We start from the raw sequence: 57,671 nt of genomic DNA, 5'->3' as shown, positions 1-57,671 counted from the left end.
GGCGGTCGACCGCCTCGCCGATCTTGCGGTAGCGCTTGCGGGTGGCCTCGTCGTGGTGGCTGCCGGTCATCTCCAGACGCTGGATGGCGCCGTCGATGGTGGCCAGCGGCGTGCGGAACTCGTGCGACAGCATCGAGGCGAATTTCTTTTGCTGGACGAGCTGCTCGCGGCGCGGGCCGATGTCGCGCAGCACGCCGAGCAGGGTGGAGGGGCGGCCTGCGGCACCGTCGAGCACGGTGGACTCGATCTCCACCGCCAGCACCACGCCGTCGGCGCGCGCCAGCTCGGCCTCGCGCAGCAGGCGGCGCCGGCTCTGGTCGCCGGCGGCCAGGCGCACCAGGCGGGCCGGCAGTCCGGCCAGCAGCGTGGCGGCCAGTTGTTGCATGTGGGGGTTGTCATGTTCGTGGCCCGCCTCGGCGGCGAAGCCGAACAGGCGGCAGGCGGCGGGACTGAGGTAGCTCAGGCGCGGGCCGACCGGCCCGGCCAGGTCGACCATCCAGCTGATCTCGCTGGTGTGCGCCAACAGCAGGCGCAGCCGCTCCACCTCCTGGCGGGCGCTGCTCAGCTCGGCGGCGAGCTGGGGATCGGTGGGCGTTGTCGATTCGAACATTTTGAGTATCGGAAACTATCCGGTCCCCAGTATAGACGGGCTATTCGGCCAGTGGGGCAAAGATCTGCTGCAGGTCCTCTTGCGTCAAGGCCATCTTGTGCGATTCGCCCTCGGCCAGGATGGATTGCGCCAGGTCGGCCTTCTTCTGTTGCAGGATCTGGATTTTTTCCTCCAGCGTGCCCTTGGCGATCAGCTTGTAGACGAACACCGGCTTGTCCTGGCCGATGCGCCAGGCGCGGTCGGTGGCCTGGTTCTCCGCCGCCGGGTTCCACCACGGGTCGTAGTGGATCACCGTGTCGGCCGCCGTCAGGTTCAGGCCGACGCCGCCGGCCTTCAGGCTGATCAGGAAGATCGGCACGGCGCCCTGCTGGAAGGCGGCCACTTGGGCGCTGCGGTCCTTGGTGTCGCCGGTCAACAGGGCGTAGGGGATGTCGCGCTCCTCGAGCTCCTGCTCGATCAGCTCGAGCATGCTGGTGAACTGCGAGAACACCAGGATCTTGCGGTTCTCGTCGAGCAGGTCCTCGACCATCTGCATCAGGTCGATCAGCTTGGCCGAGCCGGCCGTCTGCTTCTTGGCCGGCAGCGACTTGACCAGGCGCGGGTCGCAGCATACTTGGCGCAGCTTGAGCAGCGCCTCGAGGATGACGATCTGGCTGCGCGCCACGCCCTTGCGGTCGATCTCCTCGCGCACCTTCTGGTCCATCGCCAGGCGCACCGTCTCGTACAGGTCGCGCTGGGCGCCGGTCAGCTCGACCTTGCGCACCATCTCGGTCTTGGGCGGCAGCTCCTTGGCGACGCTGTCCTTGGTGCGGCGCAGCAGGAAGGGCTTGATGCGGCGGTTCAACAGGGCGCGCCGCAGCGGGTCGTCCTGCCGCTCGATCGGGTGGCGGAACTGGCTGTTGAAGCCCTTCTCGTCGCCCAGCAGGCCGGGCAGCAGGAAGTGGAACTGCGACCACAGCTCGCCCAGGTGGTTCTCCAGCGGCGTGCCGGACAGGCACAGGCGGTGCCGCGCGCGCAGCAGGCCGGCGCTCTGCGCCGCCTTCGAGCGGGTGTTCTTGATGTAGTGCGACTCGTCGAGGATGACCAGGTGGAAGTCGTGCTCGCGCAGCTTCTCCTCGTCGCGCGGCAGCAGCGCGTAGGTGGTCAGCACCAGGTCGGCCTCGGCGATCTGGTCGAACTGGGCCAGCCGGTCCTTGCCTTGCAGCAGCAGCACGCGCAGGCCGGGGGCGAAGCGGGCCGCCTCGTCCTGCCAGTTGCCCATCAGGCTGGTCGGCGCGATGACCAGCGCCGGTGCCGTCAGCCGGCCCGCCTCTTTTTCCACCAGGATGTGGGCCAGGGTTTGCACCGTCTTGCCCAGGCCCATGTCGTCGGCCAGGATGCCGGCCAGGTTGTACTCGCGCAGGAACTGCATCCAGGCCAGGCCGTCGGACTGGTAGTCGCGCAGCGTGGCGCGCAGGCTGGCCGGCGTGGCCACCTTCTTCACCGCGCCGAACTGGTTGAGGCGGCGGCCCATCGCCAGCAGCTCGTCGGCGCCGCTCCAGCGCAGCTCGAGCTGGCGCGCCAGCTCGTCGAGGCGGGCGGCGTCCAGCGTGGCCATGCGCAGGGTGGTTTTGATCTTGTCGCTGAAATACAACTCGCCCAGCGTCGCCAGGATCGGCCGCACGCGCGCCCACGGCAGGGCGACGCGGCTGCCGTCGGCCAAGGTGGCCAGCATCTGGTCCTCGTCGCCGTGCGCCGCCAGCACCTTGGGGTTGAAGTCGTTGGGCGCGTTGCGGATCATTTGCACCAACACCGGCAGCAGCGCCACACGCTCCTGGTTGACCACGATGCCCAGCTCCAGCTCGAACCAGGCGTTGCCGCCGTCGGCCTCGTCGGCCTCGACGTCGGCGTACCAGTCGTCGACCTGGCTGAGGTCGTAGCGGTATTTGGCCGCCTTCTCGACGCGCCAGCCCTGCGCCGCCAAGGTGGCGATGGCGTCGGCGGCGAAGCGTATCCACTCGGCCTGGCTGGGCAGCAACTGGGCGCCCTTGACGCTGCTCAGCGGCAACTGGGCGGGCTTCTTGAAGCCCAGCGCCTGCAAGGTCTGCAGCGCCACCGCCTCGGCGGCGGCGTCGCGTTCGATGATCTCGGTCACCTCGCCGCGCTGGCGCACCACGCGCTGCGCCGGGTCGAAGGAGACGCGCTCGCCGTCGTAGTCGTAGGACAGCACGGCGTAGTCGTGCCAGCGCTGCACGCTGCCGTCGGCCAGCATGGCGGCGTCGAGCACCAGCACCGGGCGCGGCGCGACGTCCTGGCGCACCCGCTGCGGCAGCGGCTGCGGCAGCGGCATCAGTTGTTGCAGGCCGTGCGCCAGCAGCAGTTGCGACACGCGCACCTTGTCGTTGGCGGTCAGCAGCGGCGCCTGCGCCACCAGCGCCTGCAGCTCGGCCAGCGGGATGGCGGCGCCGCCTTGGTTCAGGTTGAGCACGCCGCAGGACAGGTTGTCGATGTACCACGGCGGGTCGGTCGGCAGCATGTAGTCGATCTGGTCGGCGCCGTGGTGGCGCGCGCCCTCGGCGGCGGCGACCTGCCAGCCCAGGCGCAGGCCCTTGCCCTCCTCGCGCCACACCAGGTTGGCCTGGCGCAACACGCCGCCCTTGAGCGGATACACCAGGCCGTTGCCGACGTCGGCCCACGAATTCGCCCACAGCAACTTGTCCTGCTCGGCCAGCATCTGCAGCAGGGCCGCGCCGATCTTGCCGCGCGGCTCGGTGGCGCTGCCGGTCTGCGAGGCGGCGCCGCTGCGCATGGCGACGAAGAAGCGCACCAGGTCCTCGTCGCCGGGCAGCAGGAAGCTGGGCGGCGCCGACAGCAGCGAGAACACCTCGCTGACCGGGCTGGCGGCGGCGACGTCGCCGTTGGCGCGCAGGCGCGCCTTGTACAGGCACAGGGCGACGTGGCGGCCGCCGCTGGTGGGCGCCATCACGTAGATCAGGCGGTACTGGGTCTGGGCCTGCCCCTGGCCTTGGCCGGCGGCCGGCTTGGCGTCGGGCTCGACGGCGGCGGGCAGCTTGGGTTTCGGATGGGCGGCCGCGTCCACCCGCTGCAGCCAGGTGGCGACCGCATAGGACAACTGGGTCGCCGGCACGCTGGCCGGGGCGGAAACGGCGGGAGCTTCAGGGGCGTCGTCGCGGGTAAAATCCATAGGGCGCATTGTTGTTCAAATCTGCTTCAAAAACGGCAACAGGCAATATTATCCGCCATAGACGGCTCCGTGTTTGCGTAATATTCAATGTCGGTGCTGCGCACAGTCCTTTTGGACTGTCAAGACTGGCACATTCGCGGCGATTGCGTATGATTCCGAGCTTGACCGCTTAGGATAGCCACCCATGTTGCCTTCAATCGAACAACGTCTTGCCCTCGAACTCGCCGCCAAACCGGTGCAGGTCGCCGCCGCCATCGCCCTGCTCGACGAGGGCGCCACCGTGCCCTTCATCGCGCGCTACCGCAAGGAGGCCACCGGCGGCCTGGACGACATCCAGCTGCGCCTGCTCGAGGAGCGCCTGCGCTACCTGCGCGAGCTGGAGGAGCGGCGCGCCAGCATCGTCGCCTCGATCACCGAGCAGAACAAGATGACGCCGGAGTTGTTAGATGCCGTCATGCACGCCGAAGACAAGACCCGGCTGGAGGATTTGTACCTTCCATACAAACAAAAACGCCGCACCAAGGCGCAGATCGCCATCGAGGCGGGCCTGGCGCCGCTGGCCGACGCCCTGCTGGCCAACCCGGAACTGACTCCTGATATGGAAGCCAACAAGTTCCTGCGCGAGGCCTTCACCACCGCCGAGGGCAACAATGCCGGCGTCGCCGACACCAAGGCGGCGCTCGACGGCGCCCGCCAGATCCTGATGGAGCGCTTCGCCGAGGACGCCACCCTGCTGCAGGCGCTGCGCGAATACGTGCTCGACCACGGCGTGGTCGAATCGAAGGTGGTCGAGGGCAAGCAGGACGAGGGCGAGAAGTTCGCCGACTACTTCGACTACTCCGAAACCATAGCCACGGTGCCCTCGCACCGCGCGCTGGCCCTGCTGCGCGGCCGCCGCGAGGGCATCCTCGACGTCGTGCTGCGGCTCGACACCGAGGCCGAGAAGCCGAAGTGGGACGCGCCGCACAACCCCTGCGAGGGCCGCATCGCCGCCCGCTTCGGCATCAAGAACCAGGGCCGCGCCGCCGACAAGTGGCTGGCCGACACGGCGCGCTGGACCTGGCGCGTGAAGAGCTTCATGCACCTGGAGACGGAACTGATGGGCGCGCTGCGCGAGCGCTCCGAGCTCGACGCCATCAACGTCTTCGCCACCAACCTGAAGGCGCTGCTGCTGGCCGCGCCGGCCGGCCAGCGCGCCACCATGGGCCTGGACCCGGGCCTGCGCACCGGCGTCAAGGTGGCCGTGGTCGACGCCACCGGCAAGGTGGTCGACACCGCCGTCATCTACCCGCACCAGCCGAAGAACGACTGGGACGGCTCGCTGCACACCCTGGGCAGGCTTGCCGCCAAGCACAACGTGTCGCTGATTTCGATCGGCAACGGCACCGCCTCGCGCGAGACCGACAAGCTGGCGCAGGACCTGATCAAGCAGCACCCCGAGCAGAAGATGACCAAGATCGTCGTCTCCGAGGCCGGCGCCTCGGTCTACTCGGCCTCCGAGTTCGCCTCGCGCGAGCTGCCCGACATGGACGTGTCGCTGCGCGGCGCCGTCTCGATCGCGCGCCGCCTGCAGGACCCGCTGGCCGAACTGGTCAAGATCGACCCGAAATCGATCGGCGTCGGCCAGTACCAGCATGATGTGTCGCAAAGCCAGTTGGCGCGCTCGCTCGACGCCGTCGTCGAGGACTGCGTCAACGCCGTCGGCGTGGACGTCAACACCGCCTCGGCGCCGCTGCTGGCGCGGGTGTCCGGCCTGTCGGCCACGGTGGCGCAGTCGATTGTCACCTTCCGCGACCTGAAGGGCGCCTTCACCTCGCGCGCCGGCCTGAAGGCCGTGCCGCGCCTGGGCGACAAGACCTTCGAGCAGGCCGCCGGCTTCCTGCGCGTGATCGGCGGCGACAACCCGCTGGACGCCTCGGCGGTGCACCCGGAATCGTATCCGCTGGTCGAGAAGATACTCGGCGACATCAAGAAGGACATCAAGGCGGTGATCGGTGAGACGGCCCTGATCAAGAGCCTGAACCCGGCCAAGTACGCCGACGAGAAATTCGGCGTGCCGACCATCAGCGACATTTTGAAGGAGCTGGAGAAGCCGGGCCGCGATCCGCGTCCCGAGTTCACCACCGCCACCTTCAAGGAGGGGGTCGAGGAGATCCGCGACCTGCGTCCGGACATGATCCTCGAGGGCGTGGTGACCAACGTGGCCGCCTTCGGCGCCTTCGTCGACATCGGCGTGCACCAGGACGGTTTGGTGCACATCTCGGCGCTGTCGAACACCTTCGTCAAGGACCCGCACAGCGTGGTCAAGGCCGGCCAGGTGGTGCGCGTCAAGGTGCTGGAGGTGGACGAGAAGCGCAAGCGCATCGCCCTGACCATGCGTTTGACCGACAGCGCGCCGCAGGCCGGCGCCAAGCCGGAGCAGCGCGGCGACCGCAACGACCGCAAGAGCATGGGCGTGCAGCAGAAGCAGCAGGCGCGCCAGGAGCCGGCCGGCGGCAGCATGGCGGCCGCCTTCGCCAAGCTGCGCGGCTAGCCTTTATGGGCCGTGGCGCCAGCGCCAGGGTCAGACCCTGAGGGTCTGACCCTCGGTTTGCCGTCGGGCTCCGCCGGCCCAGCCAACGGCCCGCCAAGGAAACCCGCAATTAGTCAGCAAGCGCCCCGCCGCGCCATCCGCCAAGCTGATTAGCCCCCTCGCCGGCGTTTTTGTATAAAATGTCGGCATCTATCATTTTTTACCCTGAGGCAGCCATGAGCGACGTACAAACCTGGATCAAAGAAACCGTGACGAGCACGCCTGTCGTGTTGTTCATGAAGGGCACCGCCCAGTTCCCGCAGTGCGGCTTTTCCGGCCGTGCCATCCAGATCCTGAAATCCTGCGGCGTCGAGAACATCGCCACCGTCAACGTGCTGGACGACGCCGAAGTGCGCCAGGGCATCAAGGAATACTCGAACTGGCCAACCATTCCCCAGCTCTACATCAAGGGCGAGTTCATCGGCGGTTCGGACATCATGAACGAAATGTTCGAGTCCGGCGAGCTGAAGGCCCTGCTGGATGCCTGATCGACCGCGGCGGATTGTTCTCGCCATCACCGGCGCCACCGGCGCGGTGTATGGCGTGCGTCTGCTGCAACATCTGCAACACCATGCCGGCGTCGAGACGCATTTGATCGTCTCCGACGCCGCGCTCCTCACCCTGCACCAGGAAACCGGGCTACAGCGGCGCGATGTCGAAGCCCTGGCCCACGTGGTGCACAAACAGCGCGACGTCGGCGCGGCCATCGCCAGCGGCTCCTTCCAGTCGGCCGGCATGATCGTCGCCCCCTGCTCGATGAAAACCCTGGCCTCGGTGGCGCACGGCCTGTCCGACAACCTGATCGCCCGCGCCGCCGACGTGGTGCTCAAGGAACGCCGCCGGCTGGTGCTGATGGTGCGCGAAACGCCGTTCAACCTGGCGCACCTGCGCAACATGACGGCCGTCACCGAGATGGGCGGCATCATCTTCCCGCCCTTGCCGAGCTTCTACCACAATCCCAAGAGTATCGAAGAGATGGTCGACCACACCGTTGCGCGGGTGCTGGACCTGTTTGACATACAACATGCGTTGGCGCCGCGCTGGGGCGGCATGAAGGAAGGCAGCATCGCGCCGGCGACGGACGACGACACCGGCGACGCCTGACAACTAGGCGGCGTGGCGGCTACTCGCGCATGGTGTGTGGGGGGGAACTGCGCGGCGCGCTGGCGCCAAAGTGGATAGGGTAAAGCAGGCGGCGCCGTGCGCCGCAAAGGCGCGGCGGACGGTAATTCAGCCCGGCGGTGCTAGCCCGCCGGCTGATGCAGCAATCCAGGGCCGTTTCCGCGGCTTGGAACTAGCGTTTCTCGAACTGGATTCCACTCGCCAACTTCAAATCCCTGGCTTCCTCGACCATGCGGCGGTGCGCGATGCGCTTGCGCATCACTTCCGCGTGCTGGGCGGCGGTCATCGGTGGAACGGTCATCAAATCTTTTAGCTGCGCTACATTGCTGTAATTACTTTTCATAAGACGGCTCAAATGTTGGCTCCGTAGTGAATGCTGCACTGTCGCAAAAACTCATGTGATTATGAGCCACTATTCGAATGCACGCTGCTTCCGCGATCATTCTTGCCCAAAAGAATTACCATCCAGACTAAGCTTCTCTATTGTGCACTAGTTTCGTGTCGAAATCGTGACAATTCGCAAACGTGGCGGCCTGCACAAGGCGCCCGCGGCGGCCGGCGGGGCAAAGTGGTATGGTCGTTCACCCACAGGAAAAACAGACAGTTTCCAGGCGGAAAGCCAGCAAACATCAGGGCTGGCGCGGGCATGACCGGTCCGGCGCAACCGAACAAAAACCGGTAGCGGTCTTATCCGGAAGGCAGTTCTGCGGCGGCGCGGCGGATTGCCAAAAAGACAAACAAGATGCCGTATGGCGACACTAAAAAGCTACTTTTGGTAGTTTACGCGCACCAGCATGCGGATAAATTCACGGGCGATTTGCCGGTGGTGCTCGTCGAGGCGCTGCAAATCGGCGATCAGCTTGACGTCGGCCGACTCAAAGCGGGCCAGCGCGGCGGAATTATCGCCGGTCGGCGCGACCGCGTCCGGGCCGCCGAAGCGCAGCCACTCGGCCGGCACGCCCAGCCATTGCGCGATCATGCGCAGCTTCTCTTGGGTCGGAATAGCCTCGCCCACCAGCCATTTGCGGGCGGCGTGGACGGTGATCGGGCGGCCGTCGAAGCGAATATTGAATTCGCGCGCCAGGCGGGTCGGGCTGTCGGGGGAGTAGTGGGCGTTCTTGAGCGCCTGCTGCAGGCGCTGGCTGAAGCTTTCGCGTTCATTAGAAGAATTCATAGTTGCACTATTTCATGTTGCGACATGAAAGTCAGTCTCTTGGCTGGCTGCTGGGAATGCAACAAAACCGGCTGTTAAATTGAACAAGTATCGCTCCCTGCCGGCACGGGAGGCCGTGGCGGCGACCGAATAATATTTTGTGCATTGCGTCAAAACAGGGCAAACACCATGTTCGGCCGTGCCCGGGAGGCTTGTCGATACAATAACACCTTGCACGCCTCAGCGGGCCGGAATTTCAGCGGAATCCGGCCCTTTGACCACACTTACTTGCAATTTGCTATGCTGGCTCGCTCAGGCGGAAGCGTATGATGCCGTCCGGCCCTATTTCGCGTCGCACGATACCGTCGTGCCACAGCTTGTGCAGGTGGGCCAGGGCCTCGCCGAGGGCGAAACTGAGCTGGTGGGCGTCCAGCGCGCGCTTGAACATCAGCGGCACGATGTCGGCCGCCGACTGCCATTGCCGGCAGGCTTGCACCACCTCGGCCAGGCGCTCGACGTGGTGCGCGCGCAACTGGGCGATGCGGATGTGCAGGCCACGGAAGGGCCGGCCGTGCGAGGGCAGCACCAGCACGTCGTCCGGCAGTCCGGCGAACTTGCCCAGCGAGTCAAGGTACAGGGTCAGCGGGTTGGCCTCCGGCTCGATGGCGAACACCGAGACGTTGGTGGAGATGCGCGGCAGCACCATGTCGCCGGAGATCAACACGTTCAGCGCGGCGCAGTACAGCGCGGCGTGCTCGGGGGCGTGGCCGAAGCCGGTGACGACCCGCCATTCATGGTCACCAATGACAACCGACTCTCCGTCCTGGATGCGGGTGTAGGCGGCCGGCACGGCCGGCACCAGCGAGGGGTAGTAGTTTTTGCGGCTTTGCATCTTTTCCAGCATGTCCGGGTCGCTCAGGCCGTGGCGGCGGAAATGCGGCAGCGCCGCCGCGTTGTCGACCCCGGGCAGGGCCGCCGCCATCATGCGGGCGAAGGCGTATTCGCCGGTGGTGGCCCACAGCGGCGCCTGCCAGCGGCGGCACAACCAGTCGGCCAGGCCGATGTGGTCCGGATGGCAATGGGTGGCCAGCACGCGGCGCAGCGGCAGGCCGTCCATGCCGCCGGCGAACACCGCCTCCCAGGCGGCGCGCGTGGCGTCGCTGGCCACGCCGCAGTCGACCGCGCACCAGCCGGCGCCGGCGCCGACCTCCGCTTCCGCGCCGGGGCCGGCCGCGCCGAGGCCGGCGAACTCGTCGCGCAATAGCCACAGATTGATGTGGTCCAGCGCGAACGGCAGCGGCATGCGCAGCCAGCGCAGCCCGGGCACGATCTCCAGCACCGCGCCGGTGGCCGGCAACTGGTCGCCGAGAGGGTAGGAGAGCTGGGCTTCGAGTGGATTCATTTTTTATCTTTCACGCGCTACAATGCGATTGACGTTGACGTAAACGGAAGTTCCCGCCCATTGTAGGCCGCTTCGCGCCGCCGCGTCCCTTCCTCACTTTATACCGCCAGCCCACACAATGCCGACCTATACCATTACCGAACTGTCCCGCGAATTCGACATCACGGCGCGCGCGATCCGCTTCTACGAGGACCAGGGTCTGCTCAGCCCCTCGCGTGAGGGCGCGGGCGGGCGCAACCGCGTCTACACGCCGCGCGACCGCACCCGCCTCAAGCTGACCCTGCGCGGCAAGCGCCTCGGCCTGTCGCTGTCGGAGATCAAGAGCCTGGTCGACATGTACGAGTCGCCCAAGGACACCAGCGCGCAGATGAACCGCTTCCTCGGCGTGCTGGCACAGCACCGCGAAACGCTGGAACAGCAGCGCGAGGACATCGAAATGTCGCTCAGCGAGATCACCGCCCACGAGGACGAGTGCCGCCGCCTGCTGGCCGCCATCGCCAACGGCAAGGGCGAACCGGCCGCCGCCGACTGAGCCGCCCCGCCGTCATCAAATCTTCACTTTACCGCGCGCCGCTTTACGTTTACGTTAACGTCACTCCGGCGTATCATTGACGCTTCAACTAAAACCACAACACGAGGATGACATGCTCCATCTCCCAGGCCTGACCTTTGACCACGGCGAAGACATCGCCGCCCTGCGTGAAGCGGTGCAACAGTTCGCCGCCGCCGAGATCGCCCCGCGCGCCGCCGAGATCGACCGCAGCGACCAGTTCCCGATGGACCTGTGGCGCAAGATGGGCGAGCTGGGTGTGCTCGGCGTCACCGTCGGCGAGGAGTACGGCGGCGCCAACATGGGCTACCTGGCCCACATCGTGGCGATGGAGGAGATCTCGCGCGCCTCGGCCTCGGTCGGCCTGTCCTACGGCGCCCACTCGAACCTGTGCGTCAACCAGATCAAGCGCAACGGCAGCGAAGAGCAAAAACGCAAATACCTGCCGAAACTGATTTCCGGCGAACACATCGGCGCGCTCGCCATGTCCGAGCCGAACGCCGGCTCCGACGTGGTCAGCATGAAGCTGCGCGCCGACCTGAAGGGCGACCGCTGGGTGCTCAACGGCACCAAGATGTGGATCACCAACGGCCCCGACGCCGACGTGCTGGTGGTCTACGCCAAGAGCGACCTGGCGGCCGGCGCCAAGGGCATGACCGCCTTCCTCATCGAGAAGAGCTTCGCCGGCTTCTCGGTGGCGCAAAAGCTCGACAAGCTGGGCATGCGCGGCTCGCACACCGGCGAGCTGGTGTTCGAGAACTGCGAGGTGCCGCTGGAAAACGTGCTGGGCGGCGAGGGCAAGGGCGTCAACGTGCTGATGTCCGGCCTCGACTTCGAGCGCACCGTGCTGTCCGGCGGCCCGCTGGGCATCATGCAGGCCTGCATGGACGCGGTGGTGCCGTATATCCACGATCGGCAGCAATTCGGCCAGCCCATCGGTGAATTCCAGCTGATGCAGGGTAAGATTGCGGATATGTACTCGACCATGATGGCGTGCAAGGCATATGTGTACGCCGTCGGTCAGGCTTGCGACCGGGCCAAAACCCCGGAAGCGGTCCGCCAGCTGCGCAAGGACGCGGCGGGAGCCATTTTGTATAGCGCGGAAAAAGCGACCTGGATGGCCGGCGAGGCGATCCAGACGCTGGGCGGCAACGGCTACATCAACGAGTATCCGGTCGGCCGCCTGTGGCGCGACGCCAAGTTGTACGAAATCGGCGCCGGCACCAGCGAAATCCGCCGCATGCTGATCGGTCGCGAACTGTTCGCGGAAACCAAGTAGGCAGGGCGCGCGCATTAGCTGGACTGATATCGCCGGCGATTTTATTAGACCAGCTAATGCACCCCTAGCGCCCCCTAGCGAGACGGACCCATGACCCAAGCCGCTTTTCCCAAACTGCTGAGCTCGCAGATCGCCTTCGACATCGCCCGCACCATCCGCGACGGCTTCGACAAGCACTACCGCCTGTTCCGCGACACCAGCCGCCAGGCCAAGATCCACTTCGAGCAGGGCGACTGGGCCACCGCCCAGCAGGCCGCGCGCGAGCGCATCGGCTTCTACGACCAGCGCGTGCAGGAATGCGTGCATTTGCTGGAGGACGAGTACGACCACTCCGAGCTGACCGACGAGGTGTGGCGCGAGCTCAAGCTGCACTTCATCGGCATGCTGTCCGACCACAAGCAGCCCGAGCTGGCCGAGACCTTCTTCAACTCGGTCTGCTGCAACATCCTGCACCGCACCTATTTCCACAACGACTTCATCTTCGTGCGCCCGGTGGTCTCCACCGAGTACATCGAGACCGAGGAGCTGGCGCCGACCTACCGCGTCTACTACCCCGGCACCGACGGCCTGCGCTTCACGCTCAAGCGCATCATCACCAACTTCCAGCTCGACGCCGCCTTCGCCAACCTGGACCGCGACGTCGAGCAGGTCGAGACGCGGCTGCGGCAGATCTTCGGCAGCAACAAGATCGAGCCGAACCACCAGATCCAGGTGCTGTCGAGCCTGTTCTACCGCAACAAGGGCGCCTACATCGTCGGCAAGGGCATCAACGGCAACAAGGAATACCCCTTCGTCGTGCCGATCCTGCACAACCGCAACGCCGAGCTGATCCTCGACACCGTGCTGTTCGACCAGGAGCAGATCACCGTGCTGTTCTCCTTCACCCGCGCCTACTTCCTGGTCGACATGGAGGTGCCCTCGGCCTATGTGCAGTTCCTGCGCAGCCTGCTGCCGCGCAAGCCGCGCAGCGAGATCTACACCATCCTCGGCCTGCAGAAGCAGGGCAAGACGCTGTTCTACCGCGACTACCTGCAACACCTGAAGCACTCGTCCGACCAGTTCGAGATCGCCCCCGGCATCCGCGGCCTGGTGATGCTGGTGTTCGCCCTGCCGTCCTTCCCCTACGTGTTCAAGGTGATCAAGGACTTCTTCCCGGCGCCCAAGGAGACCACGCGCGCGCTGATCAAGGAAAAATACCTGCTGGTGAAGAACCACGACCGCGTCGGCCGCATGGCCGACACGCTCGAGTACTCCAACGTGGCCTTCCCGCAGCACCGCTTCACCGAGGCCCTGATCGCCGAACTGAAGCACTTCGCCCCCTCCCTGGTGGAGGAGGACGGCGAGCAGCTGATCATCAAGCACCTGTACATCGAACGGCGCATGGTGCCGCTCAACATCTGGCTGTCGAACGCCGAGAAGGAGGGCGACGACCTGCAGATCGAGCACGGCGTGCTGGAGTACGGCAACGCCATCAAGGAGCTGGTGGCGGCCAACATCTTCCCCGGCGACATGCTGTACAAAAACTTCGGCGTGACCCGCCACCAGCGCGTGGTGTTCTACGACTACGACGAGATCGAGTACATCACCGACTGCGTCTTCCGCGACATCCCCGAGGCGCGCACCGACGAGGAGGAGATGTCGGCCGAGCCCTGGTATCCGATCGGCAAGCACGACGTCTTCCCCGAGCAGTTCGGCCGCTTCCTGCTGGGCAACGCCAAGATCCGCCGCTACTTCATGAAGTACCACGCCGACCTGCTGACCCGGGCGTGGTGGCAGGCGCGCAAGCAGCGCATCGCCGACGGCTATGTCGAGGACGTCTTCCCGTATCCGCAGAACATCCGTTTCAGCAACCAGCACCAACCCACACCCACGGCGACGGTGACGCCGCCACCCTTCATGGAGACTCTTGAAAATGAATGATCCTATCGTAATCGTCGGTGCCGCGCGCACCCCCATGGGCGCCTTCCAGGGCGACTTTTCCAACGTCAACGCCAGCGACCTGGGCGCGGTGGCCATCAAGGCCGCCGTCGAGCGCGCCGGCGTCAAGCCCGAGGCGGTCGAGCACGTCTACTTCGGCAACTGCCTGATGGCCGGCCAGGGCCAGGCCCCGGCGCGCCAGGCCGCGCTGAAGGCCGGCCTGCCGACCTCGGCCGCCGCCGTCACCCTGTCCAAGATGTGCGGCTCGGCCATGCAGGCCACCATCTTCGCCCACGACGCCCTGAAGGCCGGCAGCGCCGACCTGATCGTCGCCGGCGGCATGGAGTCGATGACCAACGCGCCCTACCTGGTGCCGAAGGCGCGCGGCGGCTACCGCATCGGCCACGGCATGATCTACGACCACATGATGCTCGACGGCCTGGAGGACGCCTACAGCAAGGACGAGAAGGGCAACGGCCGCTCGATGGGCACCTTCGCCGAGGAATGCGTCAGCACCTACAAGTTCACGCGCGAAGCGCAGGACGCCTTCGCCATCGCCTCGGTGCAGCGCGCCCAGGCGGCGGCGGCCGACGGCAGCTTCGCCTGGGAGATCGCGCCGGTGACCGTCTCCGGCCGTGGCGGCGACACCGTCATCGACAAGGACGAGGGCCCGCTGAAGGCCAAGATCGAAAAGATCCCCTCGCTGCGCGCCGCCTTCAAGAAGGACGGCACCATCACCGCCGCCTCCTCGTCGTCGATCAACGACGGCGCCGCCGCCCTGGTGCTGATGCGCGCCTCCAGCGCCAAGGAGCAGGGCCTGACCGTGCTGGCCACCATCGTCGGCCACGCCACCCACGCCCAGGCGCCCAACCTGTTCACCACCGCCCCGGTCGGCGCCATGCAAAAGCTGTTCGCCAAGACCGGCTGGAGCAGCGCCAGCGTCGACCTGTTCGAGGTCAACGAAGCCTTCGCCGCCGTGCCGATGGCCGCCATGCACGACCTCGACATCCCGCACAGCAAGATCAACATCCACGGCGGCGCCTGCGCCCTGGGCCACCCGATCGGCGCCTCCGGCGCGCGCATCATCGTCACCCTGATCGGCGCGCTGCGCAAGACCGGCGGCAAGCGCGGCGTGGCCGCGCTGTGCATCGGCGGCGGCGAAGCGACGGCCGTGGCGATCGAACTGGCCTGAGCGCCCAATCCAGGGTCAGACCCTAGGGTCTGACCCTATGGCCCGCCCCGTCAAAACCCCGGGGTCAGTGCCGACATTCGGACACGGGCTCAGGCAGAAGACCAGTCCGGCAAGCGGTATTTGTCCGATTGTCGGCACTGACCCCGACTGCTGAGCGTGCTTGCTGGAACACTGAATCGGGCGGCATTTTGGGGACAGGGGCTTGCCCGATCCCGCCCGACTTTTCACTTGGAGCTGACAACATGCCCACCGCACTGATCATCGGCGCCTCGCGCGGCATCGGCCGCGAGCTGGCGCGGCAATACCTGGCCGACGGCTGGCGCGTCATCGCCACCGCGCGCACCACCCCGGATTGCGACGCGCTCGCCGCGCTGGGCGCGGAAAGCCACCTGCTCGACGTCACCAACCTGGAGTCCTGCGCCGGCCTCGGCTGGAAGCTCGAGGGCGAGCAGCTGCAGGTGGTGTTCCTCAACGCCGGCGTCTACGGCCCGCGCGACGACGGCTTCCCACTGCAGTCCGACTTCGACAACGTGATGCACACCAACGTGCTGGCGGCGATGCGCCTGCTGCCCATCATCGCGACTATGGTCTGCGCGGCGCGCGGCAAGCTGGCCGTGCTGTCCTCGCACATGGGCTCGCTCAGCGAGCGCGGCAACGCCAGCGGCTCGCTGTACCGCGCCAGCAAGGCGGCGCTGAACTCGGTGCTGATCGACACCGCCCTGACCTTCGGCAACAAGGGCGCCACCTGCGTCGCCTTCCACCCCGGCTGGGTGCGCACCGACATGGGCGGCGCCGAGGCCGACATCTCGGTCGAGGAGAGCGCCAGCGGCATGCGCGCCACCCTGGCCAAGCTGCCGCACAACGACCACGCGGTGTACCGCAACTACGACGGCCGGGTGATCGGCTGGTAAGGCCGGCCACGCGCCGGCCCACGCAACACCCCAGAACAACGACAACACACTGAGACCCCATGATACTGAGCGACGAACACAATATGATCCGCGACGCCCTGCGCACCTTTGCCCAGGAGCGCCTGGCGCCCAACGCGGCGCGCTGGGACAAGGAGCACTACTTCCCCAAACAGGAGTTGAAGGAGCTGGCGGCGCTGGGCGCCTTCGGCGTGGCGGTGCCCGAGGCGCTGGGCGGCGCCGGCCTCGACTACGTCTCGCTGGCCCTGGTGCTCGAGGAGATCGCCGCCGGCGACGGCGGCACCTCGACCATCATCTCGGTCAACAACTGCCCGGTGTGCAGCATCGCCATGATGTACGCCAACGACGCGCAGAAGGAGCAATGGCTGCGTCCGCTGGCCCAGGGCGACATGCTGGGCGCCTTCTGCCTGACCGAGCCGCACACCGGCAGCGACGCCTCGGCGCTGCGCACCACCGCCGTGCGCGAGGGCGACGAGTACGTGCTCAACGGCGTCAAGCAGTTCATCACCAGCGGCAAGTACGCCGACGTCGCCATCGTCATGGCGGTGACCGACAAGGCGGCCGGCAAGAAGGGCATCAGCGCCTTCTGGGTGCCGACCTCGGCGCCCGGCTACATCGTCGCCGGTCTGGAGCAGAAGATGGGCCAGCACTCCTCGGACACGGCGCAGATCCTGTTCGAGAACTGCCGCATCCCGGCCGGGAACCTGATCGGCGAGGAGGGCCAGGGCTACAAGATCGCCCTGTCCGGCCTGGAGGGCGGCCGCATCGGCATCGCCTCGCAGGCGGTCGGCATGGCGCGCGCCGCCTACGAGGCCGCGCTGCACTACGCGCGCGAACGCGAGAGCTTCGGCAAGGCCATCTTCGAGCACCAGGCGGTGCAGTTCCGCCTGGCCGACATGGCCACCCAGATCGAGGCGGCGCGCCAGTTGATCCGCCACGCCGCCTCGATGAAGGACGCCGGCCTGCCCTGCCTGAAGGAGGCGGCGATGGCCAAGCTGTTCGCCTCGGAGATGGCCGAGCGGGTCTGCTCGGACGCGATCCAGGTGCACGGCGGCTACGGCTACGTGTCCGACTTCCCGGTCGAGCGCATCTACCGCGACGTGCGCGTCTGCCAGATCTACGAGGGCACCAGCGACATCCAAAAAATCCTCATCGCCCGCGCCTTGTAACGCACGACACCAGCGACATACGGACGAAAAAAAAGACAGGAAACCCTGTCTTTTTCTGGCTAGAGACTAGCTTATTTTGCTGCTGCGGCTGGCGCGCCTGCTGGTGCCGCTGGTGCTGCCGGCGTTGCCGCTGGCGTTGCTGCGGTGGTCACCTTGGCAGCTTCCTTCGGTTCGGTTTTGGCCTTGGCCGCCTTGTGATGCGACTTCTTGACCTTGGCTACTTTCGCCTCTGGCTTGGCCGCTTCGCCGCCGGCTTTCACTTCGCCGGTGCTGGCCGCTTGCTTGGTCTCGGCCTTGACGAGCGCCTTGGTTTCGCCCTTCACTGCGGCCTTACTTTCCTTGGTCGCCGACTGGGCGGCGACCGGCGCGCTGCTGGCGGCGGTGGCGCTGGCGACTGGCGCCGGTGCTTGGGCGAAAGCGGCGGTGGCGAACAGGGTGGCGATCAGGCTGGCGATGATTTTGCTCATGATATAAATCCTTTACATTGTTTTCGGTGTGGTGGGAACAAGTCCCGTTTTAGTTTTTGTTACTGCGTCTTGCGTGTTGGTGCTGCTCAATCCGGTCCGGCTTATTTGCTGACAGGCGCGGCTTTCGCTGGTTCCGTCGTCGCTACCTTGGCGGCTTCGGTGTGCGGCTTGGTTTTGCCGTCGTCCTTGTGGTGTTCTTTGCTTTTCTCTGCTTTGGCTTCGGCCTTGGTTTCGGCTTTCACCTCGGTCTTGGCGGCGGTCTTGGCCTCGCCTTTGACTTCGGTTTTTGCCGCAGGCTTCGCTTCGGTTTTGACGACGGCCTTGCCGTCTTTCACGTCGGCTTTGACCTCGCCTTTGCTGTCCTTGGTGTCGGCTTTGACCGCGACGGGTGCGCTCTTGGCGGCGACGGTGGCGGTGCTGGCGGCAGGCGCTTGAGCGAATGCGGCGGTAGCGAACAGGGCGGCGATCAGGGAAGCGATGATTTTGTGCATGATGTAATCCTTATCTGGTTTTTCGGCGCCGGGACAATTCCCGTATCACTGAGCAGAAAACGGCGGCCGCCACGGTTGAGTTGACGGCTATTACATACGCTTACCGAGTCTTACATCCGCTTACAACTGGGCGGAAAGTGGAAAATGCGAAAAAAAGGGTGAACTCAACTGAGCTCACCCATATTCGAATCAACGTACCTGAATTGGAATCTGAATCACCGGTTGCAGCATTTCCAACTGCGTCCGATATCGCCGAACAATCCTATCGTACAGGTCAGGAATGTCAGGGGCATGAACTGTTACCACCAATGCATAAGGCATTCGACCTGGCGTCGCCGCAATCCCCCCCGCCTCGCGCGCGTTATAGTGAATGTCGAACACTGGATTTTTTAACTTAGCGCCGTCAATTTCGATTGACCGATGAATCGTGGTCTCCCACTTAGCAAGGTCATCTCGCAATTCAATTTCATCCACGTACCTATAAATATCACTCTTAAAGAAGGGGGCAGAGTCCGCATACTTTTGCTTGGCATCCTTCTTCGCCGAATCGTTAGGCCGGAATGTAACCTCAAGCCCACTGCGCGTGTAATTCACAGGATCTTGGGCATCTGTCTCGGATGCAAAGCAGAAAGTAGCCTTAAGAGTCAACTTTCCAGCCAAAGCCCCAGCCGGCACAGGGATAGATGCTCGCAAATACTTAGACGGCTCGAGCTCACCTTGATAGATGATGTGAGCTGTGTTGTCATCACACGTAATCAAGTCTTCAACACTCTCACGAATACGCCCCCAACCAACCTCTCCATGATCATGCTTAGCACGCTCACAGTGATGAATGAGAAGCGCTTTAGCCGCGAGCGGAGAGATTGGCGTCCCTAGTATTGCACGCATACTTATCCCCAGCCGAAGTGCCGCAGGCGATGAAAAACTCGTGCCCGTGGTGCCCTCCAACATCCCCGACTCACCAAGAACGACGAATGGCTTACTACTCACTCCGCCAAAGAAAACTGCATCTGGTTTAATCACACCCGGATTCCTACCTGGACCAATCGCACTATACGGCGCACGCTGCCACTTTCCTGAAATAGCGTCACATGCGCCAATTGACATCGCATTGACACAATCAGATGGGGGCTGCACTCGCGCCAGACCTGCTGCAGCATCAGCTTCACCATTGTTTCCAACAGCGATAGTTGCCAATGTATTACCATCAGCTAAGTAGCTATCAAGGACCGCTGTCCAAACATGAATCTCATCATCCTCAATCGGCATATCTGGGCCAAGACTAAGATTAATGAAATCATACTTATTCGTGGCAAGAACACCATGAATCCGTTGAATAACATCGAACAATTGCATTTGTACGTCATTTATTCCAGACGCTTCATCAAGTACACGCCAATGATCTACACGACAAGGGGGTTTAGTGATTGCCCCCCCATCACCTAAGTGGCCAAACAACAGTGCAGAAGTAACATGTTGACCATGCGACAGATACGCAGGTACTGTTTTACCAATTCCTTTTGGTTCCTTCGCAGTAGCCCATGGTGTCAGCACGGAATTTGCCGGTAGACCACCATCGAAAATTGCCACTCGCACGTTCGCGTCTAAAACGGAACTATCCGATAACCCAAGTAATGGCGTCCTGTGGCTATCGGATTCAATCCCCATGGTGTTCTCAACAACGCGCAGTTTCGGCATTTCACGAGCGACACGCAAGAAGGAAAATTGAGCAACTTGACTAACTTTTTCTTCGGTAGTTCTAATTGGAAGAAAGCACAACCCGCCTACATGAATGCGCCTGTCCAGATCTGCCTTAATTCCCAATTTAGCAAGGTACTGTGCAAAGCCGGAAATTATGAACTGAGACTCAGGCAAGGCACTCGCGTGCAGAACAACCTCAAATAGTGGTTGATCTTGATCACCGAGCAAAGGTCTAACGCGGTCTTCTGCAGCCATATAGTAAATATCTTCAAGTTCTATAAGCTCGCTTGCACCGCGTGTCTGCTCCGTCCAATTCGAGAGGTAATTCGCCCAATCGGCGAAATAACGCCTTGGACCAGAAACGAACAATTCTGTAGTGACTGCAACATCCTTATGCCGCTTCTTTCCCCACTTTTCAGGACGAACAGAGCGCCTACGGCTGCCTACATGCCGTAGTCCAACTGCTCCCAACAGATCTGCGGGGAAGTATGATTTTGCAATGTATGACGGATGGAGTGTAAGAACAGCAACGACTTGTTCATTGGGACAAGCCAAGTCTGGCAATTGCTCAATTTCTCTTACAAGATGATCGAGCTTTGGCTTTAACCGTGCTTGCGCTTCCTGAAACGTATAGGGGTGCGACTTTGGTCCACCTCCCCCAGGTGGAAGTATCTTTGCCGTCAACCGTTCACCGTACCCAAGAAGGAAATTCTTCCGCTCTGCCATACTTAGCTCCTCAGTTTAGTTTACTGTTTCACAATGCTTACGAATGGTATCCCTACTTAACCCAGTCAGTGAATTCACGGAGCGTTGGCTTAAACCCGCATCTGTCAAATTTTGTGCGACCTCAATTTTCTCGGCCTTTGACAATGAATTAATGCGTTGCTCAATTAAGAGAGTTAGGCTATCAGTAAGCGCAACTCCTGAAACGACCTGATTCCTTCTCAACTGCGATATGATTCGTTTTAGATCGCTAAATGACATTCCGGAAAGCACAATTGGAAGCGCATCGAGAAGTCCCTTTGGAACTTCGTGCTCTTCACCTATCCAGCTGCTCAATGCGGCTCGAATACTTACCTCGTTTGGTAGTGGGAACTCAACAATCATGTCGAATCGGCGCCAAATAGCTGGATCTAGTAGATCAGGATGGTTGGTCGCAGCAAGCATTAATCCGTGCGCTGGCCAGGAGTCAATTTCCTGCAGAAGCACGGTAACAAGCCTCTTCAGCTCACCTACCTCAGTAACATCGTCTCGTCGTTTTGCGAGTGCATCCAGTTCATCTAAAAACAGCACACAGTCGACTGATTTCGCATAGTCCAAAATATTTCTAATATTGTTCCCGGTACGCCCAAGGAAACTGCTCATGACAGCTGCCAGATCGACCGTTAGCAATGGTAAACCCAATGATTTCGCCAGCCACTTTGCAGCCAACGACTTACCGACACCTGGAGCTCCAGTGAAAAGCAAGCTCCTAGTCGGCGCAAGATTCGCAAAAGCGAGTTCTTTGAACTTTGCACGCTCAATCAATACCTGTTCTAGTTTTGCCTTTACTGGCTCTTGCCAAATTGGCAGTACATCTAAAGAAATCTCGTCATCGAGGCGAGCCAGCTGAAGACGCGAATCTAAGTCAACAGGCAAACGGTCAAGCTGCTCTCCTCTCAACATTGCATTTCGCGATGGATTTGAATCTTGGGCAAGAGTTACCAACTGTTCACCGACAACGGGGTCAAATCTTGCAACTTTTCTCGCAATTTTTCTCACATAGGCGACGATGTCCGCACGATTTCCTGCTAACGCCAATCTAGCAAGATGGACCAAACCATCAGAATCCAAATAAATGTTGTCCATGAAAATCCCCTTTAATTCTATAGCACTACAAAGCATAGTGGAACAATTGTAAAACAATACTTCAATTTTAGTCCAAATTGTACGGCAAAATAGCTGTGTAAACAATCAGTATTTGCCTATTCCGCACGGAAATTCTTAGATTCGCGGCTGGCGGCACACTGCCTCAAGTCGCGCCAGCCAAAGCGACCTCTGCAAAAGCAGCCACTGCAGCGTCAGTTGTGCTACGCGATGGCCCTACAAGCGCGGCAGCGAAAAGTGCAACCGGATCAACTTTGGCTCAACGAGCAAAGAAATGAGGGCAAACCTCCTCCATGGCTGCGCTTACCATGCCAGCGTTGACTGGGGCAATCTAACCCGACACTCTCGCTTGATAACTTACGCCCGCTACGTCACGTCGCACACCTGCGTACATGCTCCGTTGCCGCCCGAACACATCACGGGTAACCGGGGGAGGGGTTGAAACCGAACAGCTGGACATCGCTAGTGCGGAAACCTTCCCAGAACAGGGAAGGAGGATATATAGACGAAAAAAAAGCCCACTTTCGCGGGCTTTGTTCCAATGTATTACCAATAGTTTAATCGTGTGCCGGATGCCAGTGCTATCTGCAAAGTGCCTCCAGAGTCTCGGGCGCCCATGCTATCTGCGTGGTGCCCCCAACGTGTAAATCGACCATCGTATTCGGAATTACAAATCCAAGCTTTTGTCGCCATGCACAAACCAAACTTACACAACCCGGTTTGTGGCGCATGCCTTGGATAGTGGGACTGTCTGCATGCAAACCTCACCACTGAACGTAGTGTATCACAGATATTTGTGCAGCGCACAAATTATTTACATCCACTTTTGCCGGCGCTACAGCACCGCCGGCTCCAGCAGGGTCAAGCTCTGCTGCTCGGTGTCGAAGCGGGCCTGCAGGCCGAGCGGCAAGGTGAACTGGTCGCGGATGTGGCCGAAGGAGTAGCCGGTGGCCGACGGCAGCTTGAGCGGCAGCAGGTGCTGGTCCAACGTCTGCTCCAGGCTCAGCGACACCTCGTCGGCGGGCGGCGCGCATTTTTCGAACACGCCCAACATCATCGCCGCCGCGTGCTCGAAACCCTCGCTCAATTGCAGCTGGGTCATCATGCGGTCGATGCGGTAGGGCTCCTCGCTCACGTCCTCCAAGAACACGATGGCCTGGCGGAAATCGGCGGCGTAGGGCGTGCCGGCCAGCGCGGCGACCATGCTCAGGTTGCCGCCCATCAGGCGGCCGCTGGCCTGGCCGGCGTGCACGGTGCGCAGAGCGTACTGCGGCGCCGCCACGGCGCGGGCGCGGTTCTCCTGCGCCATGGGGATGGTGTAGTGGGCCTGCGGCGCCATCAGCAGGTTCTGCAGATGGTTGCGGGTGTAGTCGGAGAACGGCGTCGACAGCACCGGGCCGTGGAAGCTGACCAGCCCGGCGCGCCGCTGCAGCGCCAGGTGCAGCGCGGTGACGTCGGAAAAGCCCAGCAGGATCTTGGGATTGCTGCGGATCAGCTTGTAGTTCAGATGGGACAGCAGCGCGATGCAGCCGGAGCCGCCGCGTATCGCCCACACGGCCTTGACCTCGGGATCGAGGAACATGGCGTGCAGGTCGGCGACGCGGTGTTCGACGCTGCCGCCGTAGTTGCCGTAGACCTCGCCCAGGTGGGCGCCCAGCTTGGCGCGCAGGCCCAGCGCCTGCAAATTCTGCACAGCCTGTTCGAGGGCCGCCGGATTCGACGGCCCGGCCGGCGCGACGATGCCGACTAGGTCGCCGCTGTGCAGCCTGGTCGGCTTGAGCAGGTGTTGTTTCATGGCCTTGCCTCCCCGGGTGGTGCGCGCGCCGGCCAGCGCCGTGGCCGGCTGGGCCGCCGCCACGGCGGCGCCGGCCAGCAGGGCGCCGAAGCGGCGCCGGCTCAGTGGTGCTGGATCGGACATCGCTACCTTTCTGTTGGTTCAACACGCCGTCAAAGGCCCCCCCAAAAGACCAGGGGTCTGACTCCCCGCCTTGGCGCCGTACGGGGTCAGACCCCGACCGTCGCGCATTTTCGGGGTCGGGTTGAAACAGCGCCGTCCGGTTCCCGCTTAGAGGAACTTGTACTTGAACAGCAGCGTCAGCTGGCGGCCGCGCGCGTCGGCCACGCGCGGGTCCCAACCGGCGCCAACCACCTCGTCGACGTTGTGCGCGGTGAACGGCGGGTCGGTGTTGAGCAGGTTCTTGATGCCGACGGTGAAGGTGGCGTTCTTGATGCCGCCGTAGGTGGCCGACACGTCGTACGTGGTGTAGCTGCTGACGTCGGCCTTGAAGCCGGCCGGCGGCGCGCCCTTGCCGCCGTTGGGCAGCTGGTCCTTGTAGCCGGCGCTGTAGTTCTGCGTCAACAGGCCGCTCCAGTCGCCGCGCGCCACGCCCAGGCTGGCGTTGTGCTTCCAGCGCAGGTAGATGTCGCGGGTGTAGAAGTTGCCCACCAGTTCCTTGTACTGCTGGCCCTGGATCTCGGCGAACTTGAAGCTCTTGGTCCAGGTGCCGTCCAGCGCGGCGTTCCATTTGTAGCCGGACAGCAGGCCCTCGCCGCGCAGGCCGAGGTCGGCGCCACGGGTGCGCAGGCCGGCGGCGTTGATCCAGCCGGCCTGGATGTAGTTGATGGTGTTGTCCGGGTTGCGGATGATGTTGGCGGACAGCGCGGCGGCGTTGGCCAGCACCACCTGCGGCGTGCGGTTCAGGATGCGGTCCTGCACGTTGATGGCCCAGAAGTCGAGCGAGGCGGAATAGCCCTTGACCGGCTCGATCACCATGCCCAGCGTGCCCTGCTTGGAGGTCTCCGGACGCAGCTTGCTGTTGCCGCCGGTCTGGTAGGGCTGGCGCGAGATGGCGCAGAAGGCCGGGTCGCCCGGATGGGTCGGGCAGAAGATCGGGTCGATGATGCCGTTTGGCAGTTCCTGCGACAGCTGGGCCGAATACAGCTGGGTGAAGCTGGGCGCCAGGAAGCCCTTGTTGGCCGAGCCGCGGAACAGCAGCGTGCTGGCCGGCTGGTAGCGGAAGGCCAGCTTGGGATTGGTGGTGGCGCCGAACACGCTGTAGTGGTCGCGGCGCAGCGCCAGTTGCAACTCCAGGTCCTTGGTCACCGGCACCAGCAGCTCGGTGAAGATGGCGCGCACGTCGCGGCTGGTGTTGGTCAGCGCGGCGTTGCCCGGCGCCAGCAGGATGCCGGTGGCGTCGACGTTCTGGCCGAAGTCGTAACCCTCGCGGCGCAGGTCGAAGCCGGCGGCGATGGCCAGCGCGCCGGCCGGCAACTGCAGCAGCTCGCCGGAGACGGTGCCGTCGAGCTGGGTCAGCGTGGTCTTGCCGTGCTGGAAGTCGCCACGGAACTTGGTCGATTCGATCAGGCTGCTCGCCTCGGCGGTCTGGCTTTGGCCCGGCGCCAGCCACGGGTTGATGACGCCGCTGGCCAGCGCCGAATAGATCTTGCTGGTGTAGCCGTAGCCGTCGGTCAACGCGGTCTTGGTCTGGCTCTCGGCGCGCGACAGGCCGGCCTTGTAGTCCCACTTGCCGAGGAAGGTGCCCTCGGCGGCGATCAGCAGACGGGCGCTGTCGGTGATGTTCTCCTGGGTGCGGTCGCCCCACTCGGTGGCGCGCCACTTGTAGATGATGGGCTTGGTCTTGTCGAAGCTGGGGATGAAGGCCGACAAGTCCTGGTAGTAGGCGCCGCCGACCGGGTAGGCGTTCTTGTTGGCCAGGCTGGTCTGGATCTGCACCGGCGTCAGGATCGCCGTCGCCTTGGTGCGCGAGTACATGCCCTCGAACGCCAGCTTGTGATCGGCGTTCAGTTGCAGCGTGCCGCGCGAGATGGCGTTGAGGCGCTCGACCGGGAAGCTGATGGCGTAGTCGGCGCCGTAGTCGTAGGCGCAGGAATACTTGCTGCGCAGCGGGGAGGTGACGTCCTTCCACAGATCGGTCTGGTACTGCGACATGCCGGGCACGCTGTCGCACTTGCCTTGCAGGCTGAGCTGGTTGGCCTGCAGGTAGGTGCTGCTGTCGCCGGGCACCTGGAAGCCGGTGCCCAGCGCCGTGCCGGCGCCGCTCAGTTGGGTGGCGAAGGGCGTGCCGGTGGTGTCGGGCGACAGGCCGCGCGCCGGCTGGAAGCCGTTGACGAACTTGCGGTCCGACGAGCTGAGCTTGTCGTCCTTGTCGTAGGTCACGCTGGCCATGATGTTGTAGCCGTCGTCGGCCAGCTTGCCCTTGCCGGCCAGCAGGGAGAGGCGGCGGGTCTGGCCGCCGCCCTGTTGGGTGACGTTGGTCGAGGCGCTGGCCTCGACGCCGTCGTAGTTCTCGCGCAGGATGAAGTTCATCACGCCGCCGACGGCGTCGGTGCCGTAGATGGCCGAGGCGCCGTCCTTGAGGATCTCGACGCGGGCGATGGCGCCCAGCGGAATCGAGTTCAGGTCGACCGCCTTGCCGCTGGCGCCGTGGCTGGCGATGCGGCGGCCGTTGAGCAGCACCAGCGTCGAGTTCGGTCCCAGCCCGCGCAGCGAGGCGAAGGAGGCGCCGCCGCTGACGCGGTCGGCGTCGGCGCCGAAGACGTTGTTGCCGGAGGTCATGTTGTCGGCGCCGGTGCCGTTGGCCGACAGGGTGCGCACCAGTTGCTCGGTGCTGGTGATGCCGGATTTTTCGATGGTGTCGAAGCTCACCACCTGGATCGGCAGGGCGCCTTCCTTGGCGATGCGCTTGATGCTACTGCCGGTGATTTCGATCCGCTGGATGGGCGCGGCGTCCTGCGCCATGGCGTCGTTGGCGAACGGTGCGACGGCACCGATCAGCGCAAGCATGTGCGCCAGTTTCTTGACCTTCAAAGTTGTTCTCCCTAAATGTGCTTGCACCGAATGCGCTTGTTTCCGCTCTTTTTTATCGACTTGTTGACCGGCGATGGCGGCAAAATCCACGCCTTGCCTAGATCATTGCTTTATTACTAGCAATTCAGAGTAGCGCCATGCAAACCCGGCCAGCCAATGAAATGTTCTAAGGCAACCATAACCTTTTGGAATGGTCGCGCCGTCCGTCAGGGTGTTATCTTAGCGGATCGTTGGCGTTCGGAAATATTGATGTCGAGGTAACGCCACGCGGTGAACTCGACTGGATGGCGTTTGTAGTTTTTTAACCACGGTTGGCGGATGTCGGCCGAGATCGGATGGGTCAGCAGCACCCACGGCGCGTAGGCGTGCAGCAACTGCGCCATCTCGCGGTAGAGGCGGGCGCGTTCGGCCGAGTCGGGCAGCTGGCGGGCCTGCTCGTAGCGCTGGTTGAAGGCCGGCAGGTTGAAGCGGGCGTAGTTGGCGCGGCCGCTGTTGGCGCCGTACAGCAGCTGGTAGAAGTTGTCGCCGTCGGGGAAGTCGGCGATCCAGTTGGTTTCGAACATCATCACCTTGCCCAGGCGGGAGGCCTTGATGACCTCGGTTTTCTTGTCGCTCTTGAAGCTCACGCGCAGGCCGATGGCGTTCAGGCTCTTGCGCCAGAACTCGTCGCGCAGCCGGCCCACGGTGGACGGCTCGGAGTGCATCAGCAGGGTCAGCGGCTTGCCGTCGGGCAGGGTGCGGAAGCCGTCCTTGCCCAGGCGGTAGCCGAAGCGCTCGAGCAGCGCGCGCGCCAGCGCCGGGTCGTAGCCCTCGGGCGCGCGGTAGGCCGGGTCGTAGCCCAGCACGTTGGGCGGCAGCGGCGTTTCGGCCGGCAGCGCCAGGCCCTTCTTCAGCAGGGCGATGTCCTCGGCGCTGTTGTAGCCGAGCGCGATGGCGCGGCGCAACGCCACCTTGTCCTTGCCGTAGCCGCCGATCAGCGGGTCGTCCATGTTCATCCACATGTAGTAGGTTTGCAGCACCGGGAAGGTGGACAGCACCAGGCCCTGGCGCGCCAGCGCCGGCTTCAGCGCGGGCGCGCCGCTGCCGGGCGCCAACACCATGTCCTTCAGCGATTCCGGCACCTGCTCCAGGTAGTCGAACTCGCCGTTGAGGAAGCCCAGCATGCGCGACTGGTACTCCTCCATGATCTTCACCTCGACGCGGTCGACCAGCGGCAGGCGGCGCCCCTCCAAGCCGGCGGCCAGCGCGCGGTCCTCCGGCGCGACGTTGGCGCCGGCGTGGAACACGGTGGGGCGGAAGTCCGGGTTGGCCAGCAGGGTGATCTTGTCGCTGTGCTTCCACGTGCCCATCATGAAGGCGGCGCTGCCGACCGGGTGGTTGCCGGCTTGGCCGGGATAGGCCTCGATCACCTCGCGCGCCACCACGCCGGTGGCCGGGATGGCCAGGTAGAAGAGGAAGTTCGGGTCGGGCTTGGTCAGGCGGATGCGCAGGGTGTATTTGTCGACGGCTTGCAGGCCGGCGACGGCGCTGTCGTAGCCGAATTTGTCGGCGGCGAGGGCGCCGTCGCCGACGATTTTGCCTTCGAGTAGGAACAACCAGGGCGATTTCAGGGTCGGGTCGTACAGGCGCTTGAGGCTGTAGACGTAGTCCTGCGCCGTCACCTCGCGCTTGACGCCCTTGAAGGCCGGGTCGGGCGTGAAGTAGATGCCGGGTCGCAGCTCGAAGGTGTAGCTCAGGCCGCCGTCCTCGACCGTGGGCATGGCGCGCAGCGTGTTTTCCTGCAACTTGACCGGGCGCGCCAGGTAGTCGTAGCGCAGCAGCGGGTCGAACAGGTTTTCCAGCAGGCTCAGGCTGGCCAGGTCGGAGGCGACGGCGGGGTCCAGGCCCGTCTCGCCGGTGCTGAGGAAGGCGTGCAACACCTTGGCCGGCGCGGCGGCGGCGGCGGTATCGGCAGCGCCGGCGGCGGCATGGGCAGTGCCGGCCAGCGCCAGCAGCGCGGCCAAGGCGGCCACGGCGGCCATGCTTGCCTTGTTACACAGTTTCTTCATATGCGATCCAGTCAATAAGGGCTGCCCAGCGTGATCCGATCTGTCCACCGGGCGCAGGCTAAGCCCGGCCGGCACGGCGCGCCAATGAAATCAGACCGGCAGCATATAACTTTTTGGCATGTTCCAAGCGCATTCTTTCACTAGGCGGAGGCGGGCTGGCCCTATACTTTCAACATTGCTCAATATGCTTCAGGAAAATTTCGATCTATGTCGCTCAATTACATCTGGTCCGGCTTCTTTCTGGTCGGCTTCGCCGCCGCCTTCGCGCAGTGGATCTTCCTTGGCGACACCGAGATTTTCAAACGCATTATCGACGGCACCTTCGACTCGGCCAAGTCCGGCGTGATGGACATCGCCTTGCCGCTGGCCGGTGTGATGACGCTGTGGCTGGGCATCATGAACATCGGCGAGAAGGCCGGCGTGGTCGACCTGCTGGCGCGCGTCATCGCCCCCTTCTTCTCGCGCATCTTCCCCGACGTGCCGAAGAACCACCCGGCCACCGGCCACATGGTGATGAATTTTTCGGCCAACCTGCTCGGCCTGGACAACGCCGCCACCCCCTTCGGCCTGAAGGCGATGGAAAGCCTGCAAACCCTCAACCCCAACAAGGACGAGGCCAGCAACGCGCAGATCATGTTCCTGGTGCTGCACACCTCCGGCCTGACCCTGATCCCGCTGGCCATCATGGCGCAGCGCTCCATCCTCGGCGCCGCCGACCCGTCGGACATCTTCATCCCCTGCATGATCGCCACCTATGTCGCCACCCTGGTCGGCATCATCGCCGTGTCGATCCGCCAGCGCATCAACCTGCTCAACCGCGTCGTGCTGAGCTGGCTGGGCGGCATGACCGCCGCCATCGCCGGCATGATCTTCTACTTCACCCAGTATTTGAGCAAGGAGGAGATCGAACTGGTCTCCAAGGTGGTCAGCAACCTGGTGCTGATACTGGTCATCGCCACGTTCATCATCGGCGCGCTGCGCCGCAAGGTCAACGTCTACGAGGCCTTCATCGAGGGCGCCAAGGGCGGCATCCAAACCTCGCTGACGGTGATCCCCTACCTGGTCGGCATGCTGGTGGCGATCAGCGTGATCCGCAACGCCGGCGTGTTCGGCTTCGTCGTCGAGGGCTTCAACTGGTTCTTCTCCCTGCTCGGCATCAACACCGACTTCGTGCCGGCGCTGCCGACCGCCATGATGAAGCCGCTCAGCGGCAGCGGCTCGAAGGCGATGATGATCGACGCCATGAAAACCTACGGCGTCGACTCCTTCGTCGGCCGCCTCGCCTGCGTGTTCCAGGGCTCGGCCGACACCACCTTCTACATCGTCGCCCTGTACTTCGGCTCGGTCGGCATCCGCAAGACGCGCTACGCCATCTCCTGCGGCCTGATCGCCGACTTCGCCGGCGTGGTGGCGGCCATCTTCGTCGCCTACCTGTTCTTCCATTGATACCGTGAGCACGCCCATGATTCGTCGCCTCCTGTTGCCCACCCTGCTGGCCGGCCTGCTGGCCGCCGCCGGCGCCGCCCACGCCATCTTGCCCGAGCCGATAAGGCAGATGCTGCAGGCCGCCAACATCCCGCAGGACGCCGTCGGCGTCGTCGTGCTGCGCGGCCCGCGCACCCTGCTGTGGCACGGCGGCGAGCGCAGCATGCAGCCGGCCTCGACCATGAAGCTGCTGACCACCATGGCCGCGCTGGAGCAGCTCGGCCCGGTGTTCCGTGGCCGCACCGAGCTGCGCAGCGAAGCCGAGCTGGTCAAGGGCGTACTGCATGGCGACCTGTACCTGCGCGGCGGCGCCGACAGCGACCTCAACGAGGACGCGCTGTACCACATGCTGCAAGCGCTGCGCAACCAGGGCATCCGCAAGATCAAGGGCGACATCGTGCTCGACCGCCAGCTGTTCCAGCCGGCCCGGCTCGACGCCGAACTGCCGGCCTTCGACGAATATCCCTACGCCTACTACAACGTGGTGCCGGACGCGCTGCTGGTCAACACCAACCTGCTCAAGCTCGACATGGAATCTTCCGGCAACAGAATGAAACTGGTGCTGATGCCCGCGCTGGACAAGGTCAGCGTGGCCTCCGAGCTCAAGCTGATCGACGCCCCCTGCGCCGACTGGGAAGCCGGCTGGAAAGCGCCCGAGGTCGAACGGCGCGGCGGCAAGCTGAAGGTTGTTCTGCGCGGCACCTTCCCCAAGGATTGCAGCAAGTCGACCAGCATCAACGTGCTCGACCGCCACGACTACCTGGAGCGGCTGCTGCGCACCACCTGGGGCCGGCTGGGAGGCAGCCTGGGCGGCGAGGTGCGCGAGGCCGGCGCCGACCAGGCCACGCCGGCCGGCGCCCGCCTGCTGAGCGCGCACCAGTCGCGCACCCTGGCCGAGGTGCTACGCGACACCAACAAGCAGTCCGACAACACCCTGGCCCACACCCTCTTCCTCAGCCTGGGCAGCCTGGAGGCGGACGCCGCGCTCGGCAGCAAGCCCCTGCCGCCCGAGCCGTCCGGCCAGACCACGGCGGCGCGCGCCAACCTGGCGGTGCGCAACTGGATGAGCGAGCGGGGCATCGACCAACAAGGCCTGGTGCTGGAGAACGGTTCCGGCCTGTCGCGCGTCGAGCGGATCCGGCCGGCCCAGCTGGCCGCGGTGTTGCAGGCGGCGCAGCGCAGCCTGTGGGCGCCCGAGTTCGCCGCCAGCCTGCCCATCGCCGCGCTCGACGGCACCATGCGCAAGCGCCTGAAGGACAGCCCGGCGGCGCTGCGCGCGCGCCTCAAAACCGGCAGCCTGAGCGGCGTGGCGGCGCTGGCCGGCTTCGTGCCCGACGCGGCCAACCAGCAATGCGTGGTGGTGGCCATGATCAACGACGCCCACGCCGCCAACGGCGCCGGCCGCGCCGTGCTCGACGCCCTGGTCGACTGGGTCGCGCGCAGCGACGCCAACACCCTGCCCTGAACCGCAAAAACCAGGCGGGGTCAGTGCCGACATTCGGACACAAGCTCAGCCGTTCCTACAGTAGGCGAGTCCACTCAAATTGCCGAATAGCTGAGGCCGTGTCCGAATGTCGGCACTGACCCCGATTCTCTATCCGGCCAACTAAGATGGATACGATGTCACACTCTAAACGTCAATACGCTACCGCGTTTTGCTTGCTTGGTTTTACCGCCGTTTGCGGGCTGTGGCTCGGCGAACATCAAGCCGGGCCGCTACCCGTTCGCGACCTTTTGGGCGCCATCGCAATCGCGGCCATTGCCGCATTGGCGCTTTGGCGCGGCGGCCGCGCCATGGCTGTGGCTGCGGCTATTGGCGTTGTGTTGATCTTCGGCACGGCATGGACAATTGGCGCGCGGGAGGCGAGACTGGCTTTCAATGCATGTGTTGAAAACGGCGAGCTGGTGCGTGTGGCTTTGGCACACTACCATTCAATGCACGGACGCTATCCGACCACGCTGGCCGAGCTCGCTGTGCCGGTGCCGGGCGCGCTACGCTTGCCGCCCCACGTGCTGCGCTATCGCAGCGATGCCAGCGGCTACCGCTTGTCGTTCTCCGATTGGCTGGTGCAACACGAGGCAAGCGAGTCCCGTCCATTCGAGGCCAACAAGTAGCCGCCGCGCCCGCTACAGCACCCGCGTGTAGTGTTGCCGCACCAGCGCGCGGTCGCCGCAGTCGAAGTGCCACCACTCGCTGTGGATGCCGACCCAGCCGGCTTGGAACATGGCGTCGCGCAGCAGTTGGCGGTTGGCGACGTGCTGCGCCTCCAGCTCGCCGGCCGCCAGCAGGCGGTCCTCCAGCGCCGGATGGGAACGCTCGCTGAGGTCGTCGAAGCCGGTGCCCATGTCGAGCTCGCGGCCGGCGGCGTCGACGATGGTGAGGTCGACCGCCATGCCGAAGGAGTGGATCGAGCCGCGCCCCGGCTCGGCGATGTAGCCCAGCAGCTCGGTGCCCTGCAGCGCCTGCCACAGCTGCTCCTGCACCCGCTGCGGGCGCAGCGCGTCGAGCACCAGCAGGCGGTGGTCGGAGCGGCGCATGGCCAGCCAGGCGACGGCCCGCTGCAGCGCGGCGGCGGCGTCGCGGTGCAGCCAGGCGCAGTCGAGCGGGTTGTACAGGTCGCGGCCGACGAAGTTGTCCGCCGTGGCGTAGCGCAGGTCGATGCCGATGCCGTCCACCGCCGACAGGTGGCGGAAGTCCGGGTCGGCGGCGATCGCCTCGCAGGGGATGCGGGCGCTCATGCCGGCCCCCGCGCCAGGCAGGCGCGCGCGGCGCCGCCGATGCAGTTGGCCAGCTGGCGGGCGCCGTGCGACAGCGGCGAGTGGCTGGCCGTCAACAGGAACAGCTGCACCGGGATGGCCGGCGCCCACGGCCGCCGCTGCACCAGCGCGGCCGAGGCGGTGGCCGCCGTGAACGGGTCGACCACGGCCATGCCGCCGCCGGCCTCGACCAGCGAGCGGGCGATCTGGTAGGTCTGCACCACGGTGCGGAACACCGGCTGGATGTGCTGCGCCTCGCAGGCGGCCACCACCAGTTCGCCGAGCGGGTCGTTCTCGGCGTGGCCGATCAGGTCGCCGACCAGGCCGGGCGCGCTCAGCGGCGTCTGGCACTCGTCGGCGCGCCAGTAGCCGGCCGGCGCGATCACCGTCATCACGCCCTGGGCGATCGGCTCGGCGACGATGCCGGGGTGGCGCGGGTCCTGCAGCGACAGGGCCAGGTCGGCCTCGCCCAGGCGCAGCGTGTTGACGATCTCGCTGGTGTGGTGGGTGGCCAGCTGGCAGGGCGTCTGCGTGAAGTCCTGGCGCCAGGCGCTCATCGCCTGCGGCAGCACGCTGATGGCGATGGTCGGCGTGGCGCACAGGCGGATGGTCTCGACGGCGCGCCCCTTCAGGCTGGCGGCCAGGCGGCGGATGCCCTGCAGGTCGCGGTTGAGTTTTTCCGTCTCGGCGAACAGGCGGTGCGCCTCGGGCTTGGGGTAGAGCTTGCCACGGACGCGCTCGAACAGCGGCATGCCCAGCTGCAGCTCGCAGTGCTGCAGCACCTTGGTCACGGCCGGCTGCGAGATGTGCAACACCTGCGCCGCGCCACTGATGGTGCCGACCTGCATGATGGCGTGGAACACTTCAATGTGGCGCAGACGCATGTGCTTCTTTCATAAGTGGGGCGGCAGTGCCGGGCGACGCTTCAGTTCGACTCGACCGGCTCGGCCGGCGGTGGTGCGGCCGGCACCACCGCCGCCGCCGGCGCGGCGGGGACGGCCACGGGGACGGCGGCGGGAGCCGGGAGCGAAGCGGGCGTCGGTGCCGGTACGGCGACCGGAATCGCCGCCGGGGCCGGCGTCGAAGCGGATGCCGGAGCGGGCACAGGCACCGCCGGCCGCACCGACAGCGCCGCCGGGCTGGTCAGCACGTCGAGGATGGCGGCGCACTCGGCGTCCGGCACGCCGTCGAACTTGGCCGGCCGGTATTTGGACTGGAAGGCGATCAACACGTTGCGCGTGGCCGGGTCGAGCAGGCCGTTCTGCGGCACCGCGTAGCCGTGCTGGGCCAGCTTCTTCTGGAACCAGGCCGGGTCCGGCACCTGGGCGGCGAACACGGGCTGGCGGGCGGCGACCTGGACGGCGTCCGGCCACAGCACCAGGCCGGCGTCGGCCAGTTGCCTCCACGGGAACATCGGCCCCGGGTCCTGCTTGCGCTGCGGCGCGATGTCGCTGTGGCCGAGTATGTTCTCCGGCACGATGTTGTGGCGCGCCACGATCTGCTTGAGCAGCGGAATCAGCTGGTCGATCTGCGCCTGCTTGAACGGATACCAGACGCGGCCCTCGGCCGTGTCGCGGAAGCCCGGGTTGACGATCTCGATGCCGATCGAGCTGGCGTTCAGGTGGGTGTAGGTCTTCCAGTTGCTGACGCCGGCGTGGTTGGCCTGCCGCGACTCGTCGACCAGCGTGTAGAACAAGGGCTCGTCGCTGTCGGTGAGCAGATAGTGGGCGCTCACTTCCTGCTGGGTGAGGATCTTGATCGAGCGCGGCAGGTCGCTCACCGTGTAGTGCAGCACGATGAACTTGACCCGGTCGCTCTGGCTGCGCGCGGTGTAGCTGTGGTCCAGCCGGGGGCCGGGCGCGGCGCAGCCGGCCAGCAGGGCGATCAGCGACGTCAACAGCAGGGTCTTCTTCATGGGCGGTCTCGTGGCGGGCCGGGCGGAGCGCTCGCCGCCGGGCCGGAAAATGGGGTCAGACTGGAGTGTATTGCAATTCGCGCCGCCGCGTGGTGGGGCTGCGCCACCGCCTGGCGCAGGAACAGCTCCGGCGGCAGCGCGGCGCGCATCGACACGGCGATCAGCGGGTGCAGCTGGGCGGCGCGGCCGGCCAGCACGATGGGCCGCGCGCCGTAGCGCGACACCAGCGCCAGCGCCAGCCGGGCCAGCTCGACGCCGGCCTGTTCGAGGATCTGGCGCGACTGCGCGTCGTCGGCGGCGCTGGCGGCGACGGCCAGCGCCAGCTTGCCGATGGCGCCCCGGTCCTGGCCGTAGATGAACTGGCGCGAGGCGTCCCAGTCGCTGCCGCCGACGTGGGCGAAGACGGCGCGCGCCAGCGCCGAGTCCCGCCAGGCGCCCGGCGCCTCGTCCTCGCGGCGCCAGATGTGGCGCATCGCCTCGCGGGCGATCCAGAAGCCGCCGCCGCCGTCGTCCAGGGTCACGCCGCGGCCGCCGGCGCGGTGGAAGGCGCCGGCGGCGTCGATCCAGGCGGCGATCGAGCCGGTGCCGGCGTAGACCAGGTAGCCCTGGCCGGGCTGGAAGCTGTCGAGGTAGGCGATTTCGATGTCGTTGCGCAGTTGCACGGCGGGCGCCGGCACGGCCAGCAGCTCGGCCAGCCAGGCGGCCAGCTGGGCGCCGTCGCCGCCGAAGCCGGTCAGGCCGGCGCAGACGGCGGCCGGCCGGGCCAGCGCGCGCACCTGCCCGGCCAGGGTGGCGAAGATGGCGCGCACCGCGTCGCGGCCGGCCGGGGTGGCCAGTTGCAGGGCGGACAGGCCGTCGACATTGCCTTCGGCCATAATGTGGCCGGCCGCCGAGGCCAGCGCCCAGCGCGTGCGGCTGCCGCCGGCGTCGATGCCCAGGCCGGGGGCGGAGTCGGGGGGCGTGCTCAGCGTGTCGATTGCCAATCTCTCCTGCGGGTGTCTACGGCGGCCCGGGATGGGGCGGGCCGCCAACGAGTGTAAAGCCAAACGCGGCGTGGTCGTTCATGAAAGCTTGCGCGCATGCTATTCCAAAAGGTTATAGCCTAGGATTGAGCGTTGACCCCGCCCCCTGAGACCGGGGTCGGACCCCGTACGGGGTCCGACCCCTTTCGGCCGCATTGCGGGGTGGTGCGGCGATCCGCCACGCTCTAGCGCAGCACCTGCACCCGCTCGCTCTCGTTGCCCAGCCGGTCGACGGCGCTGACCACCACCGCGCTGACGGCGCCGCGCGCCGCGTCGTCGGCCAGCAGCAGGTTGGCGCGGCCGGCCGGGGCCACGGCGAAGCGCCACTCGTTGCCGTAGCGCGACCAAATCGCGTACTGCACCGCCGGCCGCGCGGCGCCGCCGTTGCCGCCCAGCTTGAGCGCCAGACCGCCGTTCTCGCGCCGCGTCGCCACGCTGGGCGCGGCCGGCGGCTCGGCGCCCAGCCAGGGCGTGGCCGGCACCAGCGCGGCGCTCTGGTAGGACGCGCCCTTCAACTGGTCGCTGACGCCCTTGCGGTTCTCCATCAGCGCGGCGACGCTGAAGTGGACGTGGCCGTTGCCGCCCACGCGGCTGCGCAGCACGCCGATCTGCTTGACGATCTCCTCCGGCGCGAAGGCCTTGGCGGAGTTGTCGATGCGGCTGGTGGCCAGCCCCGGCCAGACGTGGCGGCCGCGCGTGTTCTGCGCCAGCCAGTAGTCGAACAGCACGTCGAAGGCCTGCGGCGCCTGCGCCACCGGCCAGTACAGCTGCGGCGACAGGTAGTCCAGCCAGCCCTTGGCCAGCCAGGTTTCGGCGTCGGCGTACAGCTTGTCGTACTGGCTGAAACCGACGATGCCGGCCGGGCGGCGGTCGGGCCGGCCGATGCCGAACGGGCTGATGCCGAAGCGCACCCAGGATTTCTCCTTGTGGATGCCCTGGTACAGCGCCTCGATTAGCTGGTTGACGTTCTGCCGGCGCCAGTCGGCGCGGCCGAGCTGGCCGCCGCCCAGCAGGTAGCGCTGCCAGCTCGGCTGGTCGGGAAACTCCAGCTCGCTCTTGGCGCCGGACGGCGTGTCCAGCGCGGCGGCCTCGGCGCCGCCGTTGGCCGCCGTGGCGCCGCGCGCCTCGATCGGGTAGGGATAGAAGTAGTCGTCGATGTGCACGCCGTCGATGTCGTAGCGGCGCACCACGTCGAGGATCACCGCCTGCGTGTGCGCCGAGGCGGCCGCCTCGCCCGGGTCCATCCACAGGTAGCGGCCGTAGGACTTGACCGCCGCCGGCCGGGTGTTGGCGATGTGCTCGCGCGTCAGCGGCGTTTTGGCGGTGGCGTGGCGGGCGCGGTAGGGGTTGAACCAAGCGTGCAACTCCAGTCCGCGGGCGTGGGCCTGCTCGATCCAGAACTGCAGCGGGTCGTACAGCGGACTCGGTGCGCGGCCCTGCTGGCCGCTGAGGAACTCCGACCACGGCTCCAGCTCGGACGGGTACATGGCGTCGGCGCTGGGGCGCACCTGCAGCACGATGGCGTTCAGGTTCAGGTTCTTGGCGCGGTCGAGGATGGCCAGCGCCTCGGCCTGCTGCTTGGCGACGCTGAGGTTGCTTCGGCTCGGCCAGTCGATATTGGCGACGGTGGAGACCCAGGCGGCGCGGAACTCGCGCGGCGCCGGCGGCGGCGTGTTGCCGTCCACCACGGGGGCCGCTTCGGTTCCGGTTCCGGGAACCGAACCGCCGGCCTTGGCCCCGCTTGCGCCGGGCGTGGCGCCGGGCCGGCCGGAGGTGTCGGGAGGCATGGGCGTGGTGCCGCAGCCGCTGGCCAAAACGGCCAGCGCGCCGGCCACGCAGGCGGCCATGGACTGCCGCTTCTTCGCATTAAAAACCAAAACCATTCCCCGATCGTTGCAGCCGTACAGCCTTGAAAAAACGTATTGTAATGCGGCGCGGCCTTATTTCTTGCCGAACTCCGGTGCGATGCGCACCAGCGCGGCCATGCCGAAGGCCGGCAAGGTCGCGAAGCAGACCCAGATGAAGAAATGCTGGTAGCCCAGCTGCTGCTGGATCCAGCCGCTGACCATGCCCGGCAGCATCATTCCGAGCGCCATGAAGCCGGTGCAGATGGCGTAGTGGGCCGTCTTGTGCGGGCCGTCGGCCACCATGATCATGTACAGCACGTAGGCGGCGAAGCCGAAGCCGTAGCCGAACTGCTCGACCGCCAGGCAGGCGGCGACCAGGTAGATATTCTCCGGCAACGCGCTGGCCAGGTAGACGAAGATCAGGTCCGGCAGGTGGACGGCGAACACCATCGGCCACAGGCAGCGTTTCAGGCCGAAGCGCGAGATCACCAGGCCGCCCAGCAGGCCGCCCAGCACCAGGAACAGCATGCCCAGCGAACCGTAGACCAGGCCGACCTGGGCCGTGCTCAAGGCCAGGCCGCCCTTGTCGGCCGGGTCGAGCAGGAAGGGCACGGCCAGCTTGAGCAGTTGCGCCTCGCCCAGGCGGAAGGTGAGCAGGAAGCCGAGCACGACGAGGATGTCGGGCTTGGCGAAGAAGCTGCGGAAGGTGGCCAGGAAGTCGGCCAGCAGGCTGCCACGGCGCTCGCCGGGCTGGTCGGCGGCCGGCGCCGGCAGCATCAACAGGTGGTAGACGAACAGCAGCAGGAACAGCGCGGCGAGGACGGCGAACACCACCGACCAGGCCAGGCGCGGGTCGCCGGTGGACTCGGTCAGCTTGCCGGCCAAATACACCAGGCTGCCCTGGCCGGCGATCATCGCCAGCTTGTAGAAGGTGCTGCGCACGCCGGCGAAGGCGGCCTGCTGGTGTTGCGGCAGGGCCAGCATGTAGTAGCCGTCGGCGGCGATGTCGTGGGTGGCCGAGCTGAAGGCGAGCAGCCACAGGATGGCCAGGCTCATCTGGAAGAAGCCGGGCAGGTGGGTGGTCAGCGCCACCAGCGCCAACGCGGCGCCGATGAACAGTTGCATGCCGACGATCCAGAAGCGCTTGGTGCGCAGCAGCTCGACCACCGGCGACCACAGCGGCTTGATGACCCAGGGCAGGTACAACCAGCCGGTGTAGAGCGCGATGTCGGTGTTGGAGAAACCGGTGTTCTTGTACATCACCACCGACAGGGTCATCACCACCACATAGGGCAGGCCCTGGCCGAAATACAGCGTGGGAATCCACCACCACGGACTAGCTCGTTGCACTCTTTGCATACATCCTTAACATGATTCGGTTCAGGCCAAATACAGCCTGAACTGTATCATTTTACCAACGCCGCGCGCACGCTCCCGTTGGCTTGCTCCAGCAGCGCGCCGGCCTGCGCCACGCTGGCCTGGCGCAGCAGCGCGACGATGGCCACCTTGACGTGGAAGCGGCACTGCTCCAGCACGGCGCGGGCGCTCGCCTCGTCGGCGCCGGTGGCGTGCATGGTCAGCCGCACCGAGCGCTGCACCAGCTTGGCGTTGGTCGGCTTCAAGTCTACCATCAAGTTTCCATAGACTTTGTGCTGGCGCACCATCAGCGCGCTGGAAATGGTGTTGAGGACGATCTTCTGCGCCGTGCCGGCCTTCAGCCGCGTGCTGCCGGAGATGATTTCCGCGCCGGTGTCGAGGGTGATGCCGACGTCGGCCTCGCGCGTCAGCGGTGCGCCGGCGTTGTTGGCGATGCCGATGGTCAAGGCGCCGCGCTCGCGCGCCGCCCGTAGCGCGCCCAGCACGTAGGGCGTGGCGCCGGAGGCGGCCAGCAGCAGCACCACGTCGTCGGCGCCCGGCGCCAGCGCGTTCAAGTCGGCGCCGCCCTGGCGCAGATCGTCCTCGGCGCCCTCGACGGCGGTGAACATGGCGTCGCGGCCGCCGGCCAGGATGGCCAGCGCGCGGCTGTGCGGCCAGGAGAAGGTGGGGTAGAGCTCGACGCTGTCGAGCACGCCGAGGCGGCCCGAGGTGCCGGCGCCGACATAGATCAGCCGGCCGCCGGCCGCCAGCCGTGGCGCGGCCGCCTCGATGGCGGCGGCGATGCTGGCCGAGGCGGCGCGCACCGCCTGCACCGCGTGCAACTGCTCGTCGACGAAGGCGTGGACCAGCTCGGCGGCGCCGTACTGGTCCAGGCCGCTATGCGCCAGACTGGGGGTTTCGGTTTTCAACATCGCCATATCGAACGTCTCGCGACGCCAGCCTATAGAATTCGATGAAACCAGTGTAATACCGAACCCGGCCGCCAGGCCATGAAAGCTGGCGGCGCGGCCATGCCTAAAGGTTATGCGCCGGCGCGGCGCATCTCGGCGACGAAATCGTAGTGGTCGCTGCGGCAATACGAATGGGTCAGTTCGACCGCCTCGCCCGACTCCAGGTAGGCGATGCGGGTGATGAACAACACCGCCTGGCCGAGCGGCACGTCGAGCCGCGCGGCCAGTTCGGCCGAGGCGTTCATCGCGCGGATGTGCTGCAGCGCGCGCGCCGGCGGCTTGCCGATGCCGTCCAGATACTGGTACAGCGAGACGCCGATCGCCTCCGGGTCGGCCACTATGCTGTGCGGCAGCACGCTGACCTCGTAGGCCATCACCACGTCGTCGGCCAGGCGCAGGCGCTCCAGCCGCGCCACGCGGGCGTTGGGCGACAGGCCCAGGCTGAGCTGCTCGTCGGCGCTGGCGCTGACCACGGCGCGCTTGAGCCAGCGCGAGCCGGGCTGGTAGCCGCGCTGCGACAGCTGCTCGGAGAAGCTGGTCAGGTTCGACAGCGGCTGCTCGATGCGCGGCGCGATGTAGTTGCCCGAGCCGCGGCGGCGCACCACCAGGCCCTGGTCGACCAGCTGGTCGATGGCCTTGCGCGCCGTCACGCGCGACACGCTGAGCAGCTCCGACAGGTTGCGCTCCGACGGCAGCGCCTGGTCGACCTGGTAGCGGCCGTTGCGCACCTCGTCGCTCAGCTTGCGGGCAATTTGCATATACAAGGGCGAGCTGTCGTTGCTGTCGGCCTTGAATTCGAAACTGGTGTGGCTCATACAATTCTCCTATCGCCTCTAGTGTAATAGCGATATGCCCGTCCGGTGTAATTTTGCTACATGAAAAATGCGTATTCGCGCATAGGACACGGTTATGCCCCAAAACATCGCCCGAAGTGATGGGCGAACGGGGAAAATCCCATCGGCCGCGCCGGAAAACTGGCCGTAGGCTCGATTCTACCTCTGTCCGGCATACCTTCCGGTTATGGCCGGCGCACGACGATTCATTGGCCGCCGGCCGGCCCAGCCGCCACACTCTAGACTCCCAACACAAGGGCCCCTGGCGGGCCACAAGCGAGGCGCAATGCGGCAGCAAGTGATCGTGATCGGTGGCGGCGTGATTGGCCTGTCGACAGCCTGGTGGCTGCTCGAGGCCGGCTATCGCGTGACGCTGCTGGAGCGCGAGGCCAAGGTGGCCGGCGCCGCCAGCTTCAGCAACGGCGGCCAGCTCAGCTACCGCTACGTGGCGCCGCTGGCCGACGCCGGCGTGCCGCTCAAGGCGCTGCTGTGGCTGACCCAGCGCGACGGCCCGCTGCGCTTCCGTCCGGAAGCCGACCTGCGCCAATGGCGCTGGCTGGCGCAATTCCTGCGCAACTGCAACGCCGGCAGCAACCGCCGCACCACAGCCACCCTGCTGCGGCTGGGCGAACTGAGCCGCCAGGCGATGGCGCAGCTGGCGCCGACCGTGCCGCCGTCCGCCTTCGCCTGGCGCGACGCCGGCAAGCTGGTGGTGTACCGCTCGCCCAAGGTGTTCGCCACGGCGGTGGCGCGCGCCGACCAGGAGCGCGCCGCGCAGGCCGACCAGGCCACCCCGCCCGGCCAGCCGGCCCGCGCCGCCCAGCACTGGCCGCAGGTGCTGACGCCGGCCGAGGCGGTGGCGCGCGAGCCGGCGCTGGCCACGCTGCAAGCCGAGCTGGCCGGCGGCATCTTCACCGCCGGCGAGGCGGTGGCCGACTGCCACGCCTTCTGCCTGGCCCTGGAGCGGCGCCTGCACGCCCACCCGGGCTTTTTGGGCGTGCTGCAGGCCGAGGCCTACGGCTTCCACCGCGAGCACGGCAAAATCTCCGCGCTGTCGACCAGCGCCGGCTGGCTGGCGGCCGACCAGTTCGTGCTGGCGGCCGGCGTGCAGAGCCGCGACCTGGCCGCCACCGCCGAGCTGTATCTGCCGCTGTATCCGCTCAAAGGCTACAGCCTGAGCGCGCCGATCCGGTCGCGGGACCGCGCGCCGGAGGTCAGCGTGACCGACTTCGAACGCAAGGTGTTGTATGCGCGCATCGGCGGCCAGCTGCGCGTGGCGGCGATGGTCGACCTGGTCGGCGAGGACCACCGGGTCGACCCCGGCCGCATCGCCGGCCTGACCCGGCTGGCGCGCGAGGCCATGCCTACCGCCGCCGACTATGCCGCCGCCACGCCCTGGTCCGGCCTGCGCCCGGCCACGCCGAACAGCGCGCCCATCGTCGGCGCCACCCGCTACGACAACCTGTGGCTCAACGTCGGCCACGGCCCGCTCGGCTTCACCTTCGCCTGCGGCACCGCCAGCCTGCTGGCCGGGCTGATGCGCGGCAAGAATCCGCCGTTCGCGCTGGACGGGCTGACCCTGCGGCGCTGACGCCGTCTCGTCCCCAACCCCGCAAGCCAGGGGTCAGACTCCCCGCCTTGGCGCCATGCGGGGTCTGACCCCGACCGTGGCGTTGCGGGGTGCGGGGTAAACTGCGCGCAACGCCACGGCTTGCACCGGGGCCATGGAATTGGCGGATAATGCTGGATTGTTCCGCAGCCCGCCCCCCCGACCACGATGCCCAAGAAGCCCTCCTCGCCCGCGACCTGCCCCTGCGGCGGCCCCTCCCTCGCCGCCTGCTGCGGCCCGTATCTCGACGGCAGCGCCATCGCCCCCACGGCCGAGGCGCTGATGCGCTCGCGCTACACCGCCTACACCCAGGGCAACGAGGCGTATCTGCGCGCCAGCTGGCACGCCAGCACCGTTCCAAGCGAGCCGATCGTGAGCCAAGATGAAAAATTGCACTGGCTGGGACTTGAGGTAAAATCTGCTTTACGTTTACGTCAACGTAAAGCAGAATCGCCGGACCGCGATGCCGTCCCGGATCGCGACACGGTCGAGTTTGTCGCCCGCTGCAAGGTCAACGGCCGCGCCCAGCGCCTCCACGAAGTGAGCAACTTCGTGCGCGAGCAGGGCGCGGACGGCCTGCGCTGGTATTACGTCGACGGTAGTTTTCCAGAATAGAACGCGTCGGAGACAACGCGACCACAAAAGGGACAGCAATGCCGCACATCGAAAGCAAACTCAATCCGCGCAGCGACGACTTCAAGGCCAACGCCGCCGCCATGCAGAGCATCGTCGACGACCTGCGCGACAAGGTCGCCAAGATCGCCGAGGGCGGCGGCGCCGCCGCCTCGGCCAAGCACGTCGCGCGCGGCAAGCTGCTGCCGCGCGACCGCGTGCAAATGCTGCTCGACCCCGGCACGCCCTTCCTCGAATTCTCGCAAATGGCCGCCTACGGCATGTACCAGGACGGCAACGGCGTCGACGCCGCGCCTGCCGCCGGCATCATCACCGGCATCGGCCGGGTCTGCGGCCAGGAGTGCGTCATCGTCTGCAACGACGCCACCGTCAAGGGCGGCACCTACTACCCGATCACCGTCAAGAAGCACCTGCGCGCGCAGGAGATCGCCGACCAGAACAAGCTGCCCTGCATCTACCTGGTCGACTCGGGCGGTGCCAACCTGCCCAACCAGGACGACGTCTTCCCCGACCGCGACCACTTCGGCCGCATCTTCTACAACCAGGCCAACCTGTCGGCCAAGGGCATCCCGCAGATCGCCGTGGTGATGGGCTCGTGCACCGCCGGCGGCGCCTACGTGCCGGCGATGAGCGACGAGTCGATCATCGTCAAGGAGCAGGGCACCATCTTCCTCGGCGGCCCGCCGCTGGTGAAGGCGGCCACCGGCGAGGTGGTCACGGCCGAGGACCTGGGCGGCGGCGACGTCCACACCCGCCTGTCCGGCGTGGTCGACCACCTGGCGCAGAACGATTTGCACGCGCTGTCGCTGGCGCGCACCATCGTCTCCAACCTGAACCGCGTCAAGCCGCAGCAGATGGCGCTGCGCGAATCGGTCGAGCCGAAGTATCCGCCGCAGGAGCTGTACGGCGTGATCCCGGTGGACACCCGCAAACCGTTCGACGTGCGCGAGGTCATCGCGCGCATCGTCGACGGCAGCGACTTCGACGAGTTCAAGGCGCGCTACGGCACCACGCTGATCTGCGGCTTCGCCCACATCTTCGGCATGAAGGTCGGCATCATCGCCAACAACGGCATCCTGTTCTCCGAGTCGGCGCTGAAGGGCACCCACTTCATCGAGCTGTGCTGCCAGCGCAAGATTCCGCTGGTGTTCCTGCAAAATATCACCGGCTTCATGGTCGGCCGCAAATACGAAAACGAGGGCATCGCCCGCAACGGCGCCAAGATGGTCACCGCCGTGGCCACCGCCGCCGTGCCCAAGTTCACCGTCATCATCGGCGGCAGCTTCGGCGCCGGCAACTACGGCATGTGCGGCCGCGCGTTTTCGCCGCGCTTCATGTGGATGTGGCCGAACGCGCGCATCTCGGTGATGGGCGGCGACCAGGCCGCCAGCGTGCTGGCCACGGTCAAGCGCGACGGCATCGAGGGCAAGGGCGGCCAGTGGTCGGCCGAAGAGGAGGCCGCGTTCAAGCAGCCGATCAAGCAGCAGTACGAGCAGCAGGGCCACCCCTACTACGCCACCGCGCGGCTGTGGGACGACGGCGTCATCGACCCTGCCGACACCCGCATGGTGCTGGGCCTGGGCCTGTCGGCCGCGCTCAACGCCGAAATCCCGGACACCCAGTTCGGCGTGTTCCGCATGTAATGGAGAGACTACGATGACATACCAAACCCTGAACATCAGCATCGTCGGCGCGCTGGCCACCGTCACGCTGGACCGGCCCGACGTGCGCAACGCCTTCAACGAGACCACCATCGCCGAACTGGCGCGGGCCTTCACCGAGTTGGGCCGCTACGCGACGGTGCACGCCATCGTCCTGGCCGCCCACGGCCCGGCATTCTGCGCCGGCGCCGACCTGAACTGGATGAAGAAAATGGCCGGCTACACGCACGCCGAAAACCAGGCCGACGCGCTGCACCTGGCGCAGATGCTGCGCACCATCTACCTGTGCCCCAAGCCCGTGGTGGCCAAGGTGCAGGGCGATTGCTACGGCGGCGGCATGGGCCTGGTGGCCGCCTGCGATATCGTCGTGGCGGCCGAGGAGGTCAACTTCTGCCTGAGCGAGGTGAAGCTGGGACTGATCCCCGCGACCATCTCGCCGTATGTCATCAAGGCGATGGGCGAGAACGCGGCGCGCCGCTACTTCCTCACGGCGGAGCGCTTCTCCGCCCAGGAGGGCCACCGCATCGGCCTGGTCCACGAACTGGTCAAGGCCGACGCGCTCGACGCCAAGGTGGCCGAGATCGTCGAGGCGCTGTGCCACAACAGCCCGCACGCCGTGCAGCTAGCCAAGGTGCTGGTGCGCGACATGGCCGGGCAGCCGGTCAGCGACGCGCTGCTGCTCGACAGCGCCGAGCGCATCGCCCTCATCCGCGCCTCCGAACAGGGCCGCGAAGGCGTCGCCTCGTTCCTGGAAAAGCGCAAGCCCGACTGGCTAGGCAGTTGAACACGAATATGAACTGAAAACGTCTGGAGTCTTTTTTGGAATTGAACACACAAACCGATCTGGTCGCCCGCAGCCTGCGCAGTGTATGGCACCCCTGCACCCAAATGCAGCACCACGCCGCGCACGACAACACCGTGCCGCTGATCCCGGTCAGCCACGGCCGTGGCGCCTGGCTGTACGACCACGAAGGGCGCCGCTACCTCGACGCGATCAGCTCCTGGTGGGTCAATCTGTTCGGCCATGCCAACCCGCGCATCAACGCGGCGCTGAAGGACCAGCTCGACCGCCTGGAGCACGCCATGCTGGCCGGCTTCACCCACGAGCCGGTGGTTCAATTGTCGGAAAAACTCAACGCCCTGACCGGCGGCGTGCTGGGCCACTGCTTCTACGCCAGCGACGGCGCCTCGGCGGTGGAGATCGCGCTGAAGATGAGCTTCCACGCCTGGCGCAACAGCGGCTTGGCAGACAAGCAGGAGTTCGTCTGCCTCAAGGGCAGCTACCACGGCGAGACCATCGGCGCGCTGGCCGTCACCGACGTGGCCCTGTTCAAGGACGCCTACGGCCCGCTGCTGCGCGCCACGCAGACGGTGATCTCGCCCGACACGCGGCGCGCCGCCGAGGGCGAGTCCGAGCAGGACGTGGCGCGCCGCGCCGCCGCCGACGTCGAGCTGTTGTTCCAGCAGCGCGGCGACAAGATCGCCGCCATCATCATCGAGCCGCTGGTGCAGTGCGCCACCGGCATGGCGATGCACGATCCGCTCTACCTGAAGCTGGTGCGCGAACTGTGCGACCGCCACCAGGTGCACATGATCCTCGACGAGATCGCCGTCGGCTGCGGCCGCACCGGCACCTTCTTCGCCTGCGAGCAGGCCGGCATTTGGCCGGACTTCGTCTGCCTGTCGAAGGGCATCAGCGGCGGCTACCTGCCGCTGTCGCTGGTGATGACGCGCGACGACATCTACCAAACCTTCTACAGCAGCGACGTCACGCGCGGCTTCCTGCACTCGCACTCCTACACCGGCAACCCGCTGGCCTGCCGCGCCGCCTTGGCGACCCTGCAGATCTTCGAGGAGGACGACGTGCTGGCGCAAAACCAGCTGCGCGCCGCGCGTCTGACGGCGGCGCTGGCGCCGCTGGCCGAGCACGAACAGGTGCGCCACTTCCGCCAGCGCGGCATGATCTGGGCCTTCGACGCGATCGACGCGGCGCCCGACTTCTCGCGCCGCTTCTTCACCGCCGCGCTGCAGAAGGAACTGCTGATGCGGCCGATCGGTTCGACCGTCTACATGATGCCGCCGTACATACTCGACGACGCGGAAATCGACGGCCTGGCGGCCGGCACGCTGGCCGTGTTCAATCAAGTGATGGCGGGCCAGTGATGGAACTGCTGAACCGCCTCGACCGCCAGCTGCAGACGCTGGAGCAACACAGCCTGATCCGCAGGCGGCGCACCGTCGAGACGCCCTGCGGCCCGCGCGTGCGCGTCGCCGGGCGCGAGCTGCTGGCCTTTTGCAGCAACGACTACCTGGGCCTGGCCGGCCACCCGGCGCTGGCCGAGGCGCTGCGCGAGGGCGCCAGCCTGTACGGCGTCGGCAGCGGCGCCTCGCACCTGATCAGCGGCCACGGCCGCGCCCACGCCCAGCTGGAGGAGCGCCTGGCGCAGTTCGTCGGCGCCCACCTGGAGTCGCCGCGCGCGCTGACCTTCTGCACCGGCTACATGGCCAACCTGGCCGTGCTGACCGGCCTGACCGCCGGCGACAAGGACGCCGAGATCTTCTCCGAGTCGCTGAACCACGCCTCGCTGATCGACGGCGCGCGCCTGTCGCGCGCCAAGGTCAGCGTGTATCCGCACGCCGACCTGGCCGCGCTGGACGCGCTGCTGGCCGCCAGCGGCGCCGCCACCAAGGTGGTGGTGACCGACAGCGTGTTCAGCATGGACGGCGACCTGGCGCCGCTGCCGGCCCTGCTGGCCCTGTGCGAACAGCACGGCGCCTGGCTGGTGGTGGACGACGCGCACGGCTTCGGCGCCCTCGGCGCCAACGGCCACGGCGCGCTCGAGCACTTCGCCCTGCGTTCGCCCTACCTGGTCTACATGGGTACGCTGGGCAAGGCGGCCGGCGTCGGCGGCGCCTTCGTCGCGGCGCACGAGATCGTCATCGAAACGCTGATCCAAAAAAGCCGCCCCTACATCTTCACCACCGCCGCGCCGCCGGCGCTGGCGCACGCGCTGCTCGCCAGCCTGGACCTGCTCGAGGGCGAGGAGGGCCGCGCCCGCCGCGCCCACCTGCAAACCCTGGTGGCCCAGCTCGACGCCGGCCTGCAACTCAAGCGCTGGCAGCGCATGCCGTCGAGCACGGCGATCCAGCCCATCGTCATCGGCGACAACGCCGAGACCATGAACGCCGGCGCCGCCCTGTACGAACAAGGTTTGTGGGTCGGCGCGATCCGCCCGCCGACCGTCCCGCTCGGCACCGCGCGCCTGCGCGCCACGCTGTCGGCCGGCCACACCAGCGCCGAGGTGGCGCAACTGATCACCGCGCTCAACGCATTGGAAAGGACCTGATATGAGTCTCGACGATCCCGTCACCGCCACCGCCCCGGCCACCCAGGTGCAGCCGGCGCCGGCCAGCGCCGGCATGGCGCCGCGCTTCGCCTGCTTCGTCACCGGCACCGACACCGAGATCGGCAAGACGCTGGTCTCGTCGGCGATCCTGCACGCGCTGGTCAAGCGCGGCGTGCGCGCCTGCGGCATGAAGCCGATCGCCGCCGGCGCCGAACTGCGCAACGGCAAATGGCACAACGAGGACGCCGACCAGCTCATCGCCGCCGGCAACGTCCACTTGCCGCAGGCGCTGACCACGCCCTTCCTGTTGAAGACGCCGGCGGCGCCGCACATCGCCGCCGAGCTGGACGACACCTACATCTCGCCGGTGCCGATCCTGGCCGCCTACATCGAAGTGAGCGCCGCCTCGGACGCGGTGGTGGTCGAGGGCGTGGGCGGCTTCCGCGTGCCGCTCAACGAGGAGTTCGACACCGCCGACCTGGCCGAGCAGCTCGACCTGCCGGTGGTGCTGGTGGTCGGCATGCGGCTCGGCTGCATCAGCCACGCCCTGCTGACGGTCGAGGCGATCGCCGCGCGCAACCTGATGCTGGCCGGCTGGGTCGCCAACGAGCTGTCCGACGACATGCCCTACATCGACGAGAACATCGAGGCGCTGCAGGCGCGCATCCCGGCGCCGCTGCTGGGCCGCCTGCCGCGCCTGCAGGAGCCTTCCGCCGCCGCCGCCGCCGCGCAACTGGACTTCACCGAACTGCCGAACTGGCCGGCCGACGCCAAGGCCTAGCCGCCCACGCAAACCAGATTAGCAATACAAGACACGCTGTACAAGACAAGCAACACCAGAACAATCGAACGAAGAAGGAATCACGATGTCCCAGAACCAAGAAATCAAATCCGTCGCGCTGCACCGTCCGACCGCCGCCATCACCCTGCCCCCGGCCGCCACATGGCCGCTGGAGGACGTGCTGGCGCTGTTCGACCTGCCCTTCAACGACCTGATGTTCAAGGCCCAGCAGACCCACCGCGCCAACTTCCCCGACGGCGACGTCGAACTGGCCACGCTGTTGTCGATCAAGACCGGCGGCTGCGAGGAAGACTGCGGCTACTGCCCGCAGGCGGCGCGCTACGACACCGGCGTCGAGGCCAAGAAGATCCTCGCCATCGACACCGTGCTCGACGCGGCGCGCCAGGCCAAGGCCAACGGCGCCACCCGCTTCTGCATGGGCGCCGCCTGGCGCGGTCCGAAGGATCGCGACATGGACAAGGTCGAGGAGATGGTGCGCGAGGTGAAGGCGCTGGGTCTGGAGACCTGCGCCACGCTGGGCATGCTGGAGGAAGGCCAGGCCGACCGCCTGAAGAACGCCGGCCTGGACTACTACAACCACAACCTCGACACCGCGCCCGAGTTCTACGACAACGTCATCTCGACGCGCGAGTACCAGGACCGCCTGGACACCCTGGGCCGCGTGCGCGAAGCCGGCCTGAAGGTCTGCTGCGGCGGCATCGTCGGCATGGGCGAAACGCGCCTGCAGCGCGCCGGCCTGATCGCCCAGCTGGCCAACCTGAACCCGTATCCGGAGTCGGTGCCGGTCAACCACCTGGTGCAGGTGGAGGGCACGCCGATGTTCGGCCTCGATCCGCTCGACCCGTTCGAGTTCGTCCGCACCATCGCGGTGGCGCGCATCACCATGCCGAAGGCGCGCGTGCGCCTGTCGGCCGGCCGCCGCCAAATGGGCGAGCCGGTGCAGGCGATGTGCTTCCTGGCCGGCGCCAACTCGATCTTCTACGGCGACAAGCTGCTCACCACCGACAACCCGGAGGCCGAGGACGACCGCACGCTGTTGAACAAGCTGGGCCTGCAAACCCGTGGCGCCATGCTCGACTCGGCGCCGAAGGAAAAGTGCGGCTGCTAAGCGGCGCCGCCGGCTGACTAGGAGCCGGAGCGCGACGCCGACCAGCACGCGCTCCGGCCGCCGAACAGACGTACCGCGTCACGAACTCGAATAAAAAAACTTCCAGCCACGAGCTGCAAAGAAAGAGACCATGTTCACTAAAATCCTGATCGCCAACCGTGGTGAAATCGCCTGCCGCGTCGCCGCCACCGCCCGCCGCCTCGGTGTCAAAACCGTCGCCGTGTATTCGGAGGCGGACGCCAACGCCAAGCACGTCGCCGTCTGCGACGAGGCGGTGCTGATCGGCCCGGCCGCCGCCAAGGAGAGCTACCTGTGCGGCGACAAGATCATCGCCGTCGCGCTGGCCAGCGGCGCCCAGGCGATCCATCCCGGCTACGGCTTCCTGTCCGAGAACGCCGACTTCGCCGACGCCTGCGCGGCGGCCGGCCTGGTGTTCATCGGGCCGCCGGCCTCGGCGATGCGGGCGATGGGCTCCAAGTCCGCCGCCAAGTCGCTGATGGAGAAGGCCAAGGTGCCGCTGGTGCCGGGCTACCACGGCGACAACCAGGACGCCGACTTCCTCCACACCCAGGCCGACAAAATCGGCTACCCGGTGCTGCTCAAGGCCTCGGCCGGCGGCGGCGGCAAGGGCATGCGGGTGATCGAGGGATCGGCCGAATTCAAGGCCGCGCTGGCCTCCTGCAAGCGCGAGGCGATCAGCTCCTTCGGCGACGACAAGGTGCTGGCCGAGAAGTACCTGCAGCGCCCGCGCCACATCGAGATCCAGGTGTTCGCCGACACGCTGGGCAACTGCATCTACCTGTTCGAGCGCGACTGCTCGGTGCAGCGCCGCCACCAAAAGGTGCTGGAGGAGGCGCCGGCGCCGAACATGCCGGCCGAGCGCCGCGCCGCCATGGGCGAGGCCGCCGTGGCCGCCGCCAAGGCGGTCGGCTATGTCGGCGCCGGCACGGTGGAGTTCATCGCCAACCAGGACGGCACGTTCTACTTCATGGAGATGAACACCCGCCTGCAGGTCGAGCACCCGGTGACGGAAATGATCACCGGCACCGACCTGGTCGAATGGCAGTTGCGCGTCGCCGCCGGCGAGCCGCTGCCGAAGCGGCAGGACGAGCTGGCCATCAACGGCCACGCCATCGAGGCGCGCATCTACGCCGAGAACCCGGAGAAGGGCTTCCTGCCGTCGATCGGCACGCTGCGCCACCTGCAGACGCCGCAGGCGGTGGTGTTCGAACTGGGCGGCACGCCGGCCCACGGCGCCGGCCTGGGCGTGCCGGCCGGCGTGCGCATCGACTCGGGCGTGCGCGAGGGCGACGCCATCTCGCCGTTCTACGATCCGATGATCGCCAAGCTGATCGTCTGGGGCGCCGACCGCAAGCAGGCGCTGGCGCGCATGGCGCAGGCGCTGGCGCAGTACCAGATCGTCGGCCTGGCCTCCAACATCGCCTTCCTCAAGCGCCTGGTCGAAGGCCAGGCCTTCTCGACGGCCGACCTCGACACCGGCCTGATCGAACGCAACCAGGCCGAGCTGTTCCCGGCCGCCCAGGCCGCGCCGGCCGCCGCGCTGGCCTTGGCCGCCGTGGCGCTGATCGAGGCCGAGAAGGAGGTCTCGGCGGCGCAGTCCGGCGCCAACCGCGCCGACCCGTGGGGCCAGGCGCTGGGCTGGCGCATGAACAATCCCTACACCCGCACGCTGTCGTTCGGCGACGAGTACGCCGCCGCGCTGCCGGCCAAGGCCTACGCCGTCAAGCTGACCTACCGCGCCAGCGACTGGCTGCTCGACCTGCCCGGCAATCCAGAACACGCGCCCTGCGTGGTCAATCTGATGGCGCAGGACGGCAACGACTTCAGCATCAAAGTCGGCGAGCGCGCCGTGCACGGCACCGTGCGGCGCGACGGCGAACTGCTGCACGTGTTCACCGGCGGCGCCCACTACCCGCTGGTGTACCACGATCCGATGGCGCACGCCGGCGAGACCGAGGCCGAGGGCGGCCGCCTGACCGCGCCGATGCCGGGCAAGGTGGTGGCCGTGCTGGCCGCCAAGGGCCAGGAGGTGAAGAAGGGCGACGCCCTGGTCATCATGGAAGCGATGAAGATGGAGCACACCATCGCCGCGCCGCACGACGGCCTGGTCGAGGAGGTGTTGTACAACGTCGGCGACCAGGTCGCCGACGGCGCGCCGCTGCTGGCCTTCAAAGCGGCGGCGTAAAGGGGGACATATGCGAATTCTCTTACATCGCGCCGACGGCGCGACCGAGCCCTGGATCAAGGACTTCGGCAAATACCTGCCGGACGCCGAGGTGGTGGTCTGGCGCGCCGGCACCACGCCGCCGCCCTGCGACTACGCGGTGGTGTGGTCGCCGCCGGAGGGCATGCTGGCCGACCTGGGCGAGGTCAAGGCGACCTTCCTCACCGGCGCCGGCGTCGACGGCCTGCTGCGCTTCGGCGACAAGCTGCCGCGCCACGTGCCGGTGATCCGCCTGGAAGACGCCGGCATGGCGATACAAATGGCCGAGTATGTGACCCACGCGGTGCTGCGCTACTACCGCCGCTTCGACGAGTACGAGGCGCAGGCGCGCGCCGGCCAGTGGGCGCCGCTGCCGCAGCATAACAAGGAGGACTTCTCCATCGGCCTGCTCGGCATGGGCGCGCTGGGCGGCCGCGTGCTCGAGGCGCTGGCGCCGTTCGGCTTCCCGCTGCGCGGCTGGAGCCGCAGCGCCAAGGAGGTGGCCGGGGTGCAGTGCTTCCACGGCGCCGACGGCCTCGACACCTTCCTGCGCGGCACCCGCGTGCTGGTCTGCCTGCTGCCGCTGACGGCCGACACCAACAACATTGTCGACCGCAGCAACATGGCCAAGCTGCCGCAGGGCGCCTACCTGGTCAACGTGGCGCGCGGCGCCCACGTCGCCGAGCCGGACCTGCTCACGCTGATCAAGTCCGGCCACATCGCCGCCGCCACGCTGGACGTGTTCCGCAACGAGCCGCTGCCGAGCCAGCACCCGTTCTGGCAGGAGCCGCGCATCAGCATCACGCCGCACATCTCGGCGATGACGCTGCGGCGCGAGAGCGTACAACAGATCGCCGAGAAGATCCTGAAAATCGAGGCGGGTGAAATGGTCGACGGCATCGTCGACCGCATCCGTGGTTACTGAGCGAGGAAGAACGACATGAACAGCAACATCGCATTGCCCAAGCACGTCAAGATCGTCGAAGTCGGCCCGCGCGACGGCCTGCAAAACGAGAAGGAAAGCGTGCCGGCCGAGGTCAAGATCGAGCTGGTCAACCGCCTGTCGAGCGCCGGCTTCCGCAACATCGAGGCGGCCTCCTTCGTCTCGCCGAAATGGGTGCCGCAGATGGCCACCAGCGCCGAGGTGATGGCCGCCATCGAACGGCACCCCGGCGTGGTGTACTCCGCGCTGACGCCGAACATGCAGGGCTTCGACGCCGCGTTGGCGGCCAAGGCTGGCGAGGTGGTGATCTTCGGCTCGGCCTCGGAGGCCTTCTCGCAGAAGAACATCAACTGCTCGATCGCCGAATCGATCGCCCGCTTCGAGGGCGTCGCCAAGGCGGCCAAGCAGCACGGCCTGCGCCTGCGCGGCAGCATCAGCTGCGCCTTCGGCTGCCCCTACCAGGGCGAGGTGCCGCTGGCCGCGGTGGCCGACGTGGTGGGCCGCATGCGCGACCTGGGCTGCGACGAGATCGACATCGCCGACACCATCGGCGTGGCGACGCCGCGCCAGACCCAGGCGGTGATGCGGCGCGCGGCGCAGGAGTTCGCCATCGGCGGCCTGTCCGGCCACTTCCACGACACCTACGGCCAGGCGCTGGCCAACATCTACGCCAGCCTGGAAGTAGGCATCGCGATCTTCCACTCGTCGGTGTCGGGACTGGGCGGCTGCCCCTACGCCAAGGGCGCCACCGGCAACGTCGCCACCGAGGACGTGCTGTACCTGATGCAGGGCCTGGGCATCGAGACCGGCATCGACCTCGACATCGTGGTCGACGCCGGCCAGTTCATCGCCCAGTTCCTCGGCCGCAAGGGCGCCAGCCGCGCCGGCAACGCCATCGCCGCCAAGCGCGCCGGCTAGTTACCAGACCACCCACTGGCCGGAAACCAGGGTCAGACCCTAGGGTCTGACCCTAAATTTACGCCGCTGATTTACCGTGCCACCACAAACCGAGCGCGCAAAGAAAAATCCCCGTGTGATGTTTCCATCACACGGGGATTTTAAATTTTGGTCGGAGTACAAGGATTCGAACCTTGGACCCCCTGGTCCCAAACCAGGTGCGCTACCGGGCTGCGCCACACTCCGAAGAAGCAAGATAATACAAGTTGGATCGAACTCCGTCAAGGGTCATCGTGAAATCAGTTTAGATCATTGCGATATTTTTTCAATGCGGGACTTTGCGCCGGTTCCGCACTTGCCAGAAAAGCCACGCCGGCCGCTTAGGCTTCGGCGTCGCTGTCGGCCTTCATCTGCAAGGCGCGGTCGTACAAGGCGTTCTTCTTGCGGCCGGTGATCTGCGCCGCCAGGTTGGCGGCCTGCTTGACCGAGCACTCGGCCAGCAAAATCCTCAGGATGCGCTCGGCCTCGACGTCCTGCTCGTCCTCGGCGGCCGGGGCGCCGGCCAGCAGCACGACGAACTCGCCCTTTTCGCGGTGCGGGTCGGCCTTGATCCAGGCCTCGGCCTCGGACAGGGGGCAGCGGTGGATCTCCTCGAACATCTTGGTCAGCTCGCGCGCGAAGACCACCTCGCGCTGCGGCTCGAACACCGCCGCCAGCGCGCCGGCGCAATCGAGGATGCGGTGCGGCGCCTCGTAGAACACCATCGTCGCGGTGACCGCGCGCAGCGTCTGCAGGAAGTTCTCGCGCTGCTTGGCCTTGGCCGGCAGGAAACCGACGAAGTAGAACTGGTCGTTGACCAGGCCGCTGGCCGACAGCGCCGTCACCGCCGCCGAGGCGCCCGGCAGCGGCAGCACGCGCAGGCCGGCGGCGCGCACCGCGTCGACGATGCGCGCGCCCGGGTCGGACACGGCCGGCGTGCCGGCGTCGGACACCAGGGCGATCCGCTCGCCCGCCTGCAGCCGCGCGATCAGCGTCTCGGCCACCTCGCGCTCGTTGTGCTGGTGGGCGGCGATGAGCGGCTTGTGCAGGCCGAAGCGGGTCATCAATTGCGCCGTGTTGCGGGTGTCCTCGCAGGCCACGGCGTTGACCAGGCTCAACACATGCAGCGCGCGCAGGCTAATGTCGGTCACATTGCCGATCGGGGTCGCCACTACATACAATGTTGCGCTAGGATAGGTCTGGTGCGCCGTTTCGCCCATGACGGGCAGGCTGGCGATGGGGCTGGATTCTTGTACGGTCATTTGGGGGTAGGATGCTGGCTAAAAGTGTGAAGTTGCTGCTTGTGGGCGTGGGCGCCGCCGTCGTCGCCGGCTGCAGCACGCCGTGCGACGCGCCCGGCCGATTGTGCGCGCCTATCTCGTCAAACACAAGCATGGCGCCGCCAGTGCTGGTCTACGCGCCCGCGCCCAAGCCGGCCGAGGCCGAGCCGGCCCGCGTCGAAACCTACGCCGTCGAGCCGCCCGCCGCCACCACCACGGCCGGCGGCGCGGCCGGCCGTGACGGCGCGCCGGCGGCCCCGGCCACCCGCATCGCCCTGCTGCTGCCGCTGCGCTCCGAGGCGCTGGGCCAGGCCAGCGCGGCGCTGCGCGACGGCTTCATGGCGGCCTGGGAGCGCGACCGCGACGGCATCGACGTCACCGTCGTCGAAACCGGCGACGTGGCGCAGGACGTGCTGGCCAGCTACGCCGGCGCGCTGCAACAACAGGACATGGTGGTCGGGCCGCTATCGCGCTCGGCCGTCGGCGCGGTGGCCGCCAGCGCGCTGGTGAGCAAGCCGACCATCGCCCTGAACTACCCCGAGGGCCACGGCGGCGGCGCCGACGCCGCGCTGCCGGCGCAGATGCTGGCGATGGGCCTGTCGATCGAGGAGGAGGCGCGCCAGGCGGCGCAGTGGGCCGGCGCCGAGCATCCGAACAGCAGCGCGCTGGTGGTGGCCACGGCCACGCCGTGGCAGCGCCGTAGCGCGGCCGCCTTCGCCGCCCAGTGGCAGCGCCTGGGCCGGCCGTTGCGGCTGGTCGAGCTGGCGGCGCCGAACGGCTACCTGAGCGACCCGGAGCTGGTGCAGCTGCGCGCCCGCGTGCAGGGCGAGGCGCCCGGCCTGGTGTTCGCCGCCCTCGGCGCCGACCAGACGCGCCAGCTGCGCGCCGCGCTGGGCGCCGAGCTGCCGCTGTACGGCACCTCGGCCCTGAACCCCGGCAACGGCAACAACTTCCCCGACCAGGAACTCGACGGCGTGCGCCTGCTCGACCTGCCCTGGCAGATCCAGCGCGACCATCCGGCGGTGATGGTCTACCCGCACCCGCCGCGGTCGCAGGAGCGGCGCGCCGGCGCGGCCGACCTGGAGCGCCTGTACGCGCTGGGCATCGACGCCTTCCGCGTGGCGCGCCAGATCGCCCGCCAACCCAGCGGACGCTTCGTGCTGGACGGCGTGACCGGCCGGCTGGCGGTCAGCTTCGGCCAAGGGCCGGCCAGCTTCGAGCGGGTCGAGCAGCCGGCCGTCTACAAGAACGGCGTGCCGCTGCCGGTGGCGCCCTGAGCGCCGCCACAGCGCGCGCCAAGCCGCCATGCGCACCGAACGCCAGCGCCTGGGCAGCCAGGGCGAGGACGCCGCCCTGGCCCACCTGGAGGGCCGCGGCCTGGTCCTGGTCGAGCGCAACTTCCTCTGCAAGCTCGGCGAAATCGACCTGGTGATGCGCGACGGCGCCCAGCTGGTCTTCGTCGAGGTGCGCCGGCGCGCCGACCGCAAGCACGGCGGCGCCGCCGCCAGCATCGGCCCGCGCAAGCAGCAGCGCATGCAGCGCGCCGCCGAATACTATCTGCTACGCTACGCCAGCCTGCCGCCCTGCCGCTTCGACGTGGTGGCGATCGACGGCGGGCAATTGAGCTGGCTGCGCAACGTGCTGCAAATGTAAGCATTTTTAACAGCGCTTGTCCGGCGCGCCGGGCGACTGCACTATAATCACGACACTATGAATAATCAACGCATCCTGGCGCACTTCCACGAAAGTGCCGAAATCAAAATCCAGTCCGCCACCGTGCTGGCCCAGCCCATCGCCCAGGCGATCGACATGATGTTTGCCGCCCTGTCGAACGGCAACAAGATTCTGGTCTGCGGCAACGGCGGCTCGGCCGCCGACGCGCAGCACTTCGCCGCCGAGCTGGTCGGCCGCTTCGAGCGCGAACGCTTCCCGCTGCCGGCGCTGGCGCTGACCACCGACACCTCGATCCTGACGGCGGTGGCCAACGACTACAGCTACCGCGAGATCTTCTCGAAGCAGGTGCAGGCCTTCGGCCAGGCCGGCGACATTTTGCTGGCGTTCTCCACCTCGGGCAACTCGGGCAACGTCATCGCCGCCATCGAGGCGGCGCTGGAGCGCGAAATGCGCGTCGTCGCCATGACCGGCAAGGGCGGCGGCGCCATCGGCAAGCTGCTGACCGACGCCGACGTGCACATCTGCGTGCCGGCCGAGCGCACCGCCCGCATCCAGGAAGTCCATCTGGTCACCATACATTGCATTTGCGACGGCATCGACGTCGCGCTATTCGGAGGAGACGCGAATGACTAGTTTCGACAAGGGCCCGGGCTGGAAACGCCTGCAACGTCCGCTGGTACTGAGTTTGTTGTGCGGCACGCTGCTGACTTCCCTGACGGGCTGTGTCGAGATGATCGTCGGTAGCGCCGTCATCGGCACCGTGGCCGCCGCGGACCGCCGCACCTTCG

Annotated in this window: 48 protein-coding genes and 1 tRNA gene (2 of these 49 only partly in view); 27 read left to right on the top strand and 22 right to left on the bottom strand. The window is 66.5% G+C overall.

The window, feature by feature from the left end; translation table 11 throughout:
- On the bottom strand, positions 1-610 hold the 5' portion of the coding sequence (locus tag BM252_RS19090; protein WP_093389264.1) for a PAS domain-containing sensor histidine kinase. The gene continues 593 nt to the left of window position 1, outside the view; only the first 610 of its 1,203 coding nucleotides appear in the window; the start codon lies at positions 608-610; its stop codon lies off the left edge, out of view.
- Positions 611-650: 40 nt separating this feature from the next.
- Entirely contained in the window at positions 651-3,794 is a 3,144-nt protein-coding gene (locus BM252_RS19085; RefSeq protein ID WP_093389263.1) for a DEAD/DEAH box helicase, read from the bottom strand.
- Positions 3,795-3,978: 184 nt separating this feature from the next.
- Here BM252_RS19085 and BM252_RS19080 point away from each other — a divergent pair, with 184 nt between their 5' ends.
- The 3 genes from BM252_RS19080 (at position 3,979) to BM252_RS19070 (ending at position 7,470) form a co-directional block, all read left to right on the top strand.
- On the top strand, positions 3,979-6,327 hold the full coding sequence (locus tag BM252_RS19080; RefSeq protein WP_093389262.1) for a Tex family protein: 2,349 nt from the start codon (positions 3,979-3,981) through the stop codon (positions 6,325-6,327).
- A gap of 215 nt (positions 6,328-6,542) precedes the next feature.
- Positions 6,543-6,854 (top strand): Grx4 family monothiol glutaredoxin, encoded by a 312-nt coding sequence (grxD, locus tag BM252_RS19075; protein WP_093389261.1) that lies wholly within the window; start codon positions 6,543-6,545, stop codon positions 6,852-6,854.
- Positions 6,847-7,470 (top strand): UbiX family flavin prenyltransferase, encoded by a 624-nt coding sequence (locus tag BM252_RS19070; RefSeq protein ID WP_093389260.1) that lies wholly within the window; start codon positions 6,847-6,849, stop codon positions 7,468-7,470. The genes grxD and BM252_RS19070 overlap by 8 nt, the downstream gene beginning before the upstream one ends.
- Before the next feature lie 190 nt (positions 7,471-7,660).
- On the opposite strand, the gene BM252_RS31120 is transcribed toward BM252_RS19070, so the two are convergent.
- The 3 genes from BM252_RS31120 to BM252_RS19060 form a co-directional block, all read right to left on the bottom strand.
- Positions 7,661-7,831, bottom strand: a complete 171-nt coding sequence (locus BM252_RS31120; protein WP_174900588.1) for a hypothetical protein — start codon at positions 7,829-7,831, stop codon at positions 7,661-7,663.
- Positions 7,832-8,254: 423 nt separating this feature from the next.
- Positions 8,255-8,662, bottom strand: coding sequence for a hypothetical protein (locus BM252_RS19065; protein ID WP_174900587.1), 408 nt, complete (start codon positions 8,660-8,662; stop codon positions 8,255-8,257).
- A gap of 277 nt (positions 8,663-8,939) precedes the next feature.
- Positions 8,940-10,043, bottom strand: a complete 1,104-nt coding sequence (locus tag BM252_RS19060) for an MBL fold metallo-hydrolase (protein ID WP_093389259.1) — start codon at positions 10,041-10,043, stop codon at positions 8,940-8,942.
- Positions 10,044-10,161: 118 nt separating this feature from the next.
- On the opposite strand from BM252_RS19060, the gene BM252_RS19055 reads away from it, so the two are divergent.
- From BM252_RS19055 to BM252_RS19030, 6 genes are all read left to right on the top strand, one after another.
- The gene (locus tag BM252_RS19055; protein ID WP_093389258.1) at positions 10,162-10,575 is read left to right on the top strand and encodes a MerR family transcriptional regulator; all 414 of its coding nucleotides are present in this window, start codon (positions 10,162-10,164) and stop codon (positions 10,573-10,575) included.
- A 112-nt stretch (positions 10,576-10,687) separates the two neighbouring features.
- Positions 10,688-11,872, top strand: a complete 1,185-nt coding sequence (locus BM252_RS19050; protein WP_093389257.1) for an isovaleryl-CoA dehydrogenase — start codon at positions 10,688-10,690, stop codon at positions 11,870-11,872.
- 90 nt (positions 11,873-11,962) lie between these two features.
- A complete protein-coding gene (gene aceK, locus BM252_RS19045) occupies positions 11,963-13,792 on the top strand; it encodes a bifunctional isocitrate dehydrogenase kinase/phosphatase (protein WP_093389256.1) in 1,830 nt (609 codons plus the stop codon).
- On the top strand, positions 13,785-14,981 hold the full coding sequence (locus BM252_RS19040) for an acetyl-CoA C-acyltransferase (RefSeq protein ID WP_093389255.1): 1,197 nt from the start codon (positions 13,785-13,787) through the stop codon (positions 14,979-14,981). Before aceK ends, BM252_RS19040 begins: the two co-directional genes overlap by 8 nt.
- Positions 14,982-15,223: 242 nt before the next feature.
- On the top strand, positions 15,224-15,892 hold the full coding sequence (locus tag BM252_RS19035) for an SDR family oxidoreductase (RefSeq protein ID WP_093389254.1): 669 nt from the start codon (positions 15,224-15,226) through the stop codon (positions 15,890-15,892).
- Positions 15,893-15,951: 59 nt separating this feature from the next.
- Complete coding sequence (locus BM252_RS19030; RefSeq protein ID WP_093389253.1) at positions 15,952-17,079, top strand: acyl-CoA dehydrogenase family protein; 1,128 nt, start codon at positions 15,952-15,954, stop codon at positions 17,077-17,079.
- 71 nt (positions 17,080-17,150) lie between these two features.
- On the opposite strand, the gene BM252_RS19025 is transcribed toward BM252_RS19030, so the two are convergent.
- The 7 genes from BM252_RS19025 to BM252_RS18995 all read right to left on the bottom strand — a co-directional run bounded on the left by BM252_RS19025 (position 17,151) and on the right by BM252_RS18995 (position 28,480).
- A complete protein-coding gene (locus BM252_RS19025) occupies positions 17,151-17,546 on the bottom strand; it encodes a hypothetical protein (RefSeq protein WP_093389252.1) in 396 nt (131 codons plus the stop codon).
- Between the two features lie 101 nt (positions 17,547-17,647).
- Entirely contained in the window at positions 17,648-18,037 is a 390-nt protein-coding gene (locus BM252_RS31115) for a hypothetical protein (protein ID WP_174900586.1), read from the bottom strand.
- A 189-nt stretch (positions 18,038-18,226) separates the two neighbouring features.
- The gene (locus BM252_RS19015) at positions 18,227-20,464 is read right to left on the bottom strand and encodes a S8 family peptidase (protein WP_093389320.1); all 2,238 of its coding nucleotides are present in this window, start codon (positions 20,462-20,464) and stop codon (positions 18,227-18,229) included.
- A gap of 15 nt (positions 20,465-20,479) precedes the next feature.
- Positions 20,480-21,586 carry an AAA family ATPase gene (locus tag BM252_RS19010; RefSeq protein WP_174900585.1) on the bottom strand — a complete coding sequence of 369 codons (1,107 nt, stop codon included), beginning with the start codon at positions 21,584-21,586 and terminating at the stop codon, positions 20,480-20,482.
- 853 nt (positions 21,587-22,439) lie between these two features.
- Positions 22,440-23,522 carry a S66 peptidase family protein gene (locus BM252_RS19005; RefSeq protein WP_093389249.1) on the bottom strand — a complete coding sequence of 361 codons (1,083 nt, stop codon included), beginning with the start codon at positions 23,520-23,522 and terminating at the stop codon, positions 22,440-22,442.
- 147 nt (positions 23,523-23,669) lie between these two features.
- Positions 23,670-26,432, bottom strand: coding sequence for a TonB-dependent receptor domain-containing protein (locus tag BM252_RS19000; protein WP_093389248.1), 2,763 nt, complete (start codon positions 26,430-26,432; stop codon positions 23,670-23,672).
- 206 nt (positions 26,433-26,638) lie between these two features.
- Positions 26,639-28,480, bottom strand: coding sequence for an ABC transporter substrate-binding protein (locus BM252_RS18995; protein ID WP_245774338.1), 1,842 nt, complete (start codon positions 28,478-28,480; stop codon positions 26,639-26,641).
- A gap of 207 nt (positions 28,481-28,687) precedes the next feature.
- Here BM252_RS18995 and BM252_RS18990 point away from each other — a divergent pair, with 207 nt between their 5' ends.
- From BM252_RS18990 to BM252_RS30300, 3 genes are all read left to right on the top strand, one after another.
- Positions 28,688-29,926 (top strand): nucleoside recognition domain-containing protein, encoded by a 1,239-nt coding sequence (locus BM252_RS18990; protein ID WP_093389246.1) that lies wholly within the window; start codon positions 28,688-28,690, stop codon positions 29,924-29,926.
- Between the two features lie 16 nt (positions 29,927-29,942).
- Positions 29,943-31,430, top strand: coding sequence for a D-alanyl-D-alanine carboxypeptidase/D-alanyl-D-alanine endopeptidase (gene dacB / locus BM252_RS18985; protein ID WP_093389245.1), 1,488 nt, complete (start codon positions 29,943-29,945; stop codon positions 31,428-31,430).
- Between the two features lie 155 nt (positions 31,431-31,585).
- The gene (locus BM252_RS30300; RefSeq protein WP_139236611.1) at positions 31,586-32,080 is read left to right on the top strand and encodes a hypothetical protein; all 495 of its coding nucleotides are present in this window, start codon (positions 31,586-31,588) and stop codon (positions 32,078-32,080) included.
- 12 nt (positions 32,081-32,092) lie between these two features.
- Here BM252_RS30300 and BM252_RS18975 read toward each other — a convergent pair whose 3' ends face one another.
- The 8 genes from BM252_RS18975 to BM252_RS18940 form a co-directional block, all read right to left on the bottom strand.
- Positions 32,093-32,704: a M15 family metallopeptidase gene (locus BM252_RS18975; RefSeq protein ID WP_093389243.1), complete on the bottom strand. Its 612-nt coding sequence runs from the start codon at positions 32,702-32,704 to the stop codon at positions 32,093-32,095.
- A complete protein-coding gene (locus BM252_RS18970; protein WP_093389242.1) occupies positions 32,701-33,606 on the bottom strand; it encodes a LysR family transcriptional regulator in 906 nt (301 codons plus the stop codon). Before BM252_RS18970 ends, BM252_RS18975 begins: the two co-directional genes overlap by 4 nt.
- 41 nt (positions 33,607-33,647) lie before the next feature.
- Entirely contained in the window at positions 33,648-34,637 is a 990-nt protein-coding gene (locus BM252_RS18965) for a peptidoglycan recognition protein family protein (RefSeq protein ID WP_093389241.1), read from the bottom strand.
- Positions 34,634-35,614, bottom strand: coding sequence for an N-acetylglucosamine kinase (locus BM252_RS18960; protein WP_425442343.1), 981 nt, complete (start codon positions 35,612-35,614; stop codon positions 34,634-34,636). Before BM252_RS18960 ends, BM252_RS18965 begins: the two co-directional genes overlap by 4 nt.
- Before the next feature lie 230 nt (positions 35,615-35,844).
- Positions 35,845-37,506: a glycoside hydrolase family 10-like protein gene (locus tag BM252_RS18955; RefSeq protein ID WP_245774336.1), complete on the bottom strand. Its 1,662-nt coding sequence runs from the start codon at positions 37,504-37,506 to the stop codon at positions 35,845-35,847.
- Positions 37,507-37,599: 93 nt separating this feature from the next.
- Entirely contained in the window at positions 37,600-38,865 is a 1,266-nt protein-coding gene (locus BM252_RS18950; protein ID WP_093389239.1) for an MFS transporter, read from the bottom strand.
- A 47-nt stretch (positions 38,866-38,912) separates the two neighbouring features.
- Positions 38,913-39,794 carry an N-acetylmuramic acid 6-phosphate etherase gene (locus BM252_RS18945; RefSeq protein WP_093389318.1) on the bottom strand — a complete coding sequence of 294 codons (882 nt, stop codon included), beginning with the start codon at positions 39,792-39,794 and terminating at the stop codon, positions 38,913-38,915.
- Between the two features lie 110 nt (positions 39,795-39,904).
- Positions 39,905-40,648, bottom strand: a complete 744-nt coding sequence (locus BM252_RS18940; RefSeq protein ID WP_093389238.1) for a GntR family transcriptional regulator — start codon at positions 40,646-40,648, stop codon at positions 39,905-39,907.
- A 304-nt stretch (positions 40,649-40,952) separates the two neighbouring features.
- Between BM252_RS18940 and BM252_RS18935 the strand changes: the two genes are divergently transcribed.
- The 11 genes from BM252_RS18935 to BM252_RS18885 all read left to right on the top strand — a co-directional run bounded on the left by BM252_RS18935 (position 40,953) and on the right by BM252_RS18885 (position 53,911).
- Positions 40,953-42,257 carry a D-amino acid dehydrogenase gene (locus tag BM252_RS18935; RefSeq protein ID WP_093389237.1) on the top strand — a complete coding sequence of 435 codons (1,305 nt, stop codon included), beginning with the start codon at positions 40,953-40,955 and terminating at the stop codon, positions 42,255-42,257.
- Positions 42,258-42,443: 186 nt separating this feature from the next.
- On the top strand, positions 42,444-42,890 hold the full coding sequence (locus tag BM252_RS18930; protein WP_093389236.1) for a YchJ family protein: 447 nt from the start codon (positions 42,444-42,446) through the stop codon (positions 42,888-42,890).
- Between the two features lie 38 nt (positions 42,891-42,928).
- Positions 42,929-44,551 carry a carboxyl transferase domain-containing protein gene (locus BM252_RS18925; protein ID WP_093389235.1) on the top strand — a complete coding sequence of 541 codons (1,623 nt, stop codon included), beginning with the start codon at positions 42,929-42,931 and terminating at the stop codon, positions 44,549-44,551.
- A 13-nt stretch (positions 44,552-44,564) separates the two neighbouring features.
- Positions 44,565-45,353 carry an enoyl-CoA hydratase/isomerase family protein gene (locus BM252_RS18920; protein WP_093389234.1) on the top strand — a complete coding sequence of 263 codons (789 nt, stop codon included), beginning with the start codon at positions 44,565-44,567 and terminating at the stop codon, positions 45,351-45,353.
- A gap of 35 nt (positions 45,354-45,388) precedes the next feature.
- Positions 45,389-46,732 (top strand): adenosylmethionine--8-amino-7-oxononanoate transaminase, encoded by a 1,344-nt coding sequence (bioA, locus tag BM252_RS18915; RefSeq protein WP_174900584.1) that lies wholly within the window; start codon positions 45,389-45,391, stop codon positions 46,730-46,732.
- Positions 46,732-47,916, top strand: a complete 1,185-nt coding sequence (gene bioF / locus BM252_RS18910; protein WP_093389232.1) for an 8-amino-7-oxononanoate synthase — start codon at positions 46,732-46,734, stop codon at positions 47,914-47,916. Before bioA ends, bioF begins: the two co-directional genes overlap by 1 nt.
- Before the next feature lies 1 nt (position 47,917).
- Entirely contained in the window at positions 47,918-48,697 is a 780-nt protein-coding gene (bioD, locus tag BM252_RS18905; protein WP_093389231.1) for a dethiobiotin synthase, read from the top strand.
- Positions 48,698-48,782: 85 nt separating this feature from the next.
- The gene (bioB, locus tag BM252_RS18900) at positions 48,783-49,826 is read left to right on the top strand and encodes a biotin synthase BioB (RefSeq protein ID WP_093389230.1); all 1,044 of its coding nucleotides are present in this window, start codon (positions 48,783-48,785) and stop codon (positions 49,824-49,826) included.
- Between the two features lie 130 nt (positions 49,827-49,956).
- Positions 49,957-52,032, top strand: coding sequence for an acetyl/propionyl/methylcrotonyl-CoA carboxylase subunit alpha (locus BM252_RS32240; RefSeq protein WP_093389229.1), 2,076 nt, complete (start codon positions 49,957-49,959; stop codon positions 52,030-52,032).
- A gap of 10 nt (positions 52,033-52,042) precedes the next feature.
- Entirely contained in the window at positions 52,043-52,975 is a 933-nt protein-coding gene (locus tag BM252_RS18890; protein WP_093389228.1) for a 2-hydroxyacid dehydrogenase, read from the top strand.
- A gap of 15 nt (positions 52,976-52,990) precedes the next feature.
- Entirely contained in the window at positions 52,991-53,911 is a 921-nt protein-coding gene (locus BM252_RS18885) for a hydroxymethylglutaryl-CoA lyase (protein ID WP_093389227.1), read from the top strand.
- A gap of 148 nt (positions 53,912-54,059) precedes the next feature.
- Here the strand turns inward: BM252_RS18885 and BM252_RS18880 are convergent.
- Together BM252_RS18880 and rsmI are read right to left on the bottom strand one after the other, a co-directional pair.
- Positions 54,060-54,136, bottom strand: a tRNA-Pro gene (locus tag BM252_RS18880).
- A 134-nt stretch (positions 54,137-54,270) separates the two neighbouring features.
- Positions 54,271-55,191 (bottom strand): 16S rRNA (cytidine(1402)-2'-O)-methyltransferase, encoded by a 921-nt coding sequence (gene rsmI, locus BM252_RS18875; RefSeq protein WP_093389226.1) that lies wholly within the window; start codon positions 55,189-55,191, stop codon positions 54,271-54,273.
- Positions 55,192-55,322: 131 nt separating this feature from the next.
- Between rsmI and BM252_RS18870 the strand changes: the two genes are divergently transcribed.
- The 4 genes in view from BM252_RS18870 to BM252_RS18855 are tightly spaced (at most 57 nt apart) and all read left to right on the top strand, a layout consistent with a single transcriptional unit that may run on beyond the window.
- Positions 55,323-56,486, top strand: a complete 1,164-nt coding sequence (locus tag BM252_RS18870) for a penicillin-binding protein activator (RefSeq protein ID WP_245774335.1) — start codon at positions 55,323-55,325, stop codon at positions 56,484-56,486.
- A 28-nt stretch (positions 56,487-56,514) separates the two neighbouring features.
- Complete coding sequence (locus BM252_RS18865) at positions 56,515-56,862, top strand: YraN family protein (RefSeq protein ID WP_093389224.1); 348 nt, start codon at positions 56,515-56,517, stop codon at positions 56,860-56,862.
- Between the two features lie 57 nt (positions 56,863-56,919).
- Complete coding sequence (locus BM252_RS18860; RefSeq protein ID WP_093389223.1) at positions 56,920-57,516, top strand: phosphoheptose isomerase; 597 nt, start codon at positions 56,920-56,922, stop codon at positions 57,514-57,516.
- Positions 57,509-57,671 carry the beginning of a BON domain-containing protein gene (locus BM252_RS18855; protein WP_093389222.1) on the top strand. It continues 509 nt past the right edge of the window, so only the first 163 of its 672 coding nucleotides appear in the window; its start codon is at positions 57,509-57,511; its stop codon lies beyond the right edge, outside the window. The genes BM252_RS18860 and BM252_RS18855 overlap by 8 nt, the downstream gene beginning before the upstream one ends.

The sequence above is a fragment of the Rugamonas rubra genome, assembly GCF_900114705.1.
GTDB classification, from domain to species: domain Bacteria; phylum Pseudomonadota; class Gammaproteobacteria; order Burkholderiales; family Burkholderiaceae_D; genus Rugamonas; species Rugamonas rubra.
The sequence above is the reverse complement of the archived record's forward strand: the minus strand, read 5'-3'. Positions and strand labels throughout refer to the sequence as shown.

Coding starts and splice junctions, on each gene's coding strand:
- BM252_RS19085 (WP_093389263.1), bottom strand. CDS start 3,794: ATGGATTTTACCCGCGACGACGCCCCTGAAGCTCCCGCCGTTTCCGCC.
- BM252_RS19080 (WP_093389262.1), top strand. CDS start 3,979: ATGTTGCCTTCAATCGAACAACGTCTTGCCCTCGAACTCGCCGCCAAA.
- grxD (WP_093389261.1), top strand. CDS start 6,543: ATGAGCGACGTACAAACCTGGATCAAAGAAACCGTGACGAGCACGCCT.
- BM252_RS19070 (WP_093389260.1), top strand. CDS start 6,847: ATGCCTGATCGACCGCGGCGGATTGTTCTCGCCATCACCGGCGCCACC.
- BM252_RS31120 (WP_174900588.1), bottom strand. CDS start 7,831: ATGAAAAGTAATTACAGCAATGTAGCGCAGCTAAAAGATTTGATGACC.
- BM252_RS19065 (WP_174900587.1), bottom strand. CDS start 8,662: ATGAATTCTTCTAATGAACGCGAAAGCTTCAGCCAGCGCCTGCAGCAG.
- BM252_RS19060 (WP_093389259.1), bottom strand. CDS start 10,043: ATGAATCCACTCGAAGCCCAGCTCTCCTACCCTCTCGGCGACCAGTTG.
- BM252_RS19055 (WP_093389258.1), top strand. CDS start 10,162: ATGCCGACCTATACCATTACCGAACTGTCCCGCGAATTCGACATCACG.
- BM252_RS19050 (WP_093389257.1), top strand. CDS start 10,688: ATGCTCCATCTCCCAGGCCTGACCTTTGACCACGGCGAAGACATCGCC.
- aceK (WP_093389256.1), top strand. CDS start 11,963: ATGACCCAAGCCGCTTTTCCCAAACTGCTGAGCTCGCAGATCGCCTTC.
- BM252_RS19040 (WP_093389255.1), top strand. CDS start 13,785: ATGAATGATCCTATCGTAATCGTCGGTGCCGCGCGCACCCCCATGGGC.
- BM252_RS19035 (WP_093389254.1), top strand. CDS start 15,224: ATGCCCACCGCACTGATCATCGGCGCCTCGCGCGGCATCGGCCGCGAG.
- BM252_RS19030 (WP_093389253.1), top strand. CDS start 15,952: ATGATACTGAGCGACGAACACAATATGATCCGCGACGCCCTGCGCACC.
- BM252_RS19025 (WP_093389252.1), bottom strand. CDS start 17,546: ATGAGCAAAATCATCGCCAGCCTGATCGCCACCCTGTTCGCCACCGCC.
- BM252_RS31115 (WP_174900586.1), bottom strand. CDS start 18,037: ATGCACAAAATCATCGCTTCCCTGATCGCCGCCCTGTTCGCTACCGCC.
- BM252_RS19015 (WP_093389320.1), bottom strand. CDS start 20,464: ATGGCAGAGCGGAAGAATTTCCTTCTTGGGTACGGTGAACGGTTGACG.
- BM252_RS19010 (WP_174900585.1), bottom strand. CDS start 21,586: ATGGACAACATTTATTTGGATTCTGATGGTTTGGTCCATCTTGCTAGA.
- BM252_RS19005 (WP_093389249.1), bottom strand. CDS start 23,522: ATGTCCGATCCAGCACCACTGAGCCGGCGCCGCTTCGGCGCCCTGCTG.
- BM252_RS18995 (WP_245774338.1), bottom strand. CDS start 28,480: ATGAAGAAACTGTGTAACAAGGCAAGCATGGCCGCCGTGGCCGCCTTG.
- BM252_RS18990 (WP_093389246.1), top strand. CDS start 28,688: ATGTCGCTCAATTACATCTGGTCCGGCTTCTTTCTGGTCGGCTTCGCC.
- dacB (WP_093389245.1), top strand. CDS start 29,943: ATGATTCGTCGCCTCCTGTTGCCCACCCTGCTGGCCGGCCTGCTGGCC.
- BM252_RS30300 (WP_139236611.1), top strand. CDS start 31,586: ATGTCACACTCTAAACGTCAATACGCTACCGCGTTTTGCTTGCTTGGT.
- BM252_RS18975 (WP_093389243.1), bottom strand. CDS start 32,704: ATGAGCGCCCGCATCCCCTGCGAGGCGATCGCCGCCGACCCGGACTTC.
- BM252_RS18970 (WP_093389242.1), bottom strand. CDS start 33,606: ATGCGTCTGCGCCACATTGAAGTGTTCCACGCCATCATGCAGGTCGGC.
- BM252_RS18965 (WP_093389241.1), bottom strand. CDS start 34,637: ATGAAGAAGACCCTGCTGTTGACGTCGCTGATCGCCCTGCTGGCCGGC.
- BM252_RS18955 (WP_245774336.1), bottom strand. CDS start 37,506: ATGGCCGCCTGCGTGGCCGGCGCGCTGGCCGTTTTGGCCAGCGGCTGC.
- BM252_RS18950 (WP_093389239.1), bottom strand. CDS start 38,865: ATGCAAAGAGTGCAACGAGCTAGTCCGTGGTGGTGGATTCCCACGCTG.
- BM252_RS18945 (WP_093389318.1), bottom strand. CDS start 39,794: ATGTTGAAAACCGAAACCCCCAGTCTGGCGCATAGCGGCCTGGACCAG.
- BM252_RS18940 (WP_093389238.1), bottom strand. CDS start 40,648: ATGAGCCACACCAGTTTCGAATTCAAGGCCGACAGCAACGACAGCTCG.
- BM252_RS18935 (WP_093389237.1), top strand. CDS start 40,953: ATGCGGCAGCAAGTGATCGTGATCGGTGGCGGCGTGATTGGCCTGTCG.
- BM252_RS18930 (WP_093389236.1), top strand. CDS start 42,444: ATGCCCAAGAAGCCCTCCTCGCCCGCGACCTGCCCCTGCGGCGGCCCC.
- BM252_RS18925 (WP_093389235.1), top strand. CDS start 42,929: ATGCCGCACATCGAAAGCAAACTCAATCCGCGCAGCGACGACTTCAAG.
- BM252_RS18920 (WP_093389234.1), top strand. CDS start 44,565: ATGACATACCAAACCCTGAACATCAGCATCGTCGGCGCGCTGGCCACC.
- bioF (WP_093389232.1), top strand. CDS start 46,732: ATGGAACTGCTGAACCGCCTCGACCGCCAGCTGCAGACGCTGGAGCAA.
- bioD (WP_093389231.1), top strand. CDS start 47,918: ATGAGTCTCGACGATCCCGTCACCGCCACCGCCCCGGCCACCCAGGTG.
- bioB (WP_093389230.1), top strand. CDS start 48,783: ATGTCCCAGAACCAAGAAATCAAATCCGTCGCGCTGCACCGTCCGACC.
- BM252_RS32240 (WP_093389229.1), top strand. CDS start 49,957: ATGTTCACTAAAATCCTGATCGCCAACCGTGGTGAAATCGCCTGCCGC.
- BM252_RS18890 (WP_093389228.1), top strand. CDS start 52,043: ATGCGAATTCTCTTACATCGCGCCGACGGCGCGACCGAGCCCTGGATC.
- BM252_RS18885 (WP_093389227.1), top strand. CDS start 52,991: ATGAACAGCAACATCGCATTGCCCAAGCACGTCAAGATCGTCGAAGTC.
- rsmI (WP_093389226.1), bottom strand. CDS start 55,191: ATGACCGTACAAGAATCCAGCCCCATCGCCAGCCTGCCCGTCATGGGC.
- BM252_RS18870 (WP_245774335.1), top strand. CDS start 55,323: ATGGCGCCGCCAGTGCTGGTCTACGCGCCCGCGCCCAAGCCGGCCGAG.
- BM252_RS18865 (WP_093389224.1), top strand. CDS start 56,515: ATGCGCACCGAACGCCAGCGCCTGGGCAGCCAGGGCGAGGACGCCGCC.
- BM252_RS18860 (WP_093389223.1), top strand. CDS start 56,920: ATGAATAATCAACGCATCCTGGCGCACTTCCACGAAAGTGCCGAAATC.